General features: G+C 72.4%; 49 protein-coding genes and 1 pseudogene (1 of these 50 only partly in view). 21 read left to right on the forward strand and 29 right to left on the reverse strand.

All coding sequences use genetic code 11. The features are described 5' to 3' along the window. The coding region (locus ACZ7FF_RS39245; RefSeq protein WP_470818872.1) for a LexA family protein at positions 1–105 on the forward strand (105 nt) is incomplete at its 5' end. A gap of 148 nt (positions 106–253) precedes the next feature. On the opposite strand, the gene ACZ7FF_RS39250 is transcribed toward ACZ7FF_RS39245, so the two are convergent. From ACZ7FF_RS39250 to ACZ7FF_RS39265, 4 genes are all read right to left on the reverse strand, one after another. Beyond that, a complete protein-coding gene (locus ACZ7FF_RS39250; protein WP_470818789.1) occupies positions 254–2,230 on the reverse strand; it encodes an ATP-dependent DNA helicase in 1,977 nt (658 codons plus the stop codon). Positions 2,231–2,913: 683 nt separating this feature from the next. Continuing rightward, positions 2,914–3,624, reverse strand: a complete 711-nt coding sequence (locus tag ACZ7FF_RS39255) for a GNAT family N-acetyltransferase (RefSeq protein ID WP_470818790.1) — start codon at positions 3,622–3,624, stop codon at positions 2,914–2,916. Positions 3,625–3,691: 67 nt separating this feature from the next. Continuing rightward, a complete protein-coding gene (locus ACZ7FF_RS39260; RefSeq protein ID WP_470818791.1) occupies positions 3,692–5,779 on the reverse strand; it encodes an IucA/IucC family protein in 2,088 nt (695 codons plus the stop codon). A gap of 262 nt (positions 5,780–6,041) precedes the next feature. Further along, entirely contained in the window at positions 6,042–7,493 is a 1,452-nt protein-coding gene (locus ACZ7FF_RS39265) for a diaminobutyrate--2-oxoglutarate transaminase family protein (RefSeq protein ID WP_470818793.1), read from the reverse strand. Between the two features lie 392 nt (positions 7,494–7,885). On the opposite strand from ACZ7FF_RS39265, the gene ACZ7FF_RS39270 reads away from it, so the two are divergent. After that, complete coding sequence (locus ACZ7FF_RS39270; RefSeq protein WP_470818794.1) at positions 7,886–9,109, forward strand: trypsin-like serine peptidase; 1,224 nt, start codon at positions 7,886–7,888, stop codon at positions 9,107–9,109. A 69-nt stretch (positions 9,110–9,178) separates the two neighbouring features. Here the strand turns inward: ACZ7FF_RS39270 and hflX are convergent, their stop codons facing one another. The 6 genes from hflX to miaA all read right to left on the reverse strand — a co-directional run bounded on the left by hflX (position 9,179) and on the right by miaA (position 17,678). Then, positions 9,179–10,672, reverse strand: a complete 1,494-nt coding sequence (gene hflX / locus ACZ7FF_RS39275; RefSeq protein ID WP_470818796.1) for a GTPase HflX — start codon at positions 10,670–10,672, stop codon at positions 9,179–9,181. 189 nt (positions 10,673–10,861) lie between these two features. Continuing rightward, on the reverse strand, positions 10,862–12,373 hold the full coding sequence (locus ACZ7FF_RS39280) for a M1 family metallopeptidase (RefSeq protein WP_470818798.1): 1,512 nt from the start codon (positions 12,371–12,373) through the stop codon (positions 10,862–10,864). A gap of 85 nt (positions 12,374–12,458) precedes the next feature. Next, complete coding sequence (locus ACZ7FF_RS39285; protein WP_470818799.1) at positions 12,459–14,612, reverse strand: RelA/SpoT family protein; 2,154 nt, start codon at positions 14,610–14,612, stop codon at positions 12,459–12,461. A 283-nt stretch (positions 14,613–14,895) separates the two neighbouring features. After that, entirely contained in the window at positions 14,896–15,765 is an 870-nt protein-coding gene (gene dapF / locus ACZ7FF_RS39290) for a diaminopimelate epimerase (protein WP_470818801.1), read from the reverse strand. A 213-nt stretch (positions 15,766–15,978) separates the two neighbouring features. Then, positions 15,979–16,458: a hypothetical protein gene (locus ACZ7FF_RS39295; protein WP_470818874.1), complete on the reverse strand. Its 480-nt coding sequence runs from the start codon at positions 16,456–16,458 to the stop codon at positions 15,979–15,981. A 281-nt stretch (positions 16,459–16,739) separates the two neighbouring features. After that, positions 16,740–17,678, reverse strand: coding sequence for a tRNA (adenosine(37)-N6)-dimethylallyltransferase MiaA (miaA, locus tag ACZ7FF_RS39300; RefSeq protein WP_470818802.1), 939 nt, complete (start codon positions 17,676–17,678; stop codon positions 16,740–16,742). Positions 17,679–17,859: 181 nt separating this feature from the next. On the opposite strand from miaA, the gene ACZ7FF_RS39305 reads away from it, so the two are divergent. Both ACZ7FF_RS39305 and ACZ7FF_RS39310 read left to right on the forward strand, forming a co-directional pair. After that, positions 17,860–18,153 carry a hypothetical protein gene (locus ACZ7FF_RS39305; protein WP_470818804.1) on the forward strand — a complete coding sequence of 98 codons (294 nt, stop codon included), beginning with the start codon at positions 17,860–17,862 and terminating at the stop codon, positions 18,151–18,153. 23 nt (positions 18,154–18,176) lie between these two features. Next, on the forward strand, positions 18,177–18,449 hold the full coding sequence (locus ACZ7FF_RS39310; RefSeq protein WP_470818806.1) for an antitoxin: 273 nt from the start codon (positions 18,177–18,179) through the stop codon (positions 18,447–18,449). A 315-nt stretch (positions 18,450–18,764) separates the two neighbouring features. Here ACZ7FF_RS39310 and ACZ7FF_RS39315 read toward each other — a convergent pair whose 3' ends face one another. From ACZ7FF_RS39315 to ACZ7FF_RS39325, 3 genes are all read right to left on the reverse strand, one after another. Further along, positions 18,765–19,478 carry a class III extradiol dioxygenase subunit B-like domain-containing protein gene (locus ACZ7FF_RS39315; RefSeq protein WP_470818808.1) on the reverse strand — a complete coding sequence of 238 codons (714 nt, stop codon included), beginning with the start codon at positions 19,476–19,478 and terminating at the stop codon, positions 18,765–18,767. A 149-nt stretch (positions 19,479–19,627) separates the two neighbouring features. Beyond that, positions 19,628–21,154: a tRNA (N6-isopentenyl adenosine(37)-C2)-methylthiotransferase MiaB gene (gene miaB, locus ACZ7FF_RS39320; RefSeq protein WP_470818810.1), complete on the reverse strand. Its 1,527-nt coding sequence runs from the start codon at positions 21,152–21,154 to the stop codon at positions 19,628–19,630. 112 nt (positions 21,155–21,266) lie between these two features. Next, positions 21,267–22,088, reverse strand: a complete 822-nt coding sequence (locus tag ACZ7FF_RS39325; RefSeq protein ID WP_470818812.1) for an SDR family NAD(P)-dependent oxidoreductase — start codon at positions 22,086–22,088, stop codon at positions 21,267–21,269. A gap of 216 nt (positions 22,089–22,304) precedes the next feature. Between ACZ7FF_RS39325 and ACZ7FF_RS39330 the strand changes: the two genes are divergently transcribed. The 3 genes from ACZ7FF_RS39330 (at position 22,305) to ACZ7FF_RS39340 (ending at position 24,825) form a co-directional block, all read left to right on the forward strand. Further along, entirely contained in the window at positions 22,305–22,664 is a 360-nt protein-coding gene (locus ACZ7FF_RS39330; protein WP_470818814.1) for a DUF6204 family protein, read from the forward strand. A gap of 66 nt (positions 22,665–22,730) precedes the next feature. Continuing rightward, entirely contained in the window at positions 22,731–23,171 is a 441-nt protein-coding gene (locus ACZ7FF_RS39335) for a MarR family winged helix-turn-helix transcriptional regulator (protein WP_470818815.1), read from the forward strand. Positions 23,172–23,355: 184 nt separating this feature from the next. Beyond that, positions 23,356–24,825 carry a hypothetical protein gene (locus tag ACZ7FF_RS39340; protein WP_470818816.1) on the forward strand — a complete coding sequence of 490 codons (1,470 nt, stop codon included), beginning with the start codon at positions 23,356–23,358 and terminating at the stop codon, positions 24,823–24,825. Positions 24,826–25,118: 293 nt separating this feature from the next. Here ACZ7FF_RS39340 and ACZ7FF_RS39345 read toward each other — a convergent pair whose 3' ends face one another. Then, positions 25,119–25,565, reverse strand: coding sequence for a pyrophosphohydrolase domain-containing protein (locus ACZ7FF_RS39345; protein WP_470818818.1), 447 nt, complete (start codon positions 25,563–25,565; stop codon positions 25,119–25,121). Positions 25,566–25,675: 110 nt separating this feature from the next. Between ACZ7FF_RS39345 and ACZ7FF_RS39350 the strand changes: the two genes are divergently transcribed. Continuing rightward, entirely contained in the window at positions 25,676–26,674 is a 999-nt protein-coding gene (locus ACZ7FF_RS39350; RefSeq protein WP_470818820.1) for a TAXI family TRAP transporter solute-binding subunit, read from the forward strand. Positions 26,675–26,730: 56 nt separating this feature from the next. On the opposite strand, the gene ACZ7FF_RS39355 is transcribed toward ACZ7FF_RS39350, so the two are convergent. Together ACZ7FF_RS39355 and ACZ7FF_RS39360 are read right to left on the reverse strand one after the other, a co-directional pair. Then, on the reverse strand, positions 26,731–28,134 hold the full coding sequence (locus tag ACZ7FF_RS39355; protein ID WP_470818822.1) for a sensor histidine kinase: 1,404 nt from the start codon (positions 28,132–28,134) through the stop codon (positions 26,731–26,733). Positions 28,135–28,143: 9 nt separating this feature from the next. Then, positions 28,144–28,830: a response regulator transcription factor gene (locus ACZ7FF_RS39360; protein ID WP_470818824.1), complete on the reverse strand. Its 687-nt coding sequence runs from the start codon at positions 28,828–28,830 to the stop codon at positions 28,144–28,146. Between the two features lie 296 nt (positions 28,831–29,126). On the opposite strand from ACZ7FF_RS39360, the gene ACZ7FF_RS39365 reads away from it, so the two are divergent. The 8 genes from ACZ7FF_RS39365 to ACZ7FF_RS39400 all read left to right on the forward strand — a co-directional run bounded on the left by ACZ7FF_RS39365 (position 29,127) and on the right by ACZ7FF_RS39400 (position 35,630). Further along, positions 29,127–29,903: an amino acid ABC transporter ATP-binding protein gene (locus ACZ7FF_RS39365; protein ID WP_470818825.1), complete on the forward strand. Its 777-nt coding sequence runs from the start codon at positions 29,127–29,129 to the stop codon at positions 29,901–29,903. An 80-nt stretch (positions 29,904–29,983) separates the two neighbouring features. Further along, positions 29,984–30,820, forward strand: a complete 837-nt coding sequence (locus ACZ7FF_RS39370; protein ID WP_470818826.1) for a glutamate ABC transporter substrate-binding protein — start codon at positions 29,984–29,986, stop codon at positions 30,818–30,820. A gap of 80 nt (positions 30,821–30,900) precedes the next feature. Next, positions 30,901–31,566: an amino acid ABC transporter permease gene (locus tag ACZ7FF_RS39375; RefSeq protein WP_470818827.1), complete on the forward strand. Its 666-nt coding sequence runs from the start codon at positions 30,901–30,903 to the stop codon at positions 31,564–31,566. Then, complete coding sequence (locus tag ACZ7FF_RS39380) at positions 31,563–32,498, forward strand: amino acid ABC transporter permease (RefSeq protein ID WP_470818829.1); 936 nt, start codon at positions 31,563–31,565, stop codon at positions 32,496–32,498. Before ACZ7FF_RS39375 ends, ACZ7FF_RS39380 begins: the two co-directional genes overlap by 4 nt. A 177-nt stretch (positions 32,499–32,675) precedes the next feature. Further along, complete coding sequence (locus ACZ7FF_RS39385; RefSeq protein ID WP_470818830.1) at positions 32,676–34,277, forward strand: FAD-dependent monooxygenase; 1,602 nt, start codon at positions 32,676–32,678, stop codon at positions 34,275–34,277. 291 nt (positions 34,278–34,568) lie between these two features. Next, positions 34,569–34,616: a hypothetical protein gene (locus tag ACZ7FF_RS39390; RefSeq protein WP_309506048.1), complete on the forward strand. Its 48-nt coding sequence runs from the start codon at positions 34,569–34,571 to the stop codon at positions 34,614–34,616. Between the two features lie 70 nt (positions 34,617–34,686). After that, a complete protein-coding gene (locus ACZ7FF_RS39395; protein WP_470818832.1) occupies positions 34,687–35,220 on the forward strand; it encodes a cupin domain-containing protein in 534 nt (177 codons plus the stop codon). Continuing rightward, complete coding sequence (locus ACZ7FF_RS39400) at positions 35,217–35,630, forward strand: rhodanese-like domain-containing protein (protein WP_470818834.1); 414 nt, start codon at positions 35,217–35,219, stop codon at positions 35,628–35,630. The genes ACZ7FF_RS39395 and ACZ7FF_RS39400 overlap by 4 nt, the downstream gene beginning before the upstream one ends. A 228-nt stretch (positions 35,631–35,858) precedes the next feature. Here ACZ7FF_RS39400 and ACZ7FF_RS39405 read toward each other — a convergent pair whose 3' ends face one another. The 3 genes from ACZ7FF_RS39405 to recA all read right to left on the reverse strand — a co-directional run bounded on the left by ACZ7FF_RS39405 (position 35,859) and on the right by recA (position 40,543). Further along, positions 35,859–38,387, reverse strand: coding sequence for an FtsX-like permease family protein (locus ACZ7FF_RS39405; RefSeq protein ID WP_470818836.1), 2,529 nt, complete (start codon positions 38,385–38,387; stop codon positions 35,859–35,861). A 179-nt stretch (positions 38,388–38,566) separates the two neighbouring features. After that, positions 38,567–39,412 (reverse strand): recombination regulator RecX, encoded by an 846-nt coding sequence (gene recX / locus ACZ7FF_RS39410; RefSeq protein ID WP_470818838.1) that lies wholly within the window; start codon positions 39,410–39,412, stop codon positions 38,567–38,569. Positions 39,413–39,415: 3 nt separating this feature from the next. Continuing rightward, positions 39,416–40,543, reverse strand: coding sequence for a recombinase RecA (gene recA, locus ACZ7FF_RS39415; RefSeq protein WP_470818840.1), 1,128 nt, complete (start codon positions 40,541–40,543; stop codon positions 39,416–39,418). A gap of 282 nt (positions 40,544–40,825) precedes the next feature. Here recA and ACZ7FF_RS39420 point away from each other — a divergent pair, with 282 nt between their 5' ends. Next, entirely contained in the window at positions 40,826–41,569 is a 744-nt protein-coding gene (locus ACZ7FF_RS39420; protein WP_470818842.1) for a hypothetical protein, read from the forward strand. 53 nt (positions 41,570–41,622) lie between these two features. Here ACZ7FF_RS39420 and ACZ7FF_RS39425 read toward each other — a convergent pair whose 3' ends face one another. Both ACZ7FF_RS39425 and ACZ7FF_RS39430 read right to left on the reverse strand, forming a co-directional pair. After that, positions 41,623–42,864, reverse strand: a complete 1,242-nt coding sequence (locus tag ACZ7FF_RS39425) for an AI-2E family transporter (protein WP_470818844.1) — start codon at positions 42,862–42,864, stop codon at positions 41,623–41,625. 145 nt (positions 42,865–43,009) lie between these two features. Continuing rightward, positions 43,010–43,204 (reverse strand): DUF3046 domain-containing protein, encoded by a 195-nt coding sequence (locus tag ACZ7FF_RS39430; RefSeq protein WP_470818846.1) that lies wholly within the window; start codon positions 43,202–43,204, stop codon positions 43,010–43,012. A gap of 80 nt (positions 43,205–43,284) precedes the next feature. Between ACZ7FF_RS39430 and ACZ7FF_RS39435 the strand changes: the two genes are divergently transcribed. Next, the gene (locus ACZ7FF_RS39435) at positions 43,285–44,229 is read left to right on the forward strand and encodes a hypothetical protein (protein ID WP_470818847.1); all 945 of its coding nucleotides are present in this window, start codon (positions 43,285–43,287) and stop codon (positions 44,227–44,229) included. An 11-nt stretch (positions 44,230–44,240) separates the two neighbouring features. On the opposite strand, the gene ACZ7FF_RS39440 is transcribed toward ACZ7FF_RS39435, so the two are convergent. From ACZ7FF_RS39440 to ACZ7FF_RS39450, 3 genes and pseudogenes are all read right to left on the reverse strand, one after another. Beyond that, positions 44,241–44,549 carry an AzlD domain-containing protein gene (locus ACZ7FF_RS39440; protein WP_470818849.1) on the reverse strand — a complete coding sequence of 103 codons (309 nt, stop codon included), beginning with the start codon at positions 44,547–44,549 and terminating at the stop codon, positions 44,241–44,243. After that, complete coding sequence (locus ACZ7FF_RS39445; protein ID WP_470818875.1) at positions 44,546–45,274, reverse strand: AzlC family ABC transporter permease; 729 nt, start codon at positions 45,272–45,274, stop codon at positions 44,546–44,548. Before ACZ7FF_RS39445 ends, ACZ7FF_RS39440 begins: the two co-directional genes overlap by 4 nt. 59 nt (positions 45,275–45,333) lie before the next feature. Then, positions 45,334–46,152: pseudogene (locus ACZ7FF_RS39450) on the reverse strand (AraC family transcriptional regulator); the annotation flags it as partial. A gap of 166 nt (positions 46,153–46,318) precedes the next feature. Here ACZ7FF_RS39450 and ACZ7FF_RS39455 point away from each other — a divergent pair. The 3 genes from ACZ7FF_RS39455 to ACZ7FF_RS39465 all read left to right on the forward strand — a co-directional run bounded on the left by ACZ7FF_RS39455 (position 46,319) and on the right by ACZ7FF_RS39465 (position 53,226). Continuing rightward, a complete protein-coding gene (locus tag ACZ7FF_RS39455; protein WP_470818851.1) occupies positions 46,319–51,283 on the forward strand; it encodes an ATP-dependent helicase in 4,965 nt (1,654 codons plus the stop codon). A 243-nt stretch (positions 51,284–51,526) separates the two neighbouring features. Next, the gene (locus ACZ7FF_RS39460) at positions 51,527–52,372 is read left to right on the forward strand and encodes an Fpg/Nei family DNA glycosylase (RefSeq protein WP_470818853.1); all 846 of its coding nucleotides are present in this window, start codon (positions 51,527–51,529) and stop codon (positions 52,370–52,372) included. 89 nt (positions 52,373–52,461) lie between these two features. Then, on the forward strand, positions 52,462–53,226 hold the full coding sequence (locus ACZ7FF_RS39465) for an SDR family NAD(P)-dependent oxidoreductase (protein ID WP_470818854.1): 765 nt from the start codon (positions 52,462–52,464) through the stop codon (positions 53,224–53,226). A 351-nt stretch (positions 53,227–53,577) separates the two neighbouring features. Here ACZ7FF_RS39465 and ACZ7FF_RS39470 read toward each other — a convergent pair whose 3' ends face one another. The 5 genes from ACZ7FF_RS39470 to rimO all read right to left on the reverse strand — a co-directional run. Further along, complete coding sequence (locus ACZ7FF_RS39470) at positions 53,578–54,048, reverse strand: Dps family protein (RefSeq protein WP_470818856.1); 471 nt, start codon at positions 54,046–54,048, stop codon at positions 53,578–53,580. Positions 54,049–54,300: 252 nt separating this feature from the next. Further along, positions 54,301–54,675, reverse strand: a complete 375-nt coding sequence (locus ACZ7FF_RS39475) for a helix-turn-helix domain-containing protein (protein WP_030178264.1) — start codon at positions 54,673–54,675, stop codon at positions 54,301–54,303. A gap of 109 nt (positions 54,676–54,784) precedes the next feature. Next, on the reverse strand, positions 54,785–55,330 hold the full coding sequence (locus ACZ7FF_RS39480; RefSeq protein ID WP_470818858.1) for a CinA family protein: 546 nt from the start codon (positions 55,328–55,330) through the stop codon (positions 54,785–54,787). Next, positions 55,327–56,115 (reverse strand): CDP-diacylglycerol--glycerol-3-phosphate 3-phosphatidyltransferase, encoded by a 789-nt coding sequence (pgsA, locus tag ACZ7FF_RS39485; protein WP_470818860.1) that lies wholly within the window; start codon positions 56,113–56,115, stop codon positions 55,327–55,329. The genes ACZ7FF_RS39480 and pgsA overlap by 4 nt, the downstream gene beginning before the upstream one ends. Then, positions 56,112–56,526 carry the final stretch of a 30S ribosomal protein S12 methylthiotransferase RimO gene (gene rimO / locus ACZ7FF_RS39490; protein WP_470818862.1) on the reverse strand. It continues 1,058 nt past the right edge of the window, so only the last 415 of its 1,473 coding nucleotides appear in the window; its start codon lies beyond the right edge, outside the window; it ends in the stop codon at positions 56,112–56,114. The genes pgsA and rimO overlap by 4 nt, the downstream gene beginning before the upstream one ends.

Here is a 56,526-nt window from a genome sequence, read left to right on the forward strand (position 1 = left end):
GACGGCCACGTCTGGCTCCTCCCGCACAACTCGGCCTACGAGCCGATCCCCGGCGACGACGCCACCATCCTCGGCAAGGTCGTCGCCGTGCTGCGCCGTGTGTGACCGCCGCGGCGGACGGGCCTGACACGGCCCGCTCCCTGACCGGGCCCCGGAACCCCTGCGCCGGTTCCGGGGCCCTGCGTATGCCTGGGGGCGTCGCGGACGCCTCCGCATCGCGGGGGCGTGACCGGCGCCGGTCACGCCCCCGCGATCACTTCGCCTCGGCCTGCTGCGCCGCCGCGTCGATCGCCGCGAGGGACCTGCGGACCTGATTGCGGTCCGTGGTGAACCAGAAGTCCGGCAGCGACGCCTTGAGATACCCGCCGTACCGCGCGGTGGCCAGCCGCTGGTCCAGTACGGCGACCACGCCACGGTCCCCCGAAGCGCGTACGAGGCGGCCTGCGCCCTGCGCCATCAGCAGGGCCGCGTGGGTGGCGGCCACCGCCATGAAGCCGTTGCCACCCGCGTCCTCCACCGCCTTCTGGCGCGCGCTCATCAAAGGGTCGTCGGGACGCGGGAACGGGATCTTGTCCATGACGACCAGCTGACAGCTGGCTCCCGGCACGTCGACGCCCTGCCACAGCGAGAGCGTGCCGAAGAGGCACGTCCTGGGGTCGGCCGCGAAGTTCTTGATCAGCTCACCCAGAGTCTCCTCGCCCTGGAGCAGGATCGGGTATTCGGGGATCCGGGAGCGCAGCTCTTCCGCGGCGAGCTGGGCGGCCCGCATGGACGAGAAGAGCCCGAGGGTACGGCCGCCGGCCGCCTGGACCAGCTCGGTCAGCTCGTCGAGCATGTCGGCGCGATCCCCGTCCCGCGCCGGGCGCGCGAGGTGCTTGGCGACGTACAGGATGCCCTGCTTGCGGTAGTCGAACGGCGAGCCGACGTCGACGCCCTTCCACTTCGGCAGGTCCTCGCCCTCCGTGCCCTCGGGACCTAGCCCCAGGGAGGCGCCGACGCCGTTGAAGTCGCCGCCCAGCTTGAGGGTCGCGGAGGTGAGGACGACGGCGCGGTCCGCGAACAGCTTCTCCCTGAGCAGCCCCGAGACCGACATGGGGGCGATGCGCAGGGACGCCCCGAAGCGGTCGTGACGCTCGTACCAGACGACGTCCCACTCCGAGCCGTTCAGCACCCGCTCGGCCACGTCGTGCACCGTCTCCACCGAGGCCAGCGCCTGCTTGCGGACGGCGTCCTCGTCCTGGACCGACTTGTCGCGTGTCGCGCCGATGCCCGAGATGACCGTGCGGGCCGCGTCCCGCAGCGCCATCAGGGCGTATCCGAGGTCCTCCGGGATCTCCTCCAGACGTCCCGGCAGCGCCAGCTCCATCAGCCGCTCGAAGCCCTCGGCGGCGGTCTGCAACTGGTCGGCGGCCTTCTCGTTGACGAGCTTGGCGGCCCGGCGCACGGCACGGTTGACCTGGCCGGGCGTCAGCTCACCGGTGGCGACGCCGGTGACCCGGGAGACGAGTTCGTGCGCCTCGTCCACGATCAGCACCTCGTGCTGGGGCAGCACCGGGGCGCCCTCGATCGCGTCGATGGCCAGCAACGCGTGGTTCGTGACCACGACCTCGGCGAGCTTGGCGCGCTCACGGGCCATCTCGGCGAAGCACTCGGCGCCGTACGCGCACTTCGACGCGCCCAGGCACTCCCTGGACGACACCGACACCTGCGCCCACGCACGGTCCGACACGCCCGGAGTGAGATCGTCCCGGTCGCCGCTCTCCGTCTCGTCCGCCCAGTCCCGCATCCGCAGCAGGTCCTGACCCAGCTTGCTCGTGGGCGCGGCTGCCTCGAACTGGTCGAACAGCCCGTCCTCCTCGTCCTGCGGCATGCCTTCGTGCAGGCGGTGCAGGCACAGGTAGTTCGAGCGGCCCTTGAGCATCGCGAACTCCGGGCGGCGCCGCAGCTGCGGGTGCAGGGCGTCGACCGTACGCGGCAGGTCGCGCTCCACCAGCTGGCGCTGCAGTGCGAGCGTGGCGGTCGCGACGACCACACGCTCCCCGTGCGCGAGCGCGGGCACGAGATAGCCGAGCGACTTTCCGGTGCCGGTGCCGGCCTGGACCAGCAGGTGGGATCCGTCGTCGATCGCTTCGGCGACCGCTTCGGCCATGGTCACCTGGCCGGGGCGCTCCGTGCCGCCGACGGCTGTGACAGCGGCATGCAGGAGATCGGGGAGGGAGGGCTTCGTCATAGCCCGACCACCCTACGGCCCGGCACTGACAAACGGGTGGTCAAGGCGGGGAGAGGGGGCGGGATCACGACGGGGCTCCTGGATGGGTGGCGGGGATGTGGCGGGCGGTGGTGGGTGATGGGTGCCGGATGGTGATGGGTGGCGGACGGCGGTGGGTGGCAGACGGTGGGTGGCAGGCGGTGGCGGTTGGCGGGTTGCCACGGGGGTGAGGCAGCAGGAGCGCGCTTGGCGTGGGGCTCTGAGCGGGCGGCGCGTGTGGCGTTCGCGCGCCCGGGATATCGGGGGGCGCGCGGGTTTGCGGAGGCCGGGGCTTGAGTGGCTCACCGGTTCGCAGAGGCCCGGGTTTCGGGCGGGACGATGGTTTGCGGAGACCCAGGATCCGGGCGGCCTGCTGATTCGCGGAGTTCGGCATTCCGGCGGCTCCCCGGGGGGACGGAGGACCTGCTTCCCGGCCGCTCTGCCGGGAGCGGCGGCCCTGCTCCCCAGCGGCTCACCGGTACGCAGAAGTCTGACTCTCCGCCCCCCGTCTCCCTACTCTCTCTCCGCCCCCTTCCCTGCCCCCCTCGCCGGTCCGACCCTCAGACGCCCGGCCCACCCCGTCCCCGCGCCCGAGAAATTTCCGGAAGCCGGGAACACCCGGACCTCGCCGTTCGTACTCAATGTGAGCGCACAGTCACCTGGCGCTACAGAACATCGCGCAGGACTCGGTCACGGATCATGAGGGCGGCCCGCTTGCCGGGCAGGTCGACCTCGGCGGCGTACCGAAAGCCGGCGCTCAGGAACGCTGCGACGGAGGGGGTGTTACGAAGATCGGGTTCCGTTACGACGCGTGCGCACGTGCGGCGCCGGTCGAGGATGAGGTCGGCCACGGCTCTGATCAGGACGGATCCCAAGCCCCGGCCCCGGTCACCGGCATCACCGAGGAGCAGGTGGATCCCGGTGTCGTGGGGCCGGACGGGATAGTGACGGGCAAGTAGATCCAGGTCCGCCCGGTAGATCTCCCAGTAGCTCATCGGGGTGCCGTCCAGTACTCCGAGGCATGGCACGCTCCGGCCGTCACCGTCGAACTGGGCACGTAGGTGGCTCTCTGTCCGGTCCCGGGGTCCGGCCAGTTCCCAGTACTTCGCGACGGGGGGGTCGTTCATCCAGCCGTGGACGAGCGGCAGATCCCGCTCGATGCACACGGGCGCCAACTGGAGGGAGCCGACGGGGGTGACGACCGGCCCCCAGGTATGGATGAGGTCGAGGAGGTCGGCGGTCCCTCTGGAGAAGCGGGCCACGAACTCGGCGGGCAGGCGAAGGTCCAGCGTGTCCTCGCAGCTCGCGGAGCCGACCCGGGTGTCGGGCTCGGCGGAGACGGGGACGGTGGCAGCGCTCGCGTTGGTGGGAGGCACGGTGCGCTCCTCTCTGCGCTTACGAATGGGCTTCTGAATGAGTTGCTGAATGAGCCCCGGAATGGGCTTACGAGTGAAGGGGGTTGGCGATGGTGACGTAGACGGACTGGGTGTCCACCGGGCCGACGAGTTCGTCGAGGCCGTGCAGCCGGGTCAGCAGGTTGGCCTTGCAGCGCAGCACGGGTGAGTCGAGCAGGTGGCCGGGCAGGGAGGTGCGCAGCGCGGTGGGACCTGTGACCAGGCCGGTGAGGAAGCGGCGGAATGCCGCGAGGAGCAGTCGCTCGTCGGCGAGGCGCTGGGAGCCGAAGGCGCCGATCAGGCCGAGCACGTTGTTGACGGCGAGGTAGTAGGCGAAGCGTTCGTCGGTGACCTCGTCGGAGACGAAGGTGTCGCTGCGCTCGCCGACACCGGGCAACCGGGAGTCGAGTTCGCCGCGCCGGGACTCGCGGAAGTAGTAGCCCTGGTTGTCACGGTAGCGGCCGCCCACGGGCCAGCCGTCGTCGTCCAGCAGGACCAGCGTGTTCTGCTGGTGGGCTTCCAGGGCGATGCCGGCCTCGCTGTCCAGCCACAGCACAGGGCGGACCACCTGCTGCAGATAGCGCAGGAACCACTCGGCGGCGACGGCTCCCCCGGGTCGGCCGGTGCGTGCGGCGAGCCTGGCCACGAGCCGGGCCAGCCGGGACCGCATGGGCGCGATGATCTGACCGGCATCGACTGCGGCAGCGGCAGCAGTACCAGGCACCGGCTCGGCGACGGGCCGGGGGGAGACGAGTCCGGCGACGCAGCCGGCGTCGTCGGCCGGGGCGAACGGGTTGTGCCTGATCACCACGTCGAGGCCGGGCACCGGCAGGCCGTCCGGGCCGTCGACGGCGAGCCACGCCGGGTCGCGCACGATGTCGAAGCCGGGGTGCACGGCCTGCCACTGCTTGGACAGTCCGGAGCGCAGCAGCCGGTGTACTTCGACCCCGCGTTCGAGTTCCTTGCGCAGGTTCTCGCGGCGGGAGTTGGTGATGCGCAGGCCCAGCGACAGCTTGAGCATCGCGGGGGCGCCGGACCGGTGCGCGGTTCGTACGGAGGAGGTGGGATGCCAGGCGGGGCCCTGGGGGCCCAGGTCGCGCAGGAGCCCGGAGTCGAGCAGGGCGGCTACGGCTTCGCGGTGCCGTACCTCGCGGGCCTGCCAGGGGTGCAGCGGCAGGGCGGTGTATCCGTCGGGCAGGGACAGAGCGGTTCCGGCGAGACGTCGGATGAGGTCGCCGGCCGGGACGGGGCGGCCGCGTTCGGTCCAGGCCGAGTCGGTTGCGAGCAGGGAGGGGGCGATGGTCAGCCAGTGCAGGGGGAAGGAGCCGCGCAGCTCAGGAGAGTAGAGGCGGACCTCCGACTCGGTCAGGCCCTCCCGGCTCTTCGGGGTCGGGTGCAGGGGGTGTCCGAGGAGGAGCGCCTGCTCGGCGCTGAGGAAGAGATCGGGGCCGTCGGCGGGGTGTTCGCGCCGGTCGCGGATGAAGGTGGCGGTGTGCCGGAGGGAGTCGGCCACCCTGGCCACGAGGTCACCGGTCACCCGGTCACCGGTCACCGCGTCACCGTCGTCGCCGTGCCGGTCGGCGCCGGTTTCCGGGGCTTGGGTGGTGCCGCCCGTGCCACCGGCCCTCTGTCTGGTGTCGCCGGGACTCTCTCCGGTGCCGACGGGACTCGCCCCTGTGCCGACGGGGCTGTCTCCGGTGTCGCCGGGACTCTCCCTGGCGAGCAGTGCCGCGAGAGTCACGGCGTCGACGGGTGGGGCGGTCTCGGGCGCGTCGACGAAGCGGGGCGGTCCGAAGCGGTGCCAGCCCGTCGGGGACCAGTAGCGGATCGGAGCGATGAGGGAGGTGCCGCTGGCGGGGAGCGGGACGTGAAGGGTGCCGGTGACGGGAGCGGGGAGGTCGGTCTCGCGTGCCCAGCAGCGCAGGAGGTTGTCCACGGCTGCGACCTGGGCCGCGGTGTGGGGATCGGGGTGGTCCAGGAGGTCGGCGCCGGACTGCGTTCGTCGTGTGAGGTCGGCGTTCCGCCTCCGCTGCTGCGGAACCGACTCCGCGAACGGAGCGGGAGGGGAGGGGGCGCCGGAGTCCCCCGGTTCGTCGGGGGCACCGGAGCGGCCGTCGGGGGTGGGGCTGGCGTTCATGACGGCTCCTCGGGGCTCGGGGCGGGTCGGGTGCGGAGGTCTCTCGGTCGTCCGCTCGCTCGCACCCGCCTCCGTGTCGCCGGCGGCTGCCTTGGTGGAAGGCCGTGTCGGCGCGGAGGGGCGGGCGCGATCGAGAGGGTGGTCGGGGTGTGGCTGGAGGCCGGTGTCGGCGTCGCGGAGTGAAGGGGTGGTTGAGATGGGCCTGGGTTGTGGCCCCGGGGTACTCGCCGGGCTCGGGGATCGGGCGAGGCGGCCCCGGTGGTCAGCCCGAGCGCTGGGCGGGGCTCTGGCGTCGTCGCTGCTGTGGGCCGTGGGCCTGGTGGTCGCGGGCCACCGCTGCCAGCGCGTCCGTCAGGCGGTCGAGGACGGCCGCCGCCTGCTCGTCGCTGATCGTCAGGGGAGGCAGCAGCCGGACGACGGCCGCGTGACGGCCGCCGAGCTCGACGATAAGTCCCCGCTGGAGGCACTCGCGCTGGACGGCCACGGCGAGTTCGGGTGCGGCGGGGAGCGGCGGGCGGGCGGTCTCCCATCCGGTCGGGGCCGCGCGACGGTCGCCGGCCGCGGGCCCTGCGCCCACGGCTCGGTCCCCTTCCGGATCCACCAGTTCGAGCCCGATCATCAGCCCGCGTCCGCGTACGTCTCCGACGCAGGCGAACTCGCCGACGGACCGGCTGAGTTGGTCCAGCATGCGGGTGCCGAGACGGTTCGCCCGTTCCGCGAGGCCGTTCTCCCGGACGTAGGCCAGGGTGGCGGTGCCGGCGGCCATGGCGAGCTGGTTGCCGCGGAAGGTGCCCGCGTGGGCGCCGGGTTGCCAGACGTCGAGGTCGTCGCGGTAGACGATCACGGCCAGCGGGAGGCTGCCGCCGATGGCCTTGGACAGGACCATGACGTCGGGGGTGACGCCGCTGTGGTCGACGGCCCAGAAGGCGCCGGTCCGGCCGACACCGGTCTGCACCTCGTCGGCGATCAGCAGAATGGACCGGTCCGCCGTGAGCTGACGCATCCGGCGCAGCCAGTCGTCCGGAGCGGGGATCACCCCGCCCTCGCCCTGGACCGGTTCGAGGATCATCCCGGCGGGCAGCGGGACGCCGGACTTGGGGTCGTCCAGCAGGGACTCGGTCCAGCGGACGCCGAGTTCGGCGCCGTGCAGGCCGCCGACGCCGAAGGGGCAGCGGTAGTCCTGGGGATAGGGCAGGCGGGCGACCTGGACGTCGCGGGCGCCGCCGGAGGCGGCCAGGGCACCGGCCGTCATGCCGTGGTAGGCGCCGGTGAAGGCGAGGATGCCGGCGCGGCCGGTCGCGGCCCGGACCAGTTTGAGGGCCGCCTCGACGGCGTCGGTGCCGGCGGGCCCGCAGAACTGGACACGGGCCCGGTCGGCAAGGCCGGGCGGGAGGGTGCGGAACAGCTCGGTGATGAAGTCGTCCTTGACGGGGGTGGCGAGGTCCAGGACGGAGAGGGGGGCGCCGGAGTCGAGGACTCTGCGGACGGCTTCCAGCACTACCGGGTGGTTGTGGCCGAGGGCGAGGGTCCCTGCGCCGGAGAGGCAGTCCAGATAGCGGCGGCCGTCGGCGCCCTCGATGGTCAGCCCACGAGCCCGGACGGGGACGATGGGAAGGGCCCGTGCATAGGTGCGCGCCGAGGATTCGCGCGCCGACTGGCGCCGCAGGATCCCCTCGTGCACGGCACGCGCTTCCCCGCGTGCGCCATCAGCCATCGACTCCGTAACGGACACGGCCCGTTGTCCTCCCCGCTGTGCAGATACGCGTTGGTCCGCGGGGACCGGATTCAGGCGGCAGGTCCCCTCACCCGCTACAACCGCGGACGGTGCTGCGGGTTACGGTTTTTCCCGAGATAGTTGCCGCAATGGGTGGTTGCCGTGCCGACCTGAGGGGGCAGGCGGCCGACGGCGACGTCTCGGGGCGATGTGGCTGGTCGGACAGCTCGTAGCGAAACCGTTGCCGTTCCATCGGAAGTCCCCCACAGCGAGCGCATAGTGTGTGATGCCGTTCCGAGAAGGTCGTGGGTCCGGCATGAACTCCCCGTGGTTCAGGCGCCGGTGCCACGGCCGAAGCGCCGAGTTCCTTCACCACAGGGGGAGTCAAGAACATGCGATCCATACGGCCGTCGTTCACGGTTCGGCGAGGGAGTGGCACCCGCCGCGCCTCGTCCTCGCTGGCGGCGGTCGCCCTCGTCTCGTCGCTGGCGCTGACCGCCACCGCCTGCAACGGCGACGACAACGCCGACAGCAAGCCGTCCGCCTCCGCGACCGCGGTCGGCACCGGCGACGGAAAGATCAGGATCCCGGACGACCTCAGGAAGAGGCTCAAGGAGCACGGGATCGACATCGACAAGTGGAAGAACGGCGCCTGGAAGAACTGGAACCGGAAGGACTGGCTGCGCGAGGCCAACGACTTCATCAACCCGATCATCAAGGGACTGTGGGACCCGGACCGGATGCGTCACGCCAACGACCCGAACAAGGGCGTCGACGCCAACGACATCTCCGGTGACCAGGGCGTGACGGACCCGACCCCGCAGCCGGTGACGGCGCAGGCGGTGTCGGCGCCGTACCACACCAACGCGGCCCCGTTCGGCAAGCTGTTCTTCGACTCGCCCGAGGGCCACATGGTGTGCTCGGGCACGGTCGTGGAGGACCCCGCGCACCCCGGCAAGTCCGACCTGGTGTGGACGGCGGGCCACTGTGTGCACGCCGGCAAGAGCGGCGGCTGGTACCGCAACATGGCCTTCGTGCCGTCGTACAACAACGCCGCCAAGCCGACGGCCCAGCTGCAGAACGCCAGCCGGTCCGAGATCGCCCCGTACGGCGTCTGGTGGGCCGATGCCGCGCAGACCTCGCAGCAGTGGATCAACCAGGGCGGTGAGACCGGCGGCAACGGTGCCTCGTACGACTACGCGGTGATCCATGTGACGCCGGAGCAGGGCAACGGCGGCAAGTCGCTGGAGGAGACGGTCGGCGGGGCGCTGGCGGTGAACTTCGACGCCCCGGCGGTGCCGAAGGTCAGCAGCATCACCGCGTCCGGGTACCCGGAGGCGGCGCCGTTCGACGGCCAGCTGCTGTACCAGTGCAAGGACAAGCCGGGCCGGCTGTCCCTCAACCGGTCGGACCCGACGATGTACCGGATCGGCTGCACGATGACCGCCGGCTCCTCCGGCGGCGGCTGGGTGGAGACGGGTCCGGACGGCAAGCCGGCGCTGGTGTCCAACACGTCCATCGGCCCGGTGACCTCGGGCTGGCTGGCGGGCCCCCGGCTGGGTGATGTCGCCAAGGGCGTGTACAAGTCGGTCAGCAGGAAGTTCGCCGCGCAATAGCACCGCGCGCGCCGGCATGGCGAAGGCCCGCCGCCCCGAGGGGGTGGCGGGCCTTCGCAGTGCTCCGTGTCAGGCCGCGGAGACCGGCACGTAGGGTGCCAGGTCCGCTGCCAGCTCCTCGTGCACCCGGACCTTGAGCAGGGTGCCCTCCGCGGTGTGCTCCTCGGAGAGCACCTCGCCCTCGGTGTGGGCGCGGGCGACGAGCTTGCCGTGCGTGTACGGGACGAGCGCCTCGATCTCGACCGAGGGGCGGGGCAGCTCGTTGTCGATCAGGGCGAGCAGCTCGGCGATGCCCCGGCCGGTGCGGGCCGAGACCGCGAGGGAGCGCTTCTCGATCCGGAGCAGTCGCTGGAGGACCAGCGGGTCGGCCGCGTCCGCCTTGTTGATCACGACGATCTCGGGCACGTCGGTGGCGCCGACGTCCCGGATCACCTCGCGCACGGCCAGCAGCTGCTCCTCCGGGTTGGGGTGCGAGCCGTCCACCACGTGCAGGATCAGGTCGGAGTCGCCGACCTCCTCCATGGTGGAACGGAACGCCTCGACCAGGTGGTGGGGCAGGTGCCGGACGAAGCCGACGGTGTCCGCCAGGGTGTACAGGCGGCCGCTCGGGGTCTCCGCCCGGCGGACGGTCGGGTCCAGGGTCGCGAACAGGGCGTTCTCGACCAGGACGCCCGCGCCCGTGAGGCGGTTGAGCAGGGAGGACTTTCCGGCGTTGGTGTAGCCCGCGATGGCGACGGACGGCACCTTGTTGCGCCGGCGCTCCTGGCGCTTGATCTCGCGGCCGGTCTTCATCTCCGCGATCTCCCGGCGCATCTTCGCCATCTTCTCGCGAATCCGACGCCGGTCCGTCTCGATCTTGGTCTCACCGGGGCCACGGGTGGCGAGGCCGCCGCCCTTGCCGCCGCCCATCTGGCGGGACAGCGACTGACCCCAGCCTCGCAGCCTCGGCAGCATGTACTGCATCTGCGCGAGCGCGACCTGCGCCTTGCCCTCTCGGGACTTGGCGTGCTGGGCGAAGATGTCGAGGATCAGGGCCGTACGGTCGATGACCTTGACCTTGACGACGTCCTCCAGGTGGATCAGCTGGCCGGGGCTGAGCTCACCGTCGCAGATGACGGTGTCCGCACCGGTCTCGATGACGATGTCGCGCAGTTCCTCGGCCTTGCCGGAGCCGATGTAGGTGGCCGCGTCAGGCTTGTCACGCCGCTGGATGACGCCGTCGAGCACGAGCGCGCCCGCCGTCTCCGCGAGGGCGGCCAGCTCCGCGAGGGAGTTGTCGGCGTCCTGCACGGTCCCGGAGGTCCACACCCCGACGAGTACGACCCGCTCCAGGCGGAGCTGCCGGTACTCGACCTCGGTGACGTCCTCCAGCTCAGTGGACAGGCCCACCACGCGGCGCAGGGCCGCGCGCTCGGAGCGGTCGAACTGCTCGCCGTCCCGCTCACCGTCGATCTCGTGGCTCCAGGCGACGTCCTCTTCCATCAGGGCATCGGCCCGAAGACCCTCGGGGTAGGCGTGCGCGAGGCGCTTGGCGTCCTGGGAAGGGGAAGAAGAGGAGGTCATTGGATCCTTACGTCGATGAGAGTGCCGTCTCGGCGTCGGTACGGCGGTCACAGGACCGCTCGAAATGGTCAACGTACGGGTACCCCGGGAGATTCCCGTTCCCCGTGTCGCGCCGACCCGAAGATGGTCGCACGGGGCGGCACGTCCCGTCACCGTGTTATCGCGGGGTCCGCGCCCCCGCCGCCCGCGTCATTTCCGGCCCCGGGGCCGGTCGGGCAGCGCCGCCTTGCCCGCTGCCGTCGGCTTCCAGTCCGGGTGGCCGGGCATCGGCGGGGTCTTCTCGCCGTACAGCCAGCCCTGGAGGAAGCCGCTGAGGTCGCGGCCGGAGACGGCCGAGGCCAGGCGGACGAAGTCGCTGGTGGTGGCGGTGGAGTCCCGGTGCGAGCGGACCCAGAGGCGCTCCAGGCGCTCGAACGCCGTGCGGCCGATTTCCTGCCGCAGGGCGTAGAGCGCCAGCGCGGCGCCGTCGTAGATGTTGGGGCGGAAGATGCTGATCTTCTGGCCGGGGACGGGCGGCTTGGGCCGGGCGGGCGGGCCGCCTGCCGCGCGCCAGCGGTCCGAGGCGCCGTAGGCGGCCTTCATCCGGTCCTCCATGGGCCGGTGCGCCTTCTCGTCGGCGTACAGCTCCTCGTACCAGGTCGCGTGCCCCTCGTTCAGCCAGACGTCGGACCAGGTACGGGGGCTGACGCTGTCCCCGAACCACTGGTGGGACAGCTCGTGGACCATGATCGACTCGATGTACCACTTGGGGTAGGCGGGCTCGGTGAACAGGTTCTTCTCGAAGAGCGAGAGGGTCTGCGTCTCCAGTTCGAACCCGGTGGAGGCCTGCGCCATGAGCACGCCATAGGTCTCGAACGGGAACCGGCCGACCTTGCTCTCCATCCAGGCGATCTGGTCGGGCGTCTTGGCGAGCCAGGGTTCCAGGGCCTTGCGGTCGGCGCTCGGCACGACGTCGCGGACCGGCAGCCCGTCCGGGCCCTGGCGGCGCAGCACGGCCGAGCGGCCGATGGACACCTGGGCGAGTTCGGTGGCCATGGGGTGCTGGGTGCGGTAGGTCCAGGTGGTGGTGCCGCCGACCCGTTCGGTTCCGGCGGGCAGGCCGTTGGCCACGACGGTGTAGCCGTTCGGGGCGGTGACCCGGAAGGTGAACATCGCCTTGTCGGACGGGTGGTCGTTGCACGGGAAGACCAGGTGGGCGGCGTCGGCCTGGTTCGCCATGACGAGACCGTCCGAGGTGCGCACCCAGCCGCCGTCCTGGTCCTTGGCGGGGACCGGGTCACTGGTGTGCCGCACGACGATCCGGGTCCAGCCGCCACGGTGCAGGGGACGGTCCGGGGTGACGACGAGGTCCTCCCCCGCGCCGGCGAAGTCCGCGGGGCGCCCGTCGACCTCGACGGACCGGACGGTGCCGTGCGCGAAGTCGAGGTTGATGCGGTCCAGGTCGGCGGTGGTCCACGCGTCGATGGTGGTGACGGCCTGGAGCGGTTTGTCGTTCGTGCCCGGGTAGGTGAGGGCCACGTCGTACGACGCCACGTCGTAGCCGGGGTTGCCCAGGTACGGGTACAGCCGGTCGCCGACGCCCAGCGGCACGGGCGGGGCCGAGGCGGCGAGGAGGCAGACGGAGGCGGCGGAGGCGAGCAGGGCCGCCGCGCGGTGCCGGGCGGTCCTGGGAGTGAGCCGGAGGCGGGGGGTGTGCAGCATGAACCACCGCTACCAGCACCCACCCGCCCCTCTGCGGCGACGCGCGCCCGGCCCACTCGAACGGGTTGGGCCGACGGCGCCGTCTTCAGGAGGCGGGCGACTGGTGCTGGGCCCGGCTCACGTCGTACACGCCCGGCACGTCCCGCATGGCGCGCATGAGGGCCGGGAGGTGGGCGGCGTCGGGGAGCTGGAGGGTGTAGGTGTGGCGCACCCGCTGCTGGGTGGGCGGCTCGACGGTGGCGGAGACGATCTCGGCGCCTTCCAGGGCGATGGCCTCGGTGAGGTCGGCGAGCAGATGGGCACGGCCGAACGATTCAGCGACCAGCGTCACACGGCACTCGGTGGTGTCCCCCCAGCGCACGTCGATCTCCGCACGCCCCTTGCTGATCATGTGCACCACCGCGGCGCACTCCACGCGGTGCACGGTCACCATTCCCCCGCGTACCGCGAAGCCGGTGATCTCGTCCGGCGGGACGGGCGTACAGCAGCCGGCGAGGCGTACGGCGGCTCCGGGCCGGTCCACGAGCACGTCGGCGCCCCGGGGGCGGGTCGCGGGGGCGCTGTCCACGGGGCGCGCGGCAGCGGCTTCCGAGCGGGTGCCGTCCTCTTCCTCGGGCTCCGCCCCGCCACCGGGATGCGTGGCCAGCCATCTCTGGATGGCGATGCGGGCGGCCGGGGTGTGGGCGTGCTCCAGCCACTCGCGGGACGGCTCGGAGGCGGGGTCCTGGCCCATGAGGAGCTGGACGGTGTCGCCGTCCTTCAGGACGGTGCTGAGGGTGGCCAGCCGGCCGTTGACGCGGGCGCCGAGGCAGGCGTGCGCGTCCTCGCCGTACTGCGCGTAGGCGGCGTCCACGCAGCTGGCGCCCTCGGGCAGGCCCAGGGTGCCGCCGTCAGGGCGGAAGACGGTGATCTCGCGGTCCTGGGCGAGGTCCTCGCGCAGGGTGGACCAGAAGGTGTCGGGGTCGGGGGCGGCCTGCTGCCACTCCAGCAGGCGGGAGAGCCAGCCGGGGCGGGTGGGGTCGGCGCGCTCGCCGTCGGCGGGGTCGTCGGCGCCGGGGGCGTACGGGTTGCCCAGCGCGATGACGCCGGCCTCCGCGACCTTGTGCATCTGGTGGGTGCGGATGAGGACTTCGACCATCTGACCGTCCGGGCGGGCGACGGCGGTGTGCAGCGACTGGTACAGGTTGAACTTGGGTACGGCGATGAAGTCCTTGAACTCCGAGACGACCGGCGTCATGCAGGTGTGCAGTTCGCCGAGGACGCCGTAGCAGTCGGCGTCCTCGTTCACCAGCACCAGGAGGCGGCCGAAGTCGGTGCCGCGCAGCTGCCCGCGTTTGCGGGCCACGCGGTGGACGGAGACGAAGTGCCGGGGGCGGATGAGTACTTCGGCCGGGATGTCGGCCTCGCGCAGCACGCCGCGCACCTCGTCGGAGACCTCGGCGAGGGGGTCGCCCTGGCGGACGGCGTTCCGGGCGATGAGTTCTCTGGTGTGTTCGTACTCCTCGGGGTGGAGGATGGCGAAGACCAGGTCCTCCAACTCGGTCTTCAGGGCCTGCACACCGAGGCGTTCGGCGAGCGGGATGAGGACGTCGCGGGTGACCTTGGCGATCCGCGCCTGCTTCTCGGGGCGCATCACGCCGAGGGTGCGCATGTTGTGCAGCCGGTCGGCGAGTTTGATCGACATCACGCGCACGTCGCTGCCGGTGGCGACGAGCATCTTGCGGAAGGTCTCGGGTTCGGCGGCGGCCCCGTAGTCGACCTTCTCGAGTTTCGTGACGCCGTCGACGAGATAACGAACCTCCTCGCCGAACTGTTCCCGCACCTGGTCCAGCGTCACATCGGTGTCCTCCACGGTGTCGTGGAGCAGGGACGCCGTCAACGTGGTGGTCTCCGCGCCGAGTTCGGCGAGGATCAAGGTCACCGCGAGGGGATGGGTGATGTACGGCTCGCCGCTCTTGCGCATCTGGCCGCGGTGCGAGGACTCGGCGAGCACATAGGCGCGGCGCAGGGGTTCGAGGTTCGCGTCGGGGTGGTGGGCGCGGTGCGCCTCCACGACATGGCTGATGGCATCGGGCAGCCTGTCCCGGGCGGCCGGACCGAGCAGCGCGGCCCGGCCGAGCCGGCGCAGGTCGATCCTGGGCCGGGACTTCCGGCGGGCGGTCGTGGGCGCCACGGACGCGGTCGGCGCCGTGGGCACTACCGGGCCCGGGGTCGCAGGGTTCGTGGCCTCCGCACTCATGGGCACCTCCGGCTCGTGGACCGGCGGACGGAGCCTCAGGGCATGCGCGGCTCAGGGATGGCTACGTTCCCCCGTCCGTGCCGGTGCTTGATGCTATCGAGCCGACCACGTGCTACCGACCCGCTCTCGCCGAGCGTGAAACGGATCACCCATTCGAGCGACGAGGAAGAGGTTTAAGGTTTGCGCCAAGTGTGCTGGGGATCGGTCGTGATTTCGATCCGCTCGAACCCGCGCAACCGCTGATCCGGTTGCCCGGGCCGCCCGTTGCCGTGCTTTCGGCAGGTCAGTGCACGGCGTTTTCCAGCCACTCACCGTCGATCTCGCCCTCGGCGACGATGACGGCGGGACCGGTCATCTCGATCCGGCCGTCGGGCCGCTCCGTGATGACGAGGCGTCCGCCCGGCACGTCCACGGTGTACGTGGCCGGGGTGCCGGTGACGGCGGGGTCGGCGCCGTCGCGGCGAGCGGCGGCCACGGCGACGGCACACGCGCCCGTGCCGCACGAGCGGGTCTCACCGGAGCCGCGCTCGTGCACCCGCATGGCGACGTGCCGGGGGCCGCGGTCCACGACGAACTCGACGTTGACCCCCTCCGGATAGGCGCCCTCGGGGCTCACCGGCGGCGCGTCGAACAGCTTGCCGGCGTGCGCGAGGTCGGCCACGAAGGCCACCGCGTGCGGGTTGCCCATGTTCACGTTCCGCGCGGGCCAGCTGCGCTCGCCGACGGTCACCGTGACGTCCCCCTCGGGGAGGCGGGCGTTGCCCATGCCGACGGTGACGTCCCCGTCCTTGGCGATGTGGACGGTCTTCACGCCCCCGCGCGTGGCGATCGCGAGGTCGCCCTCGGCCACATGACCGGCGTGCTGGAGGTAGCGGGCGAACACGCGCACGCCGTTGCCGCACATCTCCGCGATCGAGCCGTCGCCGTTGCGGTAGTCCATGAACCACTCGGCTTCCGCGGCCATCTTCTCGGCCTCGGGGTGCGCGGCGGACCGTACGACGTGGAGCACGCCGTCGCCGCCGATCCCGGCCCGGCGGTCGCACAGGGCGGCGACGGCGGCCGGGGACAGGTCGAGGGCGTTGTCGGGGTCCGGGACGATCACGAAGTCGTTCTCGGTGCCGTGACCCTTGAGGAAGGCGATCCGCGTGCTCATTCCTCGATCGTACGGGTTCGGTACGACAGCCGATGCGCAGCCGGGTGCGGCCCGCGGCCACCAGTCGGCGCAGGCCCGCCCGCACAGCGCCGGGCGGCGCGGGCGCACCGCCCACGGGTCGGCTGACGAGCGGCGCGTGCCCACAGCCTCATCTGGTGCGGAGGCGCCGCACGTGGCCCCGGCCGACGCGAGGCGCCACCGTGAGATCCCCGGCTAGCGCAGGCGCGCCACGCGCCACACGGCGAGCACGACCACCACGGCCACGAGCAGCGCGTAGCCGAGCACGACCCGCCAGTCGGCGCGGCGGCCGGAACCGCGCGGGGGGAGGCCCGGCCAGGTGTAGCCGACGCGTCGGGCGGCCATCATGCCCCAGCCCGCGGCGCAGGAGCAGATCAGCAGGCCGAGCATGGCGATGACGGCGCCGCTGTCGCCGAAGTCGAAGGCGAGCGGGAAGGCGAACATCAGGGAGCCGACGGCGGAGAGTCCCACGATGGGGGCGAGCTGCCAGATGCGCAGCCGGCGCTGCGGGCGCAGCTCGACCTCGACCTCCGGTCCGCTGGTGTACATCTCCTCGGGCGCCGGACCGTCGGCGGTCACGCCGCCCACGGTCTCGTCGGGCCCGTCGTCGGTGAGGCGGTCCTCGATCAGCCGCTCGTCGATCAGCCGGTCGTCGGCGAGGTGATCTTCGATCAGGCGGTCGTCGGTCAGGTGGTCCCCGGTCGCCAGGCCGTCGTCCGGCAGGGCTTCCGCGAGCCGGGCCTCGGCCAGACGGCCGTCGCCCGCACGGTCCTCGCCGCGGCCCGGCCCGTCACCCTCGGTAGTGACGTGCTCGGCACTTCGTGCGGTGTCGCGAGGGCCGGCCTCCATCGCCACGCGCCCTCCCAACTAGGACTCCACTGGTCGATCGAAGCTCGATGATGGCACGGCACCGAAGGCCGCGATGACCGGCGGCGCATCCCGATGCCATCACGTGATCAGGCTGTAACCGGTCGTTCGACCAACGCCAGGGCCCGTCCGGGAAGTTCCCCCCGGTCGGCGACGGCCCCGCTCAGCCAGTGCACTCGGGGATCGCGCCGGAACCAGGAGTCCTGACGGCGCGCGAAGCGCTTGGTGGCGCGCACCGTCTCGGCCCGCGCTTCCGCCTCCGTGCACGCCCCCGCGAGAGCCGCGAGCACCTGCTGGTAACCGAGCGCACGCGACGACGTGCGCCCCTCACGCAAGCCCTGCGCCTCCAGTGCGCGGACCTCGTCGACGAGGCCGTCCTCCCACATGCGGTCGACACGCCGAGTGATCCTGTCGTCCAGTTCTGGACGAGCCACGTCGACCCCGATCTGGACGGTGTCGTAGACCGAGTCGTGGCCGGGCAGGTTGGCCGTGAAGGGCTGGCCGGTGATCTCGATCACCTCCAGGGCCCGGACGATCCGGCGGCCGTTGCTGGGCAGGATCGCGCGGCCGGCCTCGGGGTCGGCGGCGGCCAGTCGGGCGTGCAGCGCGCCCGAGCCACGCAGCACCAGCTCCTCCTCCAGGCGGGCCCGGACCTCGGGATCGGTGCCGGGAAACTCCAGGTTGTCGACGGCGCCGCGGACGTACAGCCCGGAACCGCCGACCAGGACGGGCCAGCGGCCCTCGGCGAGCAGTGCGTCGATCCGGCCGCGGGCCAGCTTCTGGTACTCGGCGACCGAGGCGGTGACCGTCACGTCCCAGATGTCGAGCAGGTGGTGCGCGATGCCGCCGCGTTCCTCGGGCGTCAGCTTGGCGGTACCGATGTCCATCCCCCGGTACAGCTGCATGGAGTCGGCGTTGACGACCTCGCCGCCGAGCTGCTGGGCGAGGAAGACACCGAGATCGGACTTTCCGGCCGCGGTGGGTCCGACGACGGCGATGACGCGGGGGGCGAGGGATGCACTGCTCACCGCACCAGTCTCGCAAACCTCCCGGCGGGCTCTCGAACGAGTTACGTGACGGGGCGGTCCCCGGGTCGTTCCCCGAGGAGGTGCCGTCTGCGGTCTGCCCGGAGGCGGTGACCCGGGCGGCGCAACCGTACGCACCGGGTGACGCGGGAATTCGCCCGCACGAGTACCGTATGGAGTGGATATGGGCGTGTTTGCACGACTCCTCGGCAGGTCGAAGGCGGCTCAGGAGGCGTCGGCCGCCGAGCCGCAGGCCGGCGCGGAGCCGGAAGGGGCCATGGCGGAGAAGGCGGAGTCGGCGGAGACTGAGGTGGCCGGTTCGGCGGAGACCAGGCGCTCGGCGGAGGACGGACGCGAGGACGTGACGGCGCGGTCGGACGCCGGTACGGACGAGGCGTCCGAGAGCACGGGGATCCCGAGGCAGCAGTCCGCCGAGGAGGCCGCCGACAGCGAGGCCGGCGAGAGCGCCCGTAAGTAACATCCCGCGAGGGAAGGTGGACCATGGGTCTGTTGGACAACATGAAGGCCAAGCTCGCCCCGGCCAAGGACAAGGTGTCGGACCTCGCGCGACAGCACGGGGACAAGGTCACGGACGGCATCGACAAGGCCGCGAAGGCCGTCGACGACCGGACCAAGGGAAAGTACAGCGACAAGCTCCACGCGGGCACGGGCAAGGCCAGGGAGGCGATGGACCGTCTGGCGCACAAGGAGGGCCCGACGGCCACCGACCCGACGACCTCCACCGGCCCGGAGGAACCGCCGCCGGCGTCCTGAGCCACCCGGGCCTCATGGGACTCCTGGGGCTCCTGGGGCTCAAGAACCCGGCCCTGCCGGGACAAGCCGAACGGGGAACGGATCAGCGGACGGTCGCGGAGCGCAACGCTCCCGGCCGTCCGCCGTTTGCGCGGGCAGGGTACGGCGCGCCGTGGCGCGTGCCGCGGGGCGGGGATCGGACGCTGTGGAAGGCGCCGCGGGGGCACCGTGAGGCGTGCACCGGTCGTCGACGGGCGCGGAGGGAAACCGGGTGTTCCGCCCTGGCCGTCGGCCGTAGGAGCCCTCAGGACCGGGTCGCGACCGTAGGGACGTCCCTCAGGACCAGGTGGCGACCAGGTAGCCCACCCCGTAGGGCGCGTCCTCGTACAGCAGGGCGCCGCCGAGGCCCGCGTTCTCCGCGGCCCCGGCCAGGATCTGCCAGGGGGCGCGTCCGGAGGCCTTCAGGTCGTGGGCCAGGCCGGCGTCGAGCGCCTGGACGGCCGCGGTGTCCGCCGCGCCCAGCGCCCGTGCGACCGTCGCGTCGAAGGGTGCCGCACGCTCGTCCAGGTATCCCGGCGCCTTGACCGTGCGGCACGCGCTGGCGTCGCCCATCACCAGCATCGCCACGCGCGCGGCCCGGGCACCGATCTCCCGTCCGGCCTCGGCACACCGCTCGGGCGCGAGTGCTTCGCCGACACCGAGTCCCTCGATCGGGGCGTCCGCCCAGCCGGTCCGCTCCAGCAGCCAGGCGCCGACCGCCAGCGACGGCGGCAGCTCCCGCTCGGGAACGGCGTCCGGGGCGGCCCCCAGGCGTACGGTCATGTCGACCCCGAACCCGCGAAAGGTCCCCGGGCTGCCCTGCGCGAACACCCCGCGTCCGCTCCGCTCGGCCGGCCCGACGACCACCAGCAGGTCGGGGCGGGCGGCGGCGAGCACACCGAGCGCGTCCGCGCACGCCTCGCGCGCGGCGTCCATCTCGGATGCGGCACCCTCGGCGACCTCGGGCACGAGCAGCGGCGGGCAGGGGCAGACGGCAGCGGCGACAAGCATGATCGGCAGCGTAACCCGGTACCGGGTCGATCGGCAGGGGAGCCGGCCTCAGGCCCGGCTTCCGGTCACGCTGACACCGCCCGGCCCCGAGGGGGGTGGTCCGTGCACTCCGGCCGCCCCCGTCGCCCTGCCTACCCGGCCCGTGTCCGTCAGTCGCAGCCGCACCCGCTCGCGGCGACCGGCAGCGGGGCCGGTACGCCGATCTTCGGCAGGCCCAGCATGACGCCGGCCGGCTTGGCGGCCTCGGCGGCGTTGCGCTTCTCCCAGGCGTCCCCCGCGCGCGTGCGGCGCACGGCGAGGACGGGACCCTCGGCGAGGAGGTGGTGCGGGGCTGCGTACGTCACCTCGACCGTCACCACGTCACCGGGCCGGACCTCCTGCTCCGGCTTGGTGAAGTGGACCAGCCGGTTGTCGGGGGCGCGGCCGGAGAGCCGGTGCGTGGCCCCGTCCTTGCGGCCCTCCCCCTCGGCGACCATCAGTTCGAGGGTGCGGCCGACCTGCTTCTTGTTCTCGTCCCAGGAGATCTCCTCCTGGAGGGCGACGAGGCGCTCGTACCGCGCCTGGACGACCTCCTTGGGGATCTGGTCATCCATGGTCGCGGCCGGGGTGCCGGGGCGCTTGGAGTACTGGAAGGTGAAGGCCTGCGAGAAGCGGGCCTCGCGGACGGCGTGGAGGGTCTGCTCGAAGTCCTCCTCCGTCTCGCCGGGGAAGCCCACGATGATGTCGGTGGTGATCGCCGCGTGCGGGATGGCTGCCCGGACCTTGTCGATGATCCCGAGGAAGCGCTCCTGGCGGTACGAACGGCGCATGGCCTTCAGGACCGTGTCGGAGCCGGACTGCATCGGCATGTGCAGCTGCGGCATCACGTTCGGCGTCTCGGCCATGGCGGCGATCACGTCGTCGGTGAAGTCCCGCGGGTGCGGCGAGGTGAAGCGGACGCGCTCCAGGCCCTCGATCTGTCCGCAGGCGCGCAGCAGCTTGCTGAAGGCCTCGCGGTCGCCGATGTCGGAGCCGTAGGCGTTGACGTTCTGCCCGAGCAGCGTGATCTCCGAGACGCCCTCGGCGACCAGCGCCTCCACCTCGGCGAGGATGTCGCCGGGCCGACGGTCCTTCTCCTTGCCGCGCAGCGCGGGGACGATGCAGAAGGTGCAGGTGTTGTTGCAGCCGACGGAGATCGACACCCAGGCGGCGTAGGCGCTCTCGCGCCGGGTCGGCAGCGTGGAGGGGAACGCCTCCAGCGACTCGGCGATCTCGACCTGCGCCTCCTCCTGGACGCGGGCGCGCTCCAGCAGGACCGGCAGCTTGCCGATGTTGTGCGTGCCGAAGACGACGTCCACCCAGGGCGCCTTCTTCACGATGGTGTCGCGGTCCTTCTGCGCGAGGCAGCCGCCGACCGCGATCTGCATGCCCGGCCGCGAGGCCTTCCGCGGCGCGAGCCGGCCCAGGTTGCCGTACAGCCGGTTGTCGGCGTTCTCGCGGACGGCGCAGGTGTTGAAGACGACGACGTCGGCGTCCCCGTCGGCGTCCTCGGGCGCGCGCACGTAACCGGCGTCTTCGAGCAGACCGGCCAATCGCTCGGAGTCGTGGACGTTCATCTGGCACCCGTAGGTGCGGATCTCGTAGCTCTTGGGTGCTTGAACGTCCACTGCCGGGCTCCGGTCGCTGCTGCTGGTCATGCCTCAAGGGTAGGTGCTCGCGTGAGCGCCCCTCTCCGTGCCGCCGTGGGCCGCGGGACCACACCACGTGGCCGGCTCGCGCAGGGGCTCAGTGGCCCGCCTGGGCGGTGGTTCAGTGGTCGCCGCCGTCGCGGGGCGTGATCCGGTAGTCGAAGGCGAGCGTCCCGGGGTCGAGGGCGGTCGCGCCCCCGTCCACCGTGAGCACGGCGCCGTTGACGTACGAGGCGGCCGGGGACAGCAGCCAGTCGACCGCCTCCGCGATCTCGCGGGGCTCGCCCGGCCGTCCCATGGGCAGCAGCCGCGTCGCCTCCGCGTAGCCGGCCTCGGCACCGTCGCCCGGCAGATCCGCCTCCTCGGCGAAGCGCGCCATGCGCCGGTCGGCCATCTCGCTCCGCACCCAGGAGGGGCACACGACATTGGCCCGTACGCCCTGACGCCCGTAGTCCACGGCGACGGACCGGCACAGCTGGAGCAGGGCCGCCTTCGAGGTGGCGTAGGGGGCGTTGCTCGTGCCGTTGCGCAGCGCCGACACCGAGGCCACCGCGACCACCGCGCCGCCGCTCTCCAGCAGATGGGGGATCGCCGCGCGAAGGAGCAGCAGCGGACCGGTGACGTTGGTGCGCATCACCTCGTCCCAGTCCTGCAGGGACAGGTCTCCGACGGCTCCGCCCCGTCCGATGCCGGCGTTCAGCACCAGGCCGTCGAGCCGTCCGTAGGCGGCCAGGGCGGTGCGGACGAGGCCCTCGGCGGCGGTGGGGTCCCCCACGTCGGAGGGGTGCGCCAGCGCCCCGGTCTCCCGCTCCAGACGCCGCAGGGGCTCGGCCCGCCGGCCGGAGACGACGACATGGTGGCCCGCCTCGCGCAGCAGCCGCGCCGTGGCCTCCCCGATGCCCGTTCCGCCACCGGTCACGACCACAACTCGCTTGTCCGCCACGGATGTCAGACCTTTCGTCGAGTTCACCGAGCGGATCCGAGCCTAGGACCCGGTGATGCGCCGCGGACGACTTCCGGCCGGTTTCTCCGGGGGCCGCGGGCGGCCGCCGAGAGACGGCCGGAGTCCGGCGGGCCGCTGTGCGTCGGCGGTTTCTTCGACTGGGGGCACGCGGAAAGCCGGTGGAGGACCGCGGCCCGATGTGCCTAAAGTCGCCGGATGAGTACCCGAACCTTCCGTGTCACCGTCCGCGGCGTCTTCGACGGCCTCACCGACGCGCAGCGTGCGGCGCTGCTGGCCGACGCCTCGGAACACGACGTGCTGCGCGCTGCCTTCACCCCCGAGGGAACCCTCACCTACGACATCTCCGCCCGGCCGGCGTTCGTCTTCCGCTTCTCCGACACCGGGGAGGAAGAGGAGGACGTGCTGGAGGCGACCGAGCGGGCCGAGGCGGCGGCCACGGCGTGGCTGACCGAGCACGGTTACGGCTTCAAGAACCTCCGTTCCAGCGCCGAGGACCTCTCCCAGGCACCCCTGAGCAAGCGGCAGCGCCGCGCGGCGCGCTCTACGGGGTCATGAAGCCGGCCCATAAACTTGAGTGGTCAAGGAGAACGCAATGATGACAGCGAACAGCGGGTGTGGAGCATGAGTGACGCCCTGGACGCGGCGCTGCGGCTGGTGCGGGCGCAGGCGGCGCTCGTACGACGGTTCGACGCCCGGCTGAGCGGGCTGCACGGGGTGAGCCTCGCCGACTTCACCCTGCTGCTGCGGCTGGGACAGGCGCCCGCCGGCCGGATGCGCCGGGTCGACCTCGCCGAGACGCTGGGACTGACGGCCTCCGGGGTCACCCGGGGGCTGGCCCCCCTGGAGCGGATCGGCCTGGTGACCCGGGAGCCGGACGCCCGGGACGCGCGCGTCGCCTATGCGTCGCTGACCGCGACGGGTCGGGAGCGGCTGAAGGAGATGCTGGCCACGGCCGAGGAGACCGCCGAGGAGCTGCTCGCCGCGCCCGCCTGGAACAAGGAGGATGTCGCTCTGCTCGCGGGCCTGTTGACCCGACTGGGCGGCACCGGGCCGGCCGGGTGATCCGAACTCGGGGTGCCTCAGGTCACGTTGGGATGTGGCCGGATCGTGAGGGTTCCGTACATGGGGGCGTGGCATGCTCATGGCTCATCATCGAGTTACCGGCTGGTTCTACTTGTGAGTAGCACGAGCGCCGGTGCCTCTCGGCCACCCCCCACCTCACTCAGGACCGACCTTGCGCAGACGCATGAGGCATCGGCGTGCCCTGCTGCCCGCCTTCGCCGTGACCACCCTCTTCCTCGCCGCGGCCTGCTCCTCGGCCGCGCCGCACGCCGGGCAGCCGACGCCCAACGGCCACGGACAGCAGATCGACGCCGCCGCCCGCCCCTCCGACGGCCCGGGCGAGTCGCTCGCCGTCGCCGCCGCTCCGGCCGCCACGGCCACCGCCTCGGCGGGTCCGTCCGGCAGCGGACGGCGGGCGCACAGGACGGCGCTCGCCGTCAGCTCGTACGACAGCCACACCCGGCGCGCCGTCATCTCCGACCGGCCCACGCCCAGCGGGAGTCCGACCGCCTCTCCCACGCCGTCCCACTCCCTCTCGCCTTCCCCCTCGCCCTCCGGCTCTTCCGCAGCGCCGCACGGTGCGGCCGTGGGCGACGTCATCGCCAGCGCGCCCGCGCCCGGGGCGCCGCACGGGCTGCTCGCCAAGGTCACCGACGTGCTCGGGCAGACGGACCGGGGCACGGAGGTGCAGACCGAACCGGCCACGCTCAACTCGCTGCTGGGCGACGACACGGCGAAGGGCACCGTGCCGGTCGACCCGTCCTCGTTCGCCGTCGACAAGCTGCTGCCCGATGTGAAGGTGTCCTGGTCGAAGGCCGGCGCCGGGCACGTCGGCCCCAAGGGTGCGACGGTGCCGCTCGGCAGTCTCCGGCTCGACCTTCGCGCCGAGGTGCCGACGGCCCCGGGCGCACCGGCGTCCGCCGACGCGTCGGTCAGCGGCTTCGTCCAGGTCGCCCCGCAGGTCGACTTCGCCTACGGCGGCACCGGTACGAACGCCGCGCCCGGCTCGGCCTACCTCGGTGTCTCCGGTGACTGGACCTCCGGCTGGGCGGTCAGAGGGCGGGCGGCCGCGGCCACCGGCACCCCGCTGCGCATCCCGTTCGCCCAGCTGCACGCCGACCCCGTGCTGCAGGTCGGCCCGGTGCCCGTCGTCGTCAGCCTCGACCTGACCTGCTACCTCCAGATCAGCGGCGACGGACACGTCACCGTCGACGTCCAGCAGGGCCTCAGGGGCGACTTCAAGGCGGGCGGCACCTTCGCCCCGGCCAAGGGCTGGACACCGGTCAGCTCCTCGGACATGACGAGCACCCCCGTCCACACCTCCGTCTCCACCGCCGGGACCGTGAAGACGGCGCTCGGCGCCGAGGCCTCGGTCGGCCTCTACGGCACCGTCGGCGTCACCGCCGACCTTGCCCCGTACCTGCGCGGCGAGGCCTCAGGGACGGTCACCTCCGCGGGCGGCGGGACGAAGGCGGCGGGCGCCTGGAGCGTGTACGGCGGGGTCGACCTCGCCGGCACCCTGCGCATCCAGCTGTCCGTCTTCGGCACACCGGTCATCCAGCGGAGCATCCCGCTGGGCGCCCTGCACCGCGAGTGGAAACTGGCGGACGGCACCTTCCAGGCGGGGAACCCGCAGGCACGCGGAGGCTTCTGAGCGCGCGGCCTCCTCTGGCCGCGCGACCCGTCCAGGCACGCGGCCCGTCCCAGTCGGAGGGCGCCTCCCTGCCGGAGGGCGCCTCCCAGTCGCCCGGGTCCAATCGCGGGCGGGCCCCTCAGACCCAGGGCGCCTCCGAGTCACGCGGCCCCTTCCAGTCGCGCCGAACCTTCAGCGTGGAGCGACTCCTGGTCGCGCCCAACCCTGAGGCTCATGGAGCCTCCTGATCGCGCCCAACCTTCTGGCGCAGGGAGCCTCCTGGTCGCGCCGAACCCTCAGGCGCAGGGAGCCTTCTAGGCGCAGGGAGCCCCCTGACCGCGCGGACCGGAAGCCCTGTCCTGCGCCGCCGGTATCCATCCCTGGCGGCGCAGGACGGCCGACACGTCCGGCGCCCGGTAGTGCTCCCCCTTGAGGACCTTGCCGTCGGCCCGGCGGGCGACCTGCCCGTCCGGGCCGAGCTTGCTCATGTTGGCGCGGTGGATCTCCGCGATCACCTGGTCGAGGTCGATGCCGTGGACCAGCGCCGTGCCGTAGGCCACGTAGACCACGTCGGCCAGTTCGTGCGCGAGGCTGTCCAGCGGGCCCTCGACCGCGACCTCGGCCACCTCCGCGGCCTCCTCGGCGAGCAGTTCCCCACGGTGGGCGGCGAGTTCCGGCGACACCTCGGCCGGCGTGCTGCGGACGTCGAGGCCGAAGGCGCGGTGGAACTCACGGACGAGGTCGGCGGGCGAAGTGCTCATACGGCGACTCTAACGGCCACCACTGACACCGCCCCGCGCTCCGGCCCGGACCGCGGGGAATGCCCCGGGGCCCCTGGCCAGCGCCGTGCGTCGCCTGGCAGGATCGCCGCATGTCCCAGGTCCTCACCCGTATCGGCAGGCGCCGGGCGCGGCAGAGTGCGGCCGTCGCCGTCGTGGCCCTCGGCCTGCTGCTGTGGTGGCTGGTGCCCTTGGGCGAGAAGCCGCCGAGCGGCACCATCGTCTTCAGCACCGGCACGCCCCGGGGCGTCTACCAGGAGTACGCCGAGCGGCTGCGCACCGAACTGTCCAAGGACATGCCCCAGCTGAAGGTGAAGCTGCTCAACAGCGCCGGTTCGCAGGAGAACGTCCAGCGGGTGGCGACCGGAAAGGCCGACTTCACCATCGCGGCGGCCGACGCGGTGGAGACGTACGAGCTGTCGCACGGCAGCGGCGCGGGGCAGCTGCGCGGCGTGGCCCGGCTCTACGACGACTACGTGCACCTCGTCGTGCGCAGCGACTCGCACATCAGCAATATCGCGGACCTGCGGCACAAGCGCGTGGCGATCGGGCTACCCGACTCCGGGGTGCGGCTCATCGCCGACCGGGTGCTGCGGGCCGCCGGGATCGACCCGCGAAAGGACGTCACACCGGTCGCGGACGGCATCGACACCGGGCCCGACCGGCTGGAGCAGGGCAAGATCGACGCCTTCTTCTGGTCAGGCGGCCTGCCAACGAAGGGGCTGGTCGCGCTCGCGAAGAAGTCCGCCTTCACGTTCGTGCCGATCGACGGCGACCTGGTCGGCAAGCTGCACCGACAAGGGGAGGAGGCCCGCTACTACCGGGCCACCAACATGCCCGAGTCGGCGTACCCGGCCGTGCAGCACGGCGCCGAGGTGCCGACGCTCGCCGTGTCCAACCTGCTGATGACCCGTGCGGACGTGGATCCCCGGCTGACCGAGTGGATGACCCGCACGGTGATCAAGAGCAGGGACGGCATCGGGGCGCACGTCCACTCCGCCCAGCTGGTCGACCTGCGCACCGCCATCTTCACCGACCCGCTGCCCCTGCAGGAGGGCGCGCGCCGCTACTACCGGTCCGTGAAGCCCTGAGACCGACGGTCCGGACAGCCCTGCGCGGACTTGCCCGCAGGGCTCCCGGAGCCTTCTCAGGTCTCCGTGTGCCGGGGCACCGTGACCGTCACCCGCAGCCCCCGCGGCTCGTGATGCGCGTAGTCGATCGAACCGCCGCCCGCCGCGAGCAGGGCGCGGGTGATGGACAGGCCGAGGCCCGAGCCCTTGACGTTCTGGTGGCGGCCGCTGCGCCAGAAACGGTCGCCCACGCGCGCGAGTTCCTCGTCGGTCAGACCGGGCCCGGTGTCGGTGACGACGACCGTGGAGGCGTCGCCGTCGGACGAGACGGCGACGTCGACCGTGCCGCCCTCGGGTGTGAACTTCACGGCGTTGTCGATCACCGCGTCCAGGGCGCTGGACAGGGTGATCGGGTCGGCCCAGGCCGTGACGGGCGGACAGTCGCCCGTCAGCCGCACGCCCTTGGCGTCGGCCGCCGGTGACCAGGCGGCCACCCGCTCCTCGGCCAGCGCGCCGACGTCCGTCAGGCCGAGGTCGGCCTCGGCGTGCTCGGCCAGCGCCAGGTCGAGCAGGTCGTCCAGGACCTGGGTGAGGCGCTTGCCCTCGGTGCGGACCGAGGCGATCTCCTCGTTGCCCTCCGGGAGTTCGAGGGCGAGCAGTTCGATGCGCAGCAGCAGCGCCGAGAGCGGGTTGCGCAACTGGTGCGAGGCGTCCGCGACGAAGGCGCGCTGCTGCTCCAGCACGTCCTCGACGTTGTCCGCCATCTCGTTGAACGACCGGGCCAGCCGTCTGAGTTCCGGCGGGCCGCCCGCGGCCGCGACCCTGGACTTGAGGCGTCCGGTGGCGATGTCGTGGGTGGTGGCGTCCAGGACGCGTACCGGCTTGAGCACCCAGCCGGTCAGCCGCAGCGCGGCGCCGACGGCCAGCAGCATGGCCGCGCACTCGCCGGCCGCGACGAACAGCCAGCCGTGCAGGATCCGTGACCGCATCTGCGCGGTGGGCGAGTCCGTGACCACGACCGCGACGACGTCCCCGTCCCGGATCACCGGCGAGGCGACGACCAGCCGGCTGTGCTGCCAGGGCCACACCTGGCTGGGGTCGTGGCTGCGCCGGCTGAGCAGCGCCTCGTCGAACGCCTCCCTGACCTCGCCGGTCTTCGGTACGAACCAGTCAGCGGGCGCGTTGGCCATGGCCGAGCCGTTGCGGTAGAAGACGCCCGCGCGGATGCCGTAGACGCCGTAGTAGCTGTCCAGTTCGCTGCGCAGGGCCTCCCAGCGCTCGTCCGTGCTGGTGCGGCGCGAACCGCTGGGTCCGTCGGTGACGAACTGGGCGAGCGCGGCGAAGCGCGCGGTGTCGTCGATCCGGTCGACGACGACCGTCTGCTGCTGGGCGGCGGCCATGCTGATCGCGAGCGGAAGGCCGAGCGCGAGGAGGACGGCCGCCATCAGGACGATGAGCAGCGGCAGGAGCCGTGTGCGCACCCGTCCCCGCTAGGCGGCCGGGGCGACGAGGCGGTAGCCGACGCCGCGTACGGTCTCGATGAGCGCGGGCATCCGCAGTTTGGCGCGCAGGGAGGCGACGTGCACCTCCAGGGTGCGGCCGGTGCCCTCCCAGCTGGTGCGCCAGACCTCGCTGATGATCTGCTCCCGGCGGAAGACCACACCGGGACGCTGCGCGAGCAGGGCGAGCAGGTCGAACTCCTTGCGGGTCAGTTGGACGACCGAACCGTCCACGCTGACCTGGCGGGTGGGCAGTTCGATGCGTACGGAGCCGAGGCGCAGGGCGCTCTCGCCGTCCGCGGCGGGGTCCTCGTGGACGGTGCGCCGGCTGACGGCGTGGATGCGCGCGAGCAGCTCCCCGGTGTCGTACGGCTTGACCACGTAGTCGTCGGCGCCCAAATTGAGCCCGTGGATGCGGGAGCGGACGTCGGAGCGCGCGGTGACCATGATCACCGGGGTGCTGGTGCGTTTGCGTATCTTGCCGCAGACCTCGTAGCCGTCCTGGTCGGGCAGGCCGAGGTCGAGCAGGACCACGCCGAAGCCCTCGCCTTCGGGGACGAGCGCCTGGAGGGCCTCCTCGCCGCTGCGCGCGTGCGTGACGTCGAACCCGTGTCGCGCGAGAACGGCGGACAGCGCCGCAGCGACATGGTTGTCGTCCTCGACGAGCAGCAGTCTCACTCCCGGTCCCCCTCCGGTTCAGCGGTCGTACGGACTGGGTTCTCGTCCGACCTGTAGGTCACGTGCACGCGCGCGTGCACCATGGCAGTGACGCCGATTGACAAGGACGGCGTCAAGAGGGTTCCGGTTGCCCGGCGCTTCCGTTATCCGGCCGATACGCACCCGGCGGCCGCTGCTACGAGATGTGTCCGGCTGCTACCGGATCGTGATGCTCAGATCTCCCTCAGATGTGATGACGCAGGTCACAGGCCCTCACTACTGTCCTCCGAAACCGAGGAGGACGGAGCCTGAAAGCGATGACCGAAGTATCGGTGGCCAAGGAGGACGTGGCCGCGTCCGACGAACTGGTCGTCCTGAAGAGCGTCAACAAGCACTTCGGCGCGTTGCACGTGCTCCAGGACATCGACCTGACGATCGCCCGTGGCGAGGTCGTGGTGGTCATCGGACCCTCCGGGTCCGGAAAGTCGACCCTCTGCCGGACCATCAACCGCCTGGAGACCGTCGACTCGGGTGCCATCACGATCGACGGGAAGCCCCTGCCGCACGAGGGCCGGGAACTGGCGCGGCTGCGTGCGGACGTCGGGATGGTCTTCCAGTCCTTCAACCTCTTCGCGCACAAGACCGTGCTCCAGAACGTGATGCTGGGTCAGGTCAAGGTCCGCAAGGCGGACAAGAAGCAGGCCGAGGAGAAGGCGCGGACCCTGCTCGACCGGGTCGGGGTGGGCACCCAGGCCGACAAGTACCCGGCCCAGCTGTCCGGCGGCCAGCAGCAGCGCGTCGCCATCGCGCGGGCGCTGGCGATGGACCCGAAGGTCATGCTCTTCGACGAGCCGACCTCGGCCCTCGACCCCGAGATGATCAACGAGGTCCTCGAGGTCATGCAGCAGCTCGCCCGTGAGGGCATGACGATGATCGTCGTCACCCACGAGATGGGCTTCGCGCGATCCGCCGCGAACCGGGTGGTCTTCATGGCGGACGGCCGGATCGTCGAAGAGGCGGCGCCCGACCAGTTCTTCAGCAACCCGCGCAGCGACCGGGCCAAGGACTTCCTGTCCAAGATCCTGCACCACTGACGGTGCGGGCCGGGCCGTCGCCCGCCCTGGGTCGCCTTTTCCAACGGACCTCGTTCCTCACCATTCGAAGGATGTTCAGCATGAAGCTCCGCAAGGTCACCGCCGCCTCGGCCGTCGCCCTCGCGCTCGCCGTGTCCGTCACCGCCTGCGGCGGCGGCAAGAAGAACGACAGCGGTTCCTCCGGTGGTGGCCACAAGATCAGCGTCGGCATCAAGTTCGACCAGCCGGGCCTCGGCCAGAAGACCCCCCAGGGCTACGCCGGCTTCGACGTCGACGTGGCCACCTATGTCGCCAAGAAGCTCGGTTACAGCGCTGACCAGATCGAGTGGAAGGAGTCGAAGAGCGCCGACCGCGAGACCATGCTGCAGCGCGGTGACGTCGACTTCATCGCCGCCACCTACTCGATCACCCCCGAGCGCGAGCAGAAGGTCGACTTCGCCGGCCCGTACCTGCTGGCCCACCAGGACGTGCTGCTGCGCGCGGACGAGACGAAGATCAAGTCGGCGAAGGACCTGAACGGCAAGAAGCTGTGCTCGGTCTCCGGCTCGACCTCGGCGCAGAACCTCAAGGACAAGCTGGCCCTCAAGACGAACCTGGTGACGTACCCGACCTACTCGGCGTGCGTGTCGGGCCTGCAGAGCGGCGCCGTCGACGCCCTCACCACGGACGACTCGATCCTCGCCGGTTACGCCGCCCAGGCCCAGTTCAAGGGCAAGTTCAAGCTCGGCGGTCTCAAGATGACCAACGAGAACTACGGCATCGGCGTCAAGAAGGGCAGCGACCTCAAGGCCAAGATCAACAAGGCTCTCGAGGACATGGTCTCCGACGGCTCCTGGAAGGCGGCCGTCGAGAAGAACTTCGCCCCGGCCAACTACAAGTACGAGCCCGCCCCGAAGATCGGCGACGTCAAGAGCTGAGGCAGCGCCCACCGGTGCGCCGTCGCTCCTGACGGCGGCGGCGCAGCGGGGCATCCTTACACGCGGAAGCGCGGGAGATCGTGTTCGACTTTCTTGGACATTACGACGTGCTGGGCGCCTTCTGGACGACGGTGCAGCTGACGCTGCTGTCGGCCGTGGGCTCCCTGGTCTGGGGCACTCTGCTGGCCGCCATGCGGGTGGGCCCGGTGCCGCTGATGCGCGGTTTCGGCACCGCCTACGTGAACATCGTGCGGAACATCCCGCTCACGGTGATCATCCTGTTCTCCTCGCTCGGTCTCAGCCAGACCCTGGGGATCACCCTCGGTGCCGACGACTTCCAGGTCCAGGGCTTCCGGCTGGCCGTGCTCGGCCTGATCGTCTACACCTCGGCCTTCGTGTGCGAGGCGATCCGGGCCGGCATCAACACGGTGCCGGTCGGCCAGGCGGAGGCCGCACGCGCCATGGGTCTGAGCTTCACCCAGGTGCTGGGTCTGGTCGTGCTGCCGCAGGCCCTGCGCGCGGCCGTCGGCCCGCTGACCAACGTGCTGATCGCGCTGACGAAGAACACGACGGTGGCCGCCGCGATCGGCGTGGCGGAGGCGGCACTCCTCATGAAGAAGATGATCGAGAACGAGGCGCAGTTGCTGGTGATCTCGGCGGTCATCGCCTTCGGGTTCTGCTGCCTGACCCTGCCGACCGGTCTGATCCTCGGCTGGGTGGGCAAGAAGGTGGCGGTGAAGCGATGAGCTCGGTCCTCTACGACACGCCGGGGCCGCGCGCCAGGCGGCGCAACGTCCTGTACACGGCGGCCTTCCTGCTCGTACTCGCCGCCCTCGTGTGGTGGGTGTACACGTCCCTCGACGACAAGGGGCAACTGGCCTGGGCCCTGTGGAAGCCCTTCTTCAGCGGCACCGAGGCGTACTCGACGTACATATGGCCCGGCCTGCGGAACACCCTGGAGGCGGCGGCGCTCGCGATGGTGATCGCGCTCCCGCTGGGTGCCGCCCTCGGTATCGCCCGCCTCTCGGACCACGTGTGGGTGCGCGTCCCGGCCGCGGTCGTGGTCGAGTTCTTCCGCGCGATCCCCGTGCTGGTCCTGATGATCTTCGGGCTCGCGCTCTTCGCCCAGTACACCGACGTCAGTTCGGACGACCGGCCGTTCTACGCGGTCGTGACGGGTCTGGTGCTGTACAACGCGTCGGTGCTCGCGGAGATCGTCCGTGCGGGCATCCTCACCCTGCCGAAGGGCCAGTCCGAGGCGGCCATGGCGATCGGGCTGCGCAAGGGCCAGGTGATGCGGCTCGTGCTGCTGCCGCAGTCGGTCACCGCCATGCTCCCGGCCATCGTCAGCCAGCTCGTGGTCATCGTGAAGGACACGGCCCTCGGCGGCGCGGTCCTCACCTTCCCCGAGCTGCTGGCCTCGGCCAACACCATGAGCGGCTACTACGGCAACATCATCGCCTCCCTGACCGTCGTGGCCGTGATCTATGTGGTCATCAACTTCTCGCTGACCTCGTTCGCGAGCTGGCTGGAGCGACGGCTGCGGCGGGCCAAGAAGTCGACCGGCGCGGTACTCGCAGCCGTGGAGACCGGGGACATCGCGAGCACCGCGGCGACCGCCGGGGATCCGGGCGGCAACCTCTCCGGTGTCGGCGACCCGGACGGCACCGGGAAATGACGATCATTCAAGTCGCATGAATGGTTCCTGAGGCAGTGGCGTGATCGCCACTGCCTCCGGTCACTTGACGCAAACTCTGCCAATGGGTTGCATACGTTCTGTGATCGTGCACCCCGCCTCACCTTCCTGTTCATCAGCCCCCGCCGGGGCACCGCCGCGGGCAGGGGGCGTCACGCCGTGGATCCGGTGATCATCGTCGGAGCGGGGCCCGTGGGGCTCACGCTCGCCCTGGCCCTGGCCCGCCAGGAGGTGCCGTCGGTCGTCCTGGACGACGGACCCGGCAAGGACGAAGCCCGCCCCGCACGCACCGTCGTGCTGCGCGAGGACACGGCCGCCCTGCTGGAGCGGTTGACCGGAGCGGCGCTCGGGGAGCACGGCGTGCGCTGGGCCGGATGGCGGTCCCTGCGACGCAGGCAGGTGATCAGCGAGATCACCTACGCGGAGGACGAGCCCGCCCCGCTGCACATCGCCCAGCACGTCCTCACCGGTTTCCTGCGCGCGGCCGTCGCGGACGAGCCGCTGGTGAAGGTCGCCGTGGACAGCCGCCTGGACTCGATCGAGCAGGAGCGTTCCGGCGTCACCGCTCACACCCGCGGCTCCAGGGGCACCTGGTGGCGGGGGAGTTATCTGGTGGGCTGCGACGGCACCCGCTCGACCGTGCGCAAGCTCCAGGACATCCGTTTCCCCGGCCGTACGGCGGTGGAGCGACACGCCGTCGCGACGCTGCGCGCGGAACTTCCGTGGGAGGGTCAGGCGTTGCTCCATCGGATGCCGCCGTGGCGGTCGTCCGGGCCCTCGGCCGGGGAGGTGACCGCCCGCCCCCTCCCGGACGGCGCCTGGCGCCTGGACTGGCTGCTGCCGCCGGGCAAGGACCTGGTCACGCCCGAGATCCTGGTGGCCCGGATCCGCGAGACCCTCGCGGGCTGGACGGGCGAGTCCACGCCGGTCTACGACCTGCTCGACACCGGTGTCCACACCGTGCACCACCGGCTGGCCAGGCGGTGGCGGGCCGGCCGCGTCTTCCTCGCCGGTGACGCGGCCCACCTGCTGGGCGCCCTGGGCACCCAGGGGCTGGACGAGGGCCTCAGGGACGCCGACAACCTCGCCTGGAAGCTGGCCCCGGCCTGGCACCACGGGCATCACGAGGCGCTGCTCGACAGCTACCAGGCCGAGCGGCGCGCGGTGGTCGCCGCCCGGCTGCGGGCCGCCGACCAGGTGCTGCCGGTGCTGCGCGGCGGAGGCGGGCTGCGGCACATCGTCCCGGGCGCGGCCCGGGGACACGACGCGCTGCTGAGTGACGGTCACCTGGGGCGCGGGCCGCTCGGCGCGCCGGGGGCGTACGCCGACTCCCCGCTCGCACCCCGGCATCTGGAGGGCGAGATCCCGGTCGAGACCCCGCCCGGCGCACCGGTCACCGACGTACGGGTGACGGCGGAGGATGGTTCCTTCGTCCAGTTGCGCGACCGGCTCGGGCACGGGGCCCTGCTCGTCGTCCTGATCGCGCCCGGCACGGGTGTGTGGGACCGCAAGCACTGGGTGTCCGCGGGGGTGATGCCCCGGCTGGCGGCCGCGGTGACTGCGCTGCCGTACCCCGCCGAGCTGCTGGTCGCCGAGAGCTACCCGGGGGCGCCGGCGCACAGTGTGCTGCTCGTGCGCCCCGACGGCCACCTGGTCACGGCGTTCGGCGGGGTCCGCCCGGCGGACCTGTACGCGGCGGCGGAGGCCGCAGTGGGCGGCACGGTGAAGGAGGAGGCGGAGGCCGGCTCCGGCACGCGGTGAAGGAGGAGGCCGGGGCCAGCTCCAGCCCGCGCTGAGGAAGGTGGCCGAGGGCGGCTCCGACACGCGCTAAAGACGGAGGCCGAGGGCGGGGCCGACACGCGGTGAAGGAGGAGGCCCACCGCGGCTCCGGCAGGCGGTGAGGGAGGAAGCCGAAGGCGGCTCCGGCGTGCGCTGCCCGTGAGCCCCGTCACCCTCTGTCCACATGGTGACGGTGAGTTGACCGACATGCGGCACCGTGCTGTACTCCGGATCGTGACCGACACCTGTGTGCGCCTGTGGCGGAGGGTCCATATGGACCTCGTCCGCTACGCGGGCTGCGTGTGTCGCCCGTCCTGCTGAATTCGCATCTCTTTTCCTTCCGGGCGCTGTCGTGCGCCCGCTTCCGCGAACCCTCTTCAGGACGGTGCACGTGTCTGTCTCGTCTCCTTCCGCGTCGCCTGCCGTCGGCCCGGCGCCCAGCCAGGCGGACCTCCTCGACTTCGTACGACGCACGGCCGCCGACGCCGAGCTGATCGCCTCCCTCCCGCTCGACCCGGAGGGCCGCACCTGGGTGCGGCTGCAGGGGCCGGGCGGCAGCGAGGCCTGGCTGATCGGCTGGCCGCCCGGCACCGGCACGGGCTGGCACGACCACGCCGACTCGGTCGGCGCCTTCCTCACCGCCTCGGGCGAACTGACGGAGAACTCGCTCGCCGCGCGGCTGCCCACCGACGGCTGGAAGACCCTGGAACTCTCCGAGGAAGTGGACCGCACGCGCCGGCTGTCCGCCGGACAGGGCCGCACCTTCGGCCACCACCATGTGCACGAGGTGCTCAACGGGTCCCCCGACCGGCACGCGATCTCCGTCCACGCCTACTACCCGCCGCTTCCACGCATCCGCCGCTACAGCCGCACGGGCCAGGTACTGCGTCTGGAACAGGTCGAACGCCCGGAGGACTGGCAGTGAACGGCAGCACGAACGGACAGCCCACGGGCATCGACAAATTGCTGGAGCGGGTGCGCTCGGGCTACCGGCGCATCGAGGCGCAGGAGGCGCACAGGGCGGCACAGACCGGCGAGGCGCTGCTGGTCGACATCCGGTACGCGGCCCTGCGCGAGCGGGACGGCCTGATCCCCGGCGCCCTCGTCGTCGAGCGCAACGAACTGGAGTGGCGCCTCGATCCCCGCGGCAGCCACCGGCTCCCCGAAGCCACGGGCCACGATCTGCGCATCGTGGTCATCTGCAACGAGGGCTACGCCTCCAGCCTCGCGGCCGCCTCCCTCCACCAACTGGGCCTGCACCGCGCGACAGACCTGGTGGGCGGCTTCCAGGCCTGGCGCACGGAAGGCCTGCCGGTGGTACCGGCGGCGCCCTAGCGGCACGCACCGGGCATCGTGGACCTTGCGTCAACTCGCGCTGACTGACGTGGTTCGCTCGGCGTCGCCTTGCTGGTCCGCCCAGACGTAGCTCTCGGGGAGAAGGTCGGTGATGGGGAGGGGGCCTGGGCGCCCTGGCACCCTGCTCCGCGAGGAAGACCTGAAGTGCGAACTTCGAGAGTGGGGTCCTGATCGCCGCGTACGACCTGGCCAACTCTCAGGCCGGTGCTAGTCCTTCGCCGTGGCCGCCGTCACCGCCGGCACTCGTAGTGCCGCGCGGCCCGGCAGGGCGCTGCCGGCGAGGGCGAGGAGGGCGGCGGTCGCGACGACGGCTGCGTAGAGCAGGGGCGTGACCGTGGGCGCCGCCCGGCCGGTCATCCCGACGCTGAACGCGGTGAGCACGGCGAGGGCGATGCCGCTGCCCAGCGCGGTGGCGAGGAGCAGGACGGACAGCGACTCGGTGCGCAGCATCCGCAGCACCTGTCGCCGGGTCGCACCGGCGAGACGGAGCAGGGCGAACTCCCGCACACGCTCCGCGACCGACATGGCGAGGGTGTTGACCACGGCGATCGCTGTGAAGGCCAGCACGAGTCCCATGGCGAGATAGTTGACCTCCGCGTTCGCCTGCCGGCCGTCGGCCTGAAGCGCATCGGCCTGGGCGGGCGAGAGAATGCGCATCCCCGGGAACTCACGCAGTGTAGTCGCGAGTTGTGTCTGTGTACGGGTCGTGCTGACGAGGACGGAGGAGGCGAGCGGGTTGTCGACGTGGCGGGCGACGAGGTCGTGGGCGAAGGTGAGATCGCCGAAGCCGAGACCCCGGGCATAGACGGCGGCGACGGTCAGCGTGGCGGGCGTGCCGTCGCCGAGCGTGAGTTTCAGCGTGCTTCCGGGCTTCACATGCTGTTGTGCGGCGGCCAGTCGGCTGACGGCGACGGTGCCGGGGGCGAGCGCGTCCAGGGAGCCGGCGGTGACCTGCGGGTCCCAGGTGCGGGTCAGACCTGCCGGGGTGACGCCCTGGGCGGGGTACTTGTCGAGGCCGACGCGGACGGTCGTGCGGACGACCTCGATGACCGTGTCGTGCGCAGCGCGCAGTCGCCGCGCGGCCTCACCGGGGACACCCGGCCCCTGCGCGGCCACGACCCAGTCGGCCCTGACTCCGTCACGCGCCTGCGTTCGGGCGGCGTCGGCGAGCGTGGACTGGACGAACAGCACGGTGCAGGTCATGCCGATGAGCAGGGTGAGGGGGGTGACGACGGAGGCCATGCGGGTGGCGTTGCCACGCAGGTTGGCGGTGGCGAGGCGGCCGCCGTGACCGGTGAGCCGGAGCGGGCCGGCGAGCAGCAGCGTGGCCGCCCTGACGAGGAGCGGACCGAGCAGGGCGACGGAGGTGGACAGGACGACGACGGCCAGGAAGGTCACGGGAGTCGAGGCGGGTTCGGTACGCAGGGAGGTGAGGACGACGACGAGGACGGCTCCGCCGGCGAGCAGGAGCAGCCCGGCGAGGATCCGGCCCCAGGCGGGACGGGTGCGCTCGGTCCTGGCCTCCGCCAAGGCCTCGGCCGGCCGGATCCGGACGATCCTGCGGGAGGCGATCCGGGCCGCCGCCCAGGCTCCGAGCACAGTGGCGGCGAGAGCGGCGAGCGGCGGGAAGACCCCGACGGTGTGCTCGAGCGTGTCGGGTACGGCCCCGAGGGCGACGAACCTGGACTGCAGCCAGCCGCCCAGCGGCAGCCCGAACAGCGCGCCCACCGAGCCCGCGGCCGCGCCGACGATCAGCGCCTCCCGACCGAGCAGCCGGCGGATCTGTCCGGGCGTGGCGGCGATGGTGCGGAGCAGGGCGACTTCGCGGTGGCGCTGCTGGACGGTGAGCGCGAAGGTGCCGACGACCACGAGCACCGCCACCAGCAGCGAGGTGCCGCCCATGGCGCCGCCCATGCTGACCAGCCGAACGCGGGCGGCGGCCGCGTCCAGGAACTCGACGGGCCCGCGGGCGTCGCCGCTGCTGACCTGGGCGGTGGTGCCGTGCAGCGCCCGCGCCACGGCCTGCCTCAGCGCCTCGGGATCCGTCCCCGCGGCCGGCAGCACGCCGAACGCGGTGACCTGTCCCGGGTGCGCGGCCAGCCGACGGGCCTCCGCGGTCGAGAAGAAGAGAGACGTCTGGTGGCGTACGACGGTCGCCGGGGTGGCGATACCGGTGATCCGGTAGCTGCGCGGGGCCTGAGTGGACTGCACGGTGAGCCGGTCACCGGGCCGCAGCCGGGCGCGTGCGGCGAGGTCACTGTCGATGACCAGGTCGTCGGCGGACCGGGGCGCATGGCCCGTGCTCAGCCGGTACGGCGTCAGCACGGCGGAGTCCCAGGCGTGCCCGTAGGGGGTCCGGCCGCCGGTGCCGGCCCCGGTCAACGGCTGGGCGAGGAAGGTGAGTTCGGGGACGACTCGGGCCGCTCCCGGAGTGCGGGCGATGGTCGCGCGCAGGTCAGCGGGCAGCCAGGCGCGTTCGGCGATGGGCTTCGCCTTGTGCTTGACCTTGGTCTTGCCCTTCTTGTGCTTGACCGTGGTCTGGTGGACGTACTGGTCGGCGGAGACCACGACCGGCGCGGCGGCATAGCGCTCGGTGCGGATGGTGCCGCGCAGTCCGGTGTCGAGGAGGGTGCCGCAGGCGGTGATCAGGGCGGCCGCGCACATCAGGGCGAGGAAGGCGCCGAGAAAGCCCGCCTTACGGGCGCGGACTGTCCGGAGGGCGTAACGCAACATCATCGGGACGGGCTCTCTTCTGTTGTACGGCTGGGAGGACCGTGCAGTGGCCGCCCCGGCCCGTCTACTCGGCGCTCCGGGGCATGCGTACACCCTCGCCGTCACCGGGGCACCGGAGCATTGCGGTGACCCGGCGTCTTGGACGGGGGGTATCCCCCCTCCGGCCGCCCGTTGATCAGATGTCAGAAGTCCGTGTCTCCGAGGAAATCCGCGTCCTCGCCCTCTTCCTCCAGGGCCTGGCGGACGACGCGGAGGGCCATTCCCTCGGGGTAGCCCTTGCGGGCGAGCATGCCCGCGAGGCGCCGGATCCGCTTGTCGCGGTCGAGGCCCCGGGTGGCCCGCAGCTTGCGGGCGACGAGTTCGCGGGCGGTCTCCTCCTCCTGCTCGGAGTCGAGCTGCCCGACGGCCTCGTCGATCAGCGCCGAGTCGACGCCCTTGGTGCGCAGCTCCCGGGCGAGTGCGCGCCGGGCGAGTCCCCGGCCGTGGTGCCGGGACTCCACCCAGGCGTCCGCGAACGCGCCGTCGTCGATCAGCCCGACCTCCTCGAACCGCGACAGCACCTCCTCCGCCACGTCCTCGGGGATCTCCCGCTTGCGCAGGGCGTCCGCGAGTTGCTTGCGGGTGCGTGGGGTCCCGGTGAGCAGGCGCAGGCAGATCGCCCGCGCCCGCTCAGCCGGGTCCCCGGAAGACTCCCCCTTCTCGGCCCTCGACGAGGAGGAGGTGCCTTCGTCCTGCTCGGGCGGATCCCCGAAGTCGCGCCTGCGCCGGCCGCGTCCCCGGCCGCCCCGCGGACCGGCTCCCCGGGAGCTCCGGTCGCTCGAGCCGCCCCCGTGCCGCTCGTCGCTCCCGTCGCCCGGGTGGGCAGCCTCGTCCCCGTGACCGTCGTACTCCTCATGACTGCCGTGTCCGCCGTCCGCGTACTCGCCGTCACCACCCGGGGCGGAGCCCGGGTAGCCCCCGGCACCACTCCCCCGCGGGGCACCGGGGGTGGCGTACTCGTACTCGGCCCAGTCGGTTCGCCGTGTCATGGATCAGCTCTTGGCAGCGGCGGCCTTGGGCTTGGTGGCCTTGGCGGCTGCCGGGGCGGACGCCGTCTTCGCGTCGTCGGCGGCCGCGGTGGTGACCGCCGCGTCGGTGCCCGGCTCGGTCGCGGGCTCCTCCGGCCGGACACCCACGCCCAGCTTCTCCTTGATCTTCTTCTCGATCTCGTTGGCCAGGTCGGGGTTGTCCTTGAGGAAGTTGCGCGCGTTCTCCTTGCCCTGGCCGAGCTGGTCGCCCTCGTACGTGTACCAGGCGCCGGCCTTGCGGACGAAGCCGTGCTCCACGCCCATGTCGATCAGGCCGCCCTCACGGCTGATGCCCTGGCCGTAGAGGATGTCGAACTCGGCCTGCTTGAAGGGCGGGGCGACCTTGTTCTTGACGACCTTGCAGCGGGTGCGGTTGCCGACCGCCTCCGTGCCGTCCTTCAGGGTCTCGATGCGGCGGATGTCGATGCGCACCGAGGCGTAGAACTTCAGCGCGCGGCCACCGGTCGTGGTCTCCGGGGAGCCGAACATCACGCCGATCTTCTCGCGGAGCTGGTTGATGAAGATCGCGGTGGTCTTGGACTGGTTGAGCGCGCTGGTGATCTTCCGCAGGGCCTGGCTCATCAGCCGGGCCTGGAGACCGACGTGGCTGTCGCCCATCTCGCCCTCGATCTCCGCGCGCGGGACGAGCGCGGCGACGGAGTCGATGACGATGAGGTCGAGGGCGCCGGAGCGGACCAGCATGTCCACGATCTCCAGGGCCTGCTCGCCGTTGTCGGGCTGGGAGAGGATCAGGTTGTCGATGTCGACGCCCAGCTTGCGCGCGTACTCGGGGTCGAGAGCGTGCTCGGCGTCCACGAAGGCGACCTGACCACCGGCCTTCTGGGCGTTGGCGACGGCGTGCAGGGTCAGGGTCGTCTTGCCGGAGGACTCCGGGCCGTAGATCTCGACGACGCGGCCGCGCGGCAGGCCGCCGACGCCGAGGGCTACGTCGAGAGCGGTCGACCCGGTCGGGATGACCTCGATGGGCTCCCTCGACCGCTCGCCCATGCGCATGACCGCGCCCTTGCCGAATTGCCGTTCAATCTGTGCGAGCGCGGCGTCGAGCGCCTTCTCGCGGTCGGTTCCTGCCATGGGTTCCACCCGGTTTGCTTGAGTCGATCGCTTCACGTCAAAGACGCTAACGCCTGCCACTGACAATGCGCCCTGACGTCGGTCCGGCCTGTGGATAACCAGGGGACATATCGGCCCAAACCATGCCGAAATCCCCACCGAAAGCCTCGCCCGAGCCTCTATGAGAATGGATGTTCGATTTTAGTGTCAAGCGACACCGGAGGCCACTACTCCCGCCGGCGTACCACGACCGCCTTCGGCCGGACGACGACCGCGCGGGGCGGCGCCGGAAGCCTTGCCCCCATGAAGAATCCACGCGCCGTCGACCGGCTCTGCCATGCGACGGGACTGCTCCTCGTCCTCTCCGGCCTCGTGCACCTGGGGGTGTTCGCGGTCGACGGCGGCCCCTGGGACGGCCCGGTGTCCTGGCGCAAGCCCGTCACGTTCGGCCTCTCCTTCGGTGTGACGCTGATCGCGATCACCTGGGTCACGTCGTATCTGCGCATCGGGGCGCGGCCGCGCGCGGTCCTGCTGCTCGTCTTCGCCGCCGACTGCGTGGTGGAGGTGGCGGGCATCACCCTGCAGGCGTGGCGCCGGGTGCCGTCGCATCTGAACACGGAGACCCCCTTCGACACGGCGGTGTCCATGACGCTCGCCGTGGGCGGGGGAATCCTCGTCGTGCTGCTCACGTGGTTCGCCGTCGCGTCCTTCCGGTACCGGCCCACGGGCCCGGCGGGCATGCCGCTCGCGGTGCGCTCCGGCTTCGCGCTCATGCTGGTGGCGCTGGCCTCGGGCGCGGCGATGATCGCGCGCGGGGTGGTGCTGACCCGCACCGGCCACCAGGAGGCCGCCTATCACTCGACGGCCCCGCTCAAGCCGCTGCACGGGGTCAGCCTGCACGCCGTCCTCGTACTGCCGGGGCTGGCCCTGCTGCTGTCCCGCTCCTCCTGGAGCGAGCGGGCACGCCGGCGGATCGTGGCCACGGCGGTGGGCTGTTACGCGGCGGCCGTCGCCGCGGCCGGCGTGTGGGCTGTCGTCACGTACTGAGGCGAGCGGGCGTCACGGACCGGCCCCCCGGCGGACCCCAGGCGCCGGGAGCCTTACGACGTCTCCTCCGCGCCGGTCCGCTCGCCCCGCGGCCCCCAGATGCGCGCGAGCACGCCGGGGCCGCCCGGCCGCCGACGGTGCCCGTGCACCCGGGGATCGTCCGTGACGGCGTACCGCTTCACGTACGCCCCCAGGAACGCCTGGAGGGTGGCCACCGCGGGGATGGCGATCAGCGCGCCGACCGCGCCCAGCAGCGCCGTGCCCGCGATGACCGATCCGAAGGCGACAGCGGGGTGGATGTCGACGGTCTTCGCGGTCAGCTTGGGCTGGAGCATGTAGTTCTCGAACTGCTGGTAGACCACGACGAAGACCAGCACCCACACCGCGTACCAGGGCGCGACCGTGAACGCGATCAGCATCGGCAGCGCGCCCGCGAGGTACGTCCCGATGGTGGGGATGAACTGGGAGACCAGGCCCACCCAGACGCCGAGCACGGGCGCGTACGGCACACCCAGGGCCTGCAGCAGGATGTAGTGCGCGATCCCCGAGATGAGCGCCATGAGGCCGCGCGAGTAGAGGTAGCCGCCCGTCTTGTCGACGGCGATCTCCCAGGCGCGCAGCACCTCGGCCTGACGCGCGGGCGGCAGCACGGAGCACAGCGCCCGGCGCAGCCGGGGCCCGTCGGCGGCGAAGTAGAACGAGAACAACGCGATCGTCAGCAGCTGGAAGAGACCGCCGAGCACCTGCGCGGACACGTCGAGGACGCCCGCCGCGCTGTTCTGCGCGTACTTGCGCAGCCAGTCGGAGTGGAGCAGCCCCTCCTGGACGTCCACCCGTCTGAGGTTCGAGTGGAAGGTCTCGTTGATCCAGTTGATGAGCGAGTCCAGGTAGTCCGGGAAACCCTCGACCATCTTGATGATCTGGCCGGCGAGCATGGAACCGAGCAGTGTGACGAACCCCGCGACGACGATCGCCAGGCCGAGGAACATCAAGAAGGTGGCGAGCCCCCTGCGCATCCCGCGGGCGGCCATCCGGCTCACCGCGGGCTCGATCGCGAGGGCCAGGAAGAACGCGATCAGGATGTTGATCAACAGGTTGGTGAGCTGGTGGAAGGCCCAGCTGCCCAGCTGGAAGGCGGCGATCAGCGCGAGCGCGAGCACCATGGCGCGCGGCAGCCAGCGCGGCATACGGCCGCCCGGAGCGACGGCACCGGCGGCCGGGGGCCTGTCGGGCGTCGTACCGGTCGGTGCCGTGTTCCGGGTCGGCGGCTCGCTGTCGTCGTCGATGGGTGCCACGCGCCCAGTCTCACCCACGCCACCGACAACCTGCGCCCACCTGCGGGTCTTCGTGACCGATCAGTGCCGTACCGGCCGCCACGACAAGGGCGATACGGGCATTTCGGTCACCGAGTCCCGATGTACGGCCCACCCGATCAGTGCGTCAGCGCCGCTCTCCCGGCACGTTCATGACCGTGCAGACCACGCGCCACACGTCCTTGGCCTCCCAGCCGGCGTCCAGTGCCTCGTGCACCGTGCGTCCGCCCAGCTCGGCCATGACGTGGTCGCGCGCGAAGGTGTCGGCGTACCCCGGACCGAAGTGTTCCGCCATCCGCTGCCAGAAGACCGTCAACCGCATGACTCCAGTATCCCGCCCCTGGGGGTGGGCCCCGGCCGGGACCCCTTGCCGAGACCGCTTTCCGTCCTACGGTCTGACGCATGTCCGAAACCGGAGCTTCCCCACTCCCCTCCACGCCCCCGGCGCGCTCCCCGCTCTTCCGCGCCGAACAGTTCGTGTGGCTCACCGCGCGCGTGCTGGAGCAGCGCCTGTTCGCGTACCACTTCCTGCACGGAGCCCCGGAGGCGGTGGAAGCGGCACTGGACGCCCATCTCAACGAGGACGGCGGGTACGGGCACGCGCTGGAGCCCGACCTGCGCGGACCCGTGAGCCAGCCGCTGCACGCCGCGCACGCGCTGCGCGTCCTGGACGGCATCGGGCGCTGCGGCGGGCAGCGGGTGGAGCGCCTGTGCCGCTATCTGACCTCCGTGTCCACCGCGGACGGCGCGCTGCCGGCGATCCACCCGAGCCAGCGCGGCTACCCGGCGGCGCCGTTCGTCCCGGTCGTGGACGATCCTCCCAGCGAGCTCCTGGCCACCGGGCCGGTGGTGGGGCTGCTGCACCGCAACGAGGTGTGGCACGCCTGGCTGTTCCGGGCCACCGACTTCTGCTGGCAGGCGGTGGAGGCTCTGGACAAGTCGCACCCCTACGAGGTGGAGGCCGCCGTGGCGTTCCTGGACTCCGCTCCCGACCGCCCGCGCGCGCAGGCCGCCGCCGACCGGCTGGGCCGCTTGGTGCGTGAGCAGCGGCTCGTGGCGCTGGACCCGCGCCGCCTCGGCGCCTGGCCGGTGGCGTCCGGTTACGCCCCGGGCGAGCACCACTTCCCGCACGACTTCGCCAGGAGCCCGGAGTCACTCGCGCGCGCGTGGTTCACCGACGAAGAGATGGCCCGCTCGCTGGACCATCTGGCCGCCGAGCAACAGGAGGACGGCGGCTGGCCGATCCGGTGGCGCCAGTGGGCCCCGGCCCCCGCGCTGGAGGCGCGTCCCCTGGTGACGATCGAAGCGCTGCGCACCCTGAGGGCGTACGGCCGCTTCGTGGGCTGAACCGGCGTGGCTCAGCCTCCGATGGCGCGTACTCCCGCCGTCACGACCACGGCCGCGGCGACGACCAGCAGGAACGGTGCGCGCAGTACCAGTGCCACGGCGGCCGCCCCGAGCCCGGCGGCCCGGGCGTCCAGCACGAGCGCATGCCCGTCGGCGAACGTCTGCTGTGCGGTGAGCGCGGCGAGCAGGGCCACGGGCAGCAGGGCGGCGAGCCGCCGCACGAAGGGCCGCTCCACGGCGTGGGCGGGTACCAGCAGGCCGGCGAGCTTGACGGCGTAGCAGCCGAGCACGGTCAGGCCGATCGCGATCCAGGTGTTCACCGGTGCTCCTCCGGTCCGTCCGTCTCGTGCCGGGAGCTGCCGTGTCCGCGCCGTCCCGAGACGAAGAGGGCGACCGGTGCCGCCAGCGCGGCCACCAGGACCGGCACGCCGGCCGGCAGCACCGGCAGCAGGCCGAGGCCCAGCAGCACCGCGAGGCCCGCGACCGCGCGCTCGGTGGAGGTCCTCAGCATCGGGGCGAGCAGCGCGAGGAACACGGCGGGTCCGGCCGCGTCGAGGCCCCACGCGCGCGTGTCGCCGATGGCCTTGGCCCCCAGGGCGCCGAGGAACGTGGTGAGGTTCCACAGCACGTAGAGGGTGAGGCCGGTGACGGTGAACCCGATCCGCGCGGTACGCCGGGTCGGCTGCGCCAGGGTGACCGCCGTGGTCTCGTCGATCACCCACTGGGCGGCGAACGGCCGCACCGTGCGCGGGAGCGCGAGCAGCTGCGACAGGCGCAGCCCGTAGAAGGCGTTGCGTACGCCCAGGAAGAAGGCCCCGGCCGCGGCCGTGTACGGGTTGCCCCCGGCGGCGAGCGCCCCGACCAGGGCGAACTGGGAGGCGCCGGTGAACACCAGGAGGCTGAGCGCGCACGTCTGGAGGAGCCCGAGCCCGCTGCCGGCCGAGGTCACACCGAAGGCGAACCCGGAAAGGCCCACGGCGACGCCGACGCCGAGGGCGTCCCGTACGACCGCCGCGTCGGGCTTGTCCGCGCCCTCGCCGGTCATGTCCGCGAATGCTGTCTGTTGTGCCACGCCCCGGACGGTACGGGCGTACGTCAGTCCGGGTCTTGTACGTTCTTGCGCTCGCGCTGGTAGGCGCCCGGGGGCACGCCGACGATCCGGGCGAAGTGCCGGTTGAGGTGGGGCTGGTCGGTGAAGCCGACGGCGACGGCCGCCTCGGCCGGTGGCGTCCCCGTGTCCAGCAGGAGCCGCGCGCGGCGCACGCGGGCGTCGGTCAGCCAGGTGTGCGGCGGCATTCCGTAGGCGTTGCGGAACGCCCGCAGCAGCGCGAACGGGCTGGTCCCTAGGTCGGTGGCGAGCCGTTCCAGGGTCGGCGGCTCGGCCATGCGCTCCTCCAGCACCGCGCGAGCGCGTGCCGCGGTCCGGGCGCCGGCCGTCGCCGTCCGGCGCTGCGGCAGCGGACCGCCGTTCAGGCGCAGCAGCCTCGTCACGGCGACCCGCAGCAGGGTGTCCGCGGCCAGTGCGTTGCCCTCCTCGGCGGCGCGGAGCACCTGGTGGACGAGGCGGACGGTGGCGGGGTCGTCGAGGACGGGGCCGACGAAGCCGGGTGTGCCGCGGAGGGTGGTGGTCTCCGCCGCTATCGCCGCCACCACGTCGGGTGAGGGGTAGACCGCGCCGTACCGCCAGCCCTCGGGGACGCCGGCCCGGCCGGTGTGCGGGGTGTCCGGATTGACCAGCGCCAGGGCTCCCGCGCCCGCGGACACGTCGGAACCGCGGTGGTGGAACACCTCGACGCCGTCGGCGATGGCCGCGATCACGAAGTTCTCGTGGGTGTGCCGCACGAAGGTCTTGCGGACGTACCGGGCGCGCAGCAGGTCGACGCCGGGCAGCTCCTCGTACCGCCAGTGCCGGGCCCGCTCCACCGGTCGCCGCTGCCGGTCGCTGGGTGGGCGGTCGTCCTGCCCGTCGGCTGTGCCTGCCATACGGCCATTCTCCGCCGTCCCGGCCGCGCCCCCCGCCGGCCACCACCGCCGCTTGGCATTTGCCCAGGTCACGGCGATTGTCAGTGGCCGGGTGCAGGATGGACGCATGGTCAGCTCCGCACACCGGGCCCTCGACGGCTTCTCCCCCGCGACCCGCGGCTGGTTCACGGGGGCGTTCTCCGCGCCCACCGCGGCCCAGTCGGGCGCGTGGCAGGCCATCCAGGCGGGCTCGGACGTGCTGGTGGTCGCGCCGACCGGCTCCGGCAAGACGCTGGCCGCGTTCCTCGCCGCACTGGACCAGCTGGCGTCGAGCCCGCCCCCGGCCGACCCGAGGAAGCGCTGCCGGGTGCTGTACGTATCCCCGCTGAAGGCCCTCGCGGTCGACGTCGAACGCAACCTGCGCAGCCCGCTGACCGGCATCCGCCAGGAATCCGTGCGCCTGGGCCTGCCCGAGCCCGAGGTCAAGGTCGGCATCCGCTCCGGCGACACCCCGGCCGCCGAGCGCCGCGCCCTGTCCACGCGCCCGCCGGACATCCTGATCACCACCCCCGAGTCGCTCTTCCTGATGCTGACCTCGGCCACGCGCGACGCGCTGACGGGCGTGGAGACGGTGATCCTGGACGAGGTGCACGCGGTCGCCGGCACCAAGCGCGGCGCCCACCTCGCGCTCTCCCTGGAGCGGCTCGACGAACTGCTGCCCAAGCCGGCCCGCAGGATCGGCCTGTCGGCGACCGTCCGCCCGGTGGACGAGGTGGCCCGCTACCTCTCGCCGCGCCGGAAGGTGGAGATCGTCCAGCCGCGGTCAGGCAAGGAGTTCGACCTTTCGGTGGTCGTCCCGGTCGAGGACATGGGCGAGCTGGGCGGCTCCCCGGTGGCCGACGCCGCCGAGGGCGCGGAGCGGCCGTCGATCTGGCCGCAGGTGGAGGAGCGGATCACGGACCTCGTCCAGTCGCACCGCTCCACGATCGTCTTCGCCAACTCCCGGCGCCTCGCGGAGCGGCTGTGCAACCGGCTGAACGAGATCGCGTACGAGCGCGCGACCGGCGAGACGCTGGAGGAGCACCACGCCCCGGCCGAGCTGATGGGCGGCTCGGGCGCGGCCCAGGGCGCGCCCCCGGTGATCGCCCGCGCCCACCACGGCTCGGTGTCCAAGGAACAGCGGGCGCTGGTCGAGGAGGACCTGAAGGCGGGCCGGCTGCCCGCCGTGGTCGCCACGTCCAGCCTGGAGCTGGGCATCGACATGGGCGCCGTCGACCTCGTCGTCCAGGTCGAGTCCCCGCCCTCGGTGGCCTCCGGGCTCCAACGCGTCGGCCGCGCGGGACACCAGGTCGGCGCCGTCTCCACCGGCGTCGTCTTCCCCAAGTACCGGGGTGACCTCGTCCAGGCGGCCGTGGTCACCGAGCGGATGCGCTCGGGCTCGATCGAGGCCCTGAAGGTGCCCGCCAACCCGCTGGACGTGCTCGCCCAGCAGGTGGTCGCGATGACGGCGCTGGACGCCTGGCAGTTCGACGACCTCCTCGCCGCGGTCCGCCGCGCGGCCCCCTTCGCCTCGCTCCCCGAGTCCGCGTTCACGGCGGTCCTCGACATGCTCGCCGGCCGCTACCCGTCCGACGCCTTCGCGGAGCTGCGCCCGCGCGTGGTGTGGGACCGTGTGACCGGCACGATCACCGGCCGCCCGGGTGCCCAGCGGCTGGCCGTCACCTCCGGCGGCACGATCCCCGACCGGGGCCTGTTCGGGGTCTTCCTCGCCGGTTCCGACCCCAAGAAGGGCGGCGGCCGGGTCGGCGAGCTGGACGAGGAGATGGTCTACGAGTCCCGCGTGGGTGACGTCTTCACGCTGGGCACGAGCTCCTGGCGCATCGAGGACATCACGCGCGACCGCGTCCTGGTCTCCCCCGCGCCGGGCGTACCGGGCCGACTGCCGTTCTGGAAGGGCGACCAGCTGGGCCGCCCCCTGGAACTGGGCCGCGCGGTGGGCGCGTTCCTGCGCGAGGTCGGCTCGATGTCCAAGGACGACGCCCGGCTGCGGCTGCTCGCCGCGGGCCTGGACGCGTGGGCGGCGGACAACGTGCTGTCGTACCTGGACGAGCAGCGCGAGGCCTGTGGTCACATCCCGGACGACCGCACGATCGTCGTGGAGCGCTTCCGTGACGAGCTGGGTGACTGGCGGGTCGTGGTCCACTCCCCCTTCGGCGCCCAGGTGCACGCCCCCTGGGCCCTCGCCCTGGGCGCCCGCCTGTCCGAGCGGTACGGCATGGACGCACAGGTGATGCACGCCGACGACGGCATCGTGCTGCGCCTGCCCGACGCCGACCTGCTGGGCATGGACCTGCTCGACCAGGAGCCCGCGAAGGCGGGCGCGGAGTACGACAGCGAACAGGCGCCCGTGGGCGCGGCGGACGTCGCCTTCGACAAGGGCGAGGTCGACCAGGTCGTCACCGACCAGGTAGGCGGCTCGGCCCTGTTCGCCTCCCGGTTCCGCGAGTGCGCCGCGCGCGCGTTGCTGCTGCCGCGCCGCAACCCCGGCAAGCGCACCCCGCTGTGGCAGCAGCGGCAGCGGGCGGCCCAACTCCTCCAGGTGGCGAGCGAGTTCGGCTCGTTCCCGATCGTCTTGGAGGCGGTCCGCGAATGCCTCCAGGACGTCTTCGACGTCCCCGGGCTCGTCGAGCTGATGGGGGACGTCGAGTCCCGCAAGGTGCGTCTGGTCGAGGTCACCACCCCGGAGCCGTCCCCGTTCGCCCGCTCCCTCCTCTTCGGGTACGTCGCCCAGTTCCTGTACGAGGGCGACTCACCGCTCGCCGAGCGTCGTGCCGCCGCGCTCTCCCTGGACTCCCGGCTGCTGGCCGAACTGCTGGGCCAGGCCGAGCTGCGCGAACTGCTCGACGCCGAGGTGCTGACCGAGCTGGAGCGCGAACTCCAGTGGCTCACCGAGGACCGCAGGGTCAAGGACGTGGAGGGCGTGGCGGACGTGCTCCGGCTGCTCGGCCCGCTGACCGACGTCGAACTGGTCGCGCGCGGCGCGGATCCGCAGTGGGCGCGAGAGCTGGCCGGTGCCCGCCGGGCCATCAAGGTCCGGATCGCCGGCGCCGACCACTGGGCGGCGGTCGAGGACGCGGGCCGGCTGCGCGACGCGCTCGGCACGGCCCTGCCCGTCGGCGTCCCCGAGGCCTTCACCGAGCCGGTCAAGGACCCGCTGGGCGACCTCCTCGCGCGGTACGCCCGTACGCACGGCCCGTTCACGTCGACCACGACGGCGACCCGCTTCGGCCTGGGCGTGGCGGTCACCGAGGGCGCCCTGCAGCGGCTCGCCGCGAACGGCCGTGTCGTCCAGGGCGAGTTCCATCCGGCGGGCATCGGCCAGGAGTGGTGCGACGCCACCGTGCTGCGACGCCTGCGCCGCCGCTCCCTGGCGGCCCTGCGTCACGAGCTGGAGCCCGTGCCGCCCGCCGCGCTCGCCCAGTTCCTGCCGCAGTGGCAGCACATCGGCAGGGGCCACGGTCTGCGGGGCGTCGACGGACTGGTGCGCGCCGTCGAGCAGTTGCAGGGCGCCTCCGTGCCCGCCTCGGCGCTGGAGAAGCTGGTGCTGCCGTCCCGCGTGGCGAACTACACCCCGTCGATGCTCGACGAACTGACCGCGGCGGGCGAGGTCGTGTGGGCCGGCGCGGGCGCCCTGCCCGGCAAGGACGGCTGGGTCTCCCTCTACCTGGCGGACGCGGCCCCTGTGCTGCTCCCGCCACCGCACCCGCTGGAGCTGACCGCGCTCCACCAGTCCGTCCTCGACGCTCTGTCCGGTGGCTACGGCCTGTTCTTCCGTCAGATCGCCGACCAGGTCCGGGCGACCACGCACCCCGAGGCCAGTGACCCCCAACTGGCCGACGCGCTCTGGGATCTGGCGTGGTCGGGCCGACTCACCAACGACACCCTCGCACCGATGCGCTCCCTGCTGGGCTCGGGCCGTACGGCGGGCTCGACCGCCCACCGCGCCAAGCGTGCCGTTCCGCGCGGGCGTTACGGCTCCCTGACTGCCGCCGCGCGCACGGCGTCCCGCACGGGCCCGCCGACCGTCGCCGGCCGCTGGTCGCTGCTGCCGGCGGCCGAACCGGACGCCACCGTGCGCGCACACGCGCTGGCCCGCACGCTCCTGGACCGGCACGGTGTGGTCACCCGGGGAGCGGTCGCCGCGGAAGGCGTCGAGGGCGGCTTCTCCGCGGTGTACCGGGTGCTGTCCGCCTTCGAGGACAGTGGCCAGGCGAGACGCGGTTACGTGGTCGAGGGGCTCGGGGCGGCCCAGTTCGCCATGGACGGCGCGGTCGACCGGCTGCGCGCGGTGTCCAACGCGCGCGAGAGGGGCGAGTCCCTGCCCGGCCAGGGCTCCCAGAGCCCCTTCGCTTCGGGCTTCCCGGGCGGTCCCGGCGGTTTCGGCGACACCGACGGCGGTCCGCACGGCCACGCGCCCCTCGGCGCGGGCGACGGAACCGACTCCGGATTCGCACACCCCGGCCTGGACGGTGACTTCACCTGGCCGCCCGCGGCCCCGGACGAGTACGTCTCGCCCCGCGACCTCGCCGACCCCTTCGCCTCCCCCGGCTACGGCGGTCCCCGAGGAGGCGGAACGACCGGCTACGGCCAGGCCCCGAACCGGGGCTACGGTGACAACCGCACCCGCGGCGGCTCACCCGACCCCCGTGCCGTGGTGCTCGCCGCGGCCGACCCGTCGAACGCCTACGGCGCGGCGCTGCCCTGGCCCGAGCCGCCGACCGGTGCCGGGCACAAGCCGGGCCGCAAGGCGGGCTCGCTGGTCGTCCTGGTGGACGGGGAGCTGACCCTGTACATGGAGCGCGGCGGCAAGACACTGCTGGCCTGGCCCGCCACCCCGGACACCGCGGCCACGGACGACCCCCGTCTGCGTACGGCGGCGGAGGCCCTGGCCGCCGCCGCCCGCGCCGGCTCCCTCGGCACGGTCACGGTCGAGCGGATCAACGGCGCCCAGGCCCTGACCTCTCCCACCGGCACCCTCCTGGAAGCAGCGGGCTTCGTGGCCACCCCGCGCGGCCTGCGCCTGAGAGCCTGACGACCACCGAGCACAGGCCGGCGCCGCGAGAGCCGTCCGGCGCCACCGCGAGATCCGCCGGCAGCAACCCCGCCTCGTCGGCAACCCCGCCCCCGTCCACGCGGCCCGCCGCCCTCCTGGACGCCCACCCTCAGATCACGGTCGGCCCCCGGCCGGACGCCCCGCCACCGCGACGCCCTGCCCATCCCACTCCAACGCCCCCACCGCCCCGCCCCGGTCACCCCACCGTGGCACCCTTGACCCATGCCCGAAGGTGACACGGTCTGGCAGGCTGCGCGGCGGCTGCACGAGGCTCTCGCCGGCAAGGTGGTGACGCGCAGCGACTTCCGGGTGCCGAAGTACGCGACGGTTGATCTCACCGGCCGCAGGGTGCTGAGCACGATCCCGCGCGGCAAGCACCTGTTCACCCGGTTCGAGGGCGGCCTGAGCCTCCACACGCACCTGCGCATGGAGGGGGCGTGGAAGGTGTTCGGCACGGGCGAGCGCTGGCGGGGCGGACCGGCGTACCAGATCCGGGTGATCCTCGGCACCGTCGACCGCACGGCCGTCGGCTACCGCCTGCAGGTCCTGGAGCTGCTGCGCACGGCGGAGGAGGAAGGGGTGGTCGGGCACCTGGGACCCGACCTGCTCGGCCCGGACTGGGACCCCGAGCGCGCCCTGGCCAACCTGCTCGCGGACCCGGGCCGCCAGCTCGGCGAGGCCCTGCTCGACCAGCGCAATCTGGCCGGGATCGGCAACGTCTACAAGAGCGAGCTGTGTTTCCTGCTCGGCGTCACTCCCTGGCTGCCGGTAGGCGCACTCCCCGCGGACCGCGCCGAGAAGCTGCCCGCCCTCGCCAAGCGGCTGCTGGAGGCGAACCGCGACCGCCCGGTCCGGCAGACCACGGGTCTGCCGCGGCAGGACCTGTTCGTCTACGGCCGCGCACCCCGCCCGTGCCTGCGCTGCCACACCCCGGTCCGCGTGGCCGACCAGGGCGACGGCTCCCAGGAGCGCCCCACCTACTGGTGCCCGGCCTGCCAGACGGGCCCCGCCCCCGCCCCGGGAACGGCGCAGCGCTTCAGGGAGCGCTACCCCCGCCGGGCCGGCTGATCGGCCCACCAGGCGGGCATCCGCAGGTCCGGGCATTCGACGCGGCACGGCAATTGACGACCCGTCAGAAACGCTCGTACGGTCGCTGCATGCCCCTCACGGCGTACGACCTCACCGGACGCACCGCGTTCGTCACCGGAGCCGCCGGCGGCATCGGCCGGGCCTCCGCCGTTCTGCTCGCCGAGGCGGGCGCGACCGTGCACTGCGCCGACCGGGACGCGGACGGCCTGCGGAACACGGCCGAGCTGATCGGGAAACGCGGCGGCACGGCCCGTGTCCACGCCCTGGACGTCACCCACCGGGCGGCCCTCGCCGAGGCCGTCCGGTCCTGCGACCGTCTGGACGTGATGGCGGCGATCGCGGGGATCATGCACAGCAGTCCGGTCCTGGAGACCCGGGACGAGGACCTGGACCGGGTGCTGGACGTCAACTTCAGGGGCGTGCTGTACGCCTGTCAGGAGGCGGCCCGGCTGATGGTCGCCCGCGACATCCGGGGCAGCATCGTCACCATGGCCTCCGGCGCGGTCGACACCGGCGCACCGGGCCTGCTCTGCTACGGCGCCGCGAAGGCGGCCGTGGTCCAGCTGACCAAGACGCTGGCCACGGAGGTGGGCCGGCACGGCGTCCGGGTCAACGCGGTCGCGCCCGGCTGGGTCCGCACCCCCATGACCGACCGGCACGACCGCGAGGCGCAGGCGCACACCGAGACCGTGATGGCCCGGATGGCGCCCCTGGGGCGGGTCGGTGAGCCGGACGACGTGGCGCATGCGGTGCTGTACCTGGCGTCGGACGCCTCGGCGTTCACGACGGGTCAGATACTTCGCCCGAACGGGGGTGTGGCGATGCCCTGGTGACCTCCCCCGCCCGCCAGGCAGCCACCCAGCGCCCGGTGGAGAGGGCCCCGGCCGCGCGCCCCCTGGGCACACAGTGCACGGGCAGCACGCTCAGCCCCCACCCGCCGGCCGCGACGGCCCCTTCCAGCACGCCCGAGCCCTGTCCCAGGGCGAGCCGCAGCACGGCCCACCACCACACCGTCCCGAATCCCAGCGCCACCGTCCAGCGCGCTATCCGCCCCACCATGGCCGCCACCACCTCCTGCCGGACGCTAGACCGTCGCCTGTCCCGCGCGGGAGGCGCACCGCGGGCTCACGGATGCAGCGCCGGACCACATGGACGGCCGCTCGACCCGGGGGCCGCCGGAACCGCTACGCGTTCTCCGCCTGGAACATCCAGTGATGCTTCTCCAGGTCCGCGGTGATCCCGATGAGGAGGTCCTGGGTCACGGGGTCCGCGTCGCCGGTCGCGTTCACCCGCTCCCGCATCCTGGTGATCACCGCACCGAGGGCGTCCACCATCGCCCCCACCGCGTCGCCGTCCTTGATCCAGCCCGCCGGGGTGGTTCCGATGCCGCTGCGGGAGGCCACCGTGGCGGCACGTCCGTCGGGCGGGACACCGAGCGCCGAGGCCCGTTCGGCCACGGTGTCGGAGTGCGTGCGGGCGGAGTCGACGACCTCGTCGAGCTGGAGGTGGATGGAGCGGAAGCGGGGCCCGACGACGTTCCAGTGGATCTGCTTGGCGACCAGGGCGAGGTCCACCAGATCGACGAGGGCGCCCTGCAGCGCCTCGGACACGGTCTTCAGACCCGCGTCGGCCAAGGGGCTCTTCACGACGTACATCCGCTTCCTCCGGCGGTTCGGCGGCCATCACGTCCCTCCACCATGACCGGACCACCGGACACCGGCAAACGGAGCAAAGCGGAACCCCCGGCACCGGAGCGGGACCGTGCGAGCCGACGGCGCCGGGCCCTGCGAGGGCGGCTCGAAGGCGCCGTACGAGGGCAACACGAAACCCCGGCCACGCTCCCCGGATTCACCAGGGAGGCCCGGCCGGGGCCTCACACGTATCGGTTCTCTATGCCGCCGCGAAACTCAGGCGGCGACCACGTCCACTGCCTCGGCGGGCGCCTTGATGGTCACCCGTTCCGGTGGCACACCGGTCACCGAGACGGAACCCAGCATCGGACGGACCGGCGTGGGCACGGGCTCGGTGGCCGCGGCGGACTGCGCCAGCTCGGCGAGCGCCAGTTCGTCGCTCACTTCCCGCATGAGTTCCGACATCCGTACGTCCAGCGCGTCGCAGATGGCGGAGAGCAGCTCGGAGGAAGCCTCCTTCTGCCCCCGCTCCACCTCGGAGAGATAGCCGAGTGAGACTCGGGCGGACGAGGAGACTTCGCGCAGAGTACGGCCCTGGCGTTGGCGCTGCCGACGCAGCACGTCACCCAGCAGGCGACGGAGCAGAATCATCGGTGGCTCCCTCCTCGGACCGCGTAGCCGCATCCTTCACGCCCCACCGTACCGCCTTGCGCCGCGGCCGTGCGGGGAGCGATGTCGTGTTCACTCAGGGCTGCAAACATCAAAACCCCCCGTTCCGTTCCGTATCCTGTGCCCGCTCATTCCCGGTCTGTTCGCCCGCAAGCCGCTCCAGGAGCGCTGCGAGTACGCTCCGTACACTCTCCATACGAATTTCCGCACGGCTGCCGTTCAACCGCAGGGCCTCCACTTTTCCGCCACCGGCGGAACCGGAGAGGGTGGTGAGCGGCCCGTCGACGGCCACGAAGACCGTGCCGACCGGCTTGCCGTCCTGCGGGTCCGGGCCCGCGACCCCCGTGGTCGCGATGCCCCAGTCGGCGCCCAGGGCCTTGCGCACCCCGGCCGCCATCTCGGCCGCGACCTGCGGATCCACCGCTCCGCGCTGCGCCAGGAGAGTGGCGTCGACGCCCAGCAGCCGATGCTTCAGCTCGGTGGCGTAGGCGGTGACCGAGCCCAGGAACACCTTGGACGCTCCGGGCACGCCGGTGATCTCCGCCGCGACCAGGCCACCGGTCAGCGACTCGGCGACCGCGAGGGACTCACCCCTCACCGTCAGTAGTCGCACCACTTCGGTGGCCGGAGAACTCACGCTTCCTTCTCCTCCAACGCCGCCGCCCGCTCGGCGATTCCCTGTCGGCGCAGCACAATGGCTTGTCTCACGTAGTCGAGGCCCGTGACGACGGTGAGGACGACCGCCACGGCCATCACCCAGAACCTCAGGGTGGCCAGCCACCCCGTCAGTGCCAGCACGTACATCCCGACGGCGACGCCCTGGGTGAGTGTCTTGAGCTTGCCGCCGCGGCTGGCCGGGATCACGCCGTAGCGAATGACCAGAAAACGCAGCAGGGTGATGCCGAGTTCCCGGCCGAGGATGACGGCCGTCACCCACCAGGGCAGATCACCGAGGGCGGAGAGACAGATGAGCGCCGCTCCCATGATCGCCTTGTCGGCGATGGGATCGGCGATCTTCCCGAAGTCGGTGACGAGGTTGTAGGTACGCGCCAGGTGCCCGTCGAACAGGTCGGTGATCATGGCGACGGCGAAGGCCGCCCAGGCGAACGAGCGCCAGGCCGGGTTGTACCCGCCGTCCGCCAGCATCAGCGCCACGAAGCCGGGCACCAGGACCAGCCGCAGCATGGTCAGCAGATTGGCGACGTTCCACACGCTGGCCTGGTTGACGGCCGCGGCCGTGATCTTCCCGCCCCGTGCGGGCCTCGTGTCGGCCGTCGCGTCGGAGCCAGGAGCAGGAGCAGAGCCGGAGCCGGAGCCGGAGCCGGAGACCTCGGACGCCACGCCGTCAGCAGCGGCGGCGGAGCCCCGCGCGCCCTGCGCGCCGGAGGAGCCGCCCGCGGCGGATGCCGGGACTCCGGTCATCTGCCCGCCTCCTCACTACACGCGAGCGAGCCGGCCAGCGGCTCGGCCACCAGGTCGACACCCTCCGTACCGACCACCTTCGCCTCGACCATACGTCCGACGCTCAGGCCCGCGCCGCTCGTGAGCAGCACCTGGCCGTCCGTCTCCGGCGCCTGGTGCGCGGCGCGGCCGTACACACCCTCCTCGTCGTCCACGGACTCGACCAGGACGTGCACGGTCTCGCCGACACGCTCCTCGGCGCGCTGCGAGACGAGCTCCTCGGCCAGCCGGGACACCCGGGCCAGACGCTCGGCGACGACGTCCTCGTCGAGCTTGTTCTCGTAGGTCGCCGCCTCCGTGCCCTCCTCGTCGGAGTACCCGAAGACACCGATGGCGTCCAGGCGGGCGCCGTTCAGGAAGCGCTCCAGCTCG

Source organism: Streptomyces sp. NPDC037126, assembly GCF_055605965.1.

Bases quoted from the DNA above. Each gene is read 5' to 3' on its own strand.
- ACZ7FF_RS39250 (WP_470818789.1), bottom strand. From the start codon at position 2,230: ATGACGAAGCCCTCCCTCCCCGATCTCCTGCATGCCGCTGTCACAGCC.
- ACZ7FF_RS39260 (WP_470818791.1), bottom strand. From the start codon at position 5,779: ATGAACGCCAGCCCCACCCCCGACGGCCGCTCCGGTGCCCCCGACGAA.
- ACZ7FF_RS39265 (WP_470818793.1), bottom strand. From the start codon at position 7,493: ATGGCTGATGGCGCACGCGGGGAAGCGCGTGCCGTGCACGAGGGGATC.
- ACZ7FF_RS39270 (WP_470818794.1), top strand. From the start codon at position 7,886: ATGCGATCCATACGGCCGTCGTTCACGGTTCGGCGAGGGAGTGGCACC.
- hflX (WP_470818796.1), bottom strand. From the start codon at position 10,672: ATGACCTCCTCTTCTTCCCCTTCCCAGGACGCCAAGCGCCTCGCGCAC.
- ACZ7FF_RS39280 (WP_470818798.1), bottom strand. From the start codon at position 12,373: ATGCTGCACACCCCCCGCCTCCGGCTCACTCCCAGGACCGCCCGGCAC.
- ACZ7FF_RS39285 (WP_470818799.1), bottom strand. From the start codon at position 14,612: ATGAGTGCGGAGGCCACGAACCCTGCGACCCCGGGCCCGGTAGTGCCC.
- dapF (WP_470818801.1), bottom strand. From the start codon at position 15,765: ATGAGCACGCGGATCGCCTTCCTCAAGGGTCACGGCACCGAGAACGAC.
- ACZ7FF_RS39305 (WP_470818804.1), top strand. From the start codon at position 17,860: ATGGGCGTGTTTGCACGACTCCTCGGCAGGTCGAAGGCGGCTCAGGAG.
- ACZ7FF_RS39310 (WP_470818806.1), top strand. From the start codon at position 18,177: ATGGGTCTGTTGGACAACATGAAGGCCAAGCTCGCCCCGGCCAAGGAC.
- ACZ7FF_RS39315 (WP_470818808.1), bottom strand. From the start codon at position 19,478: ATGCTTGTCGCCGCTGCCGTCTGCCCCTGCCCGCCGCTGCTCGTGCCC.
- miaB (WP_470818810.1), bottom strand. From the start codon at position 21,154: ATGACCAGCAGCAGCGACCGGAGCCCGGCAGTGGACGTTCAAGCACCC.
- ACZ7FF_RS39330 (WP_470818814.1), top strand. From the start codon at position 22,305: ATGAGTACCCGAACCTTCCGTGTCACCGTCCGCGGCGTCTTCGACGGC.
- ACZ7FF_RS39335 (WP_470818815.1), top strand. From the start codon at position 22,731: ATGAGTGACGCCCTGGACGCGGCGCTGCGGCTGGTGCGGGCGCAGGCG.
- ACZ7FF_RS39340 (WP_470818816.1), top strand. From the start codon at position 23,356: ATGAGGCATCGGCGTGCCCTGCTGCCCGCCTTCGCCGTGACCACCCTC.
- ACZ7FF_RS39345 (WP_470818818.1), bottom strand. From the start codon at position 25,565: ATGAGCACTTCGCCCGCCGACCTCGTCCGTGAGTTCCACCGCGCCTTC.
- ACZ7FF_RS39350 (WP_470818820.1), top strand. From the start codon at position 25,676: ATGTCCCAGGTCCTCACCCGTATCGGCAGGCGCCGGGCGCGGCAGAGT.
- ACZ7FF_RS39365 (WP_470818825.1), top strand. From the start codon at position 29,127: ATGACCGAAGTATCGGTGGCCAAGGAGGACGTGGCCGCGTCCGACGAA.
- ACZ7FF_RS39370 (WP_470818826.1), top strand. From the start codon at position 29,984: ATGAAGCTCCGCAAGGTCACCGCCGCCTCGGCCGTCGCCCTCGCGCTC.
- ACZ7FF_RS39380 (WP_470818829.1), top strand. From the start codon at position 31,563: ATGAGCTCGGTCCTCTACGACACGCCGGGGCCGCGCGCCAGGCGGCGC.
- ACZ7FF_RS39405 (WP_470818836.1), bottom strand. From the start codon at position 38,387: ATGATGTTGCGTTACGCCCTCCGGACAGTCCGCGCCCGTAAGGCGGGC.
- recX (WP_470818838.1), bottom strand. From the start codon at position 39,412: ATGACACGGCGAACCGACTGGGCCGAGTACGAGTACGCCACCCCCGGT.
- recA (WP_470818840.1), bottom strand. From the start codon at position 40,543: ATGGCAGGAACCGACCGCGAGAAGGCGCTCGACGCCGCGCTCGCACAG.
- ACZ7FF_RS39420 (WP_470818842.1), top strand. From the start codon at position 40,826: ATGAAGAATCCACGCGCCGTCGACCGGCTCTGCCATGCGACGGGACTG.
- ACZ7FF_RS39430 (WP_470818846.1), bottom strand. From the start codon at position 43,204: ATGCGGTTGACGGTCTTCTGGCAGCGGATGGCGGAACACTTCGGTCCG.
- ACZ7FF_RS39435 (WP_470818847.1), top strand. From the start codon at position 43,285: ATGTCCGAAACCGGAGCTTCCCCACTCCCCTCCACGCCCCCGGCGCGC.
- ACZ7FF_RS39445 (WP_470818875.1), bottom strand. From the start codon at position 45,274: ATGACCGGCGAGGGCGCGGACAAGCCCGACGCGGCGGTCGTACGGGAC.
- ACZ7FF_RS39455 (WP_470818851.1), top strand. From the start codon at position 46,319: ATGGTCAGCTCCGCACACCGGGCCCTCGACGGCTTCTCCCCCGCGACC.
- ACZ7FF_RS39460 (WP_470818853.1), top strand. From the start codon at position 51,527: ATGCCCGAAGGTGACACGGTCTGGCAGGCTGCGCGGCGGCTGCACGAG.
- ACZ7FF_RS39465 (WP_470818854.1), top strand. From the start codon at position 52,462: ATGCCCCTCACGGCGTACGACCTCACCGGACGCACCGCGTTCGTCACC.
- ACZ7FF_RS39470 (WP_470818856.1), bottom strand. From the start codon at position 54,048: ATGTACGTCGTGAAGAGCCCCTTGGCCGACGCGGGTCTGAAGACCGTG.
- ACZ7FF_RS39475 (WP_030178264.1), bottom strand. From the start codon at position 54,675: ATGATTCTGCTCCGTCGCCTGCTGGGTGACGTGCTGCGTCGGCAGCGC.
- pgsA (WP_470818860.1), bottom strand. From the start codon at position 56,115: ATGACCGGAGTCCCGGCATCCGCCGCGGGCGGCTCCTCCGGCGCGCAG.